Raw genomic sequence first — 57,671 nt, forward strand, 5'->3', positions numbered from 1 at the left:
TTCTGATCACCGGCTCCGGTATCGGCATGATTGGTTCGCTCGTGTTCAGTCTCGTTCAGATCGCATTTTTTTCGTCTCGCGCCGAAGGGGGCGCAGGCAATGCCGCGGTTTTCGGATTGTTCACGGTATTGTTCGGCAGCATCTCACTCCTCAATGCACACTCGCCCAGCAGAGCCGAGCGTGCTCTCGCAATTGTCGGTTTCGCCTGCGGAATGGTATGCGCCTTGCTGTCCGGGACGCGCTCGGCCTGGCTGGTCATGCCATTCCATTTTGTCATCCTCTATTGGTATCTGCGTGGACAATCGCTGCCGACAATCACCAATGTAGCGAAAGTTGTCGGCACCGTCCTCATTGTTGGCGTCGTTGCAATAGGGGCGATGAAGGTAACTGAACGCTATAACGCCCTGGAGACCGATCTAGTTCATCTGGACGAGCAACCGGAGAACATAAGTTCGTTAAAGGCGCGGCTTCTGCTCTGGACCGGGGCGAGACTGGCCTTCCTGGAATCGCCCATGATCGGTTACGGACCTCAGAACCGCATGTCCATTGTCAACCAGACATTGGACCGGCCGGCAGAAAAGCAACTGGCGTTCTCACACGTCCACAACGGATTCTTGAATGCTGCCGTCGACGGCGGCATTCTTGGCATTCTCGGCGTATTGGCGCTTTTGGCAGCGCCCATTATCGCCGCGCGGATGAAGGTGCCGGGTCCTGGTCGCGATTTCGCCACGGCCATCGCCCTGTTACTCGTCAGCGGATATGTGATTACGGGCATGTTTGGGATCATGTTCGGACATGATGCGACGGATGCAGTCTTTGTTTATCTCACTATCGTAATTTGCTGGATTGACGGAAAGTCAGCATATGTGTCGATAGCGGACGTCGCCGGGCATGCTCGAACCGACGCGATTGCCTTGCACGCCTAGAAAGAGAACACTGAGGATCACAATCAGCATGAGATCAGGAATTTTATGAAGTCCATTGTCACAGGAGCAGCAGGCTTCATCGGTTTTCACGTCGCCAAGCGTCTTGCTGACGAAGGCTTTGACGTGATCGCGATCGATAATCTGAACGCTTACTATCCCGTGGCATTGAAGGAGACCCGCCTGTCTGCGCTGGATGGTCGCTCCAATATTCGCTTTGTCCGCGCCGATATTACCGATCCCGCAGAGCTTGCCTCAGCGATTGCAGCGGATGCAGATGCCGATATCATTGTCCATCTCGCGGCTCAAGCTGGCGTGCGATACTCGGTCGAAAATCCTGCAGCCTATGTGGATGCCAATGTCCATGGCCAGGTAACAGTATTCGAGCAGGCCCGCAAAATGCCGAAGCGCCCGCCTGTGGTGTATGCCAGCTCTTCATCGGTCTACGGTGCAAATACGAAAGTACCGTTTTCGGAAAGCGATCCGGTCGATCATCCGGTGTCTGTCTACGCTGCAACAAAGCGTTCGGCTGAACTCCTCGCGCACTCCTATCGGCATGTTCATAATCTTGCATCCACCGGATTGCGCTTCTTTACCGTTTACGGCCCTTACGGACGGCCGGATATGGCGCCCTGGCTTTTCACCGATGCCATTCTGAAGGGCGAGCCCATCAAGGTTTATAATCACGGACGGATGGAACGGGATTTCACGTTCATCAATGATATCGTCGACGGAGTGTTCGGCGCAGTGAGCCGGATTTTGGCACGGCCGCAAGACACGGCGCCAGTCTACAATCTTGGCAACAACAAGCCCGTTACGCTGATGCGTTTCATCGAAATCATCGAGCAGGCGTGCGGCCGCGAAGCGATCAAACAGCTCGCCCCAATGCCGCCTGCCGATGTAGAACGTACCTATGCAGATATTGACCTTGCGTCCCGGGACCTTGGGTTTTCGCCGGCTACCTCGCTTGAGGATGGGCTACCTTTGTTCGTTGAATGGTTTCGCGGTTATAATGGCCGCTGAAATTGATTTGGAGCAGGATTGACGCATGGCGGAGGACCGCAGCAGGATCGGTTTTCGGCCACTCGCCGATCCCGCGGCAGGGATCCTAGATCCTGTGCTGCGCAAACGGGCCGGGATTACCATCGAGCTCGTTCAGGCCTGGGAAGAGGTGGTCGGTCCGGCACTGGGCGAGCAATCTCGTCCACTCAAGCTGTTATGGCCACGACGTGCCCATGAAGACGATCCATTTCAACCGGCGACGCTGGTGATCGCCTGCCAAGGGTTTACGGCAATGCGTGTACAACACGAAACTGGAGAAATCATCAGTCGCGTCAACGCGTTTCTTGGCTTTGCCGCGGTTGGACGCATCAAGATCGAGCAGAAACCGGTATCGCAACCCTTGCCGAAGCGACGATCCTTGCCAAAGGTGGACGCCGCCACCGCTGACAAGATCAGCCGTACGGTTGAGCCTATCGAGGACGAGAGCCTGCGTGAGGCCCTTCACCGTCTCGGCCAGAGCATCCATGCCGAAAAGGTCAAACGGTGATTAAAACCTTGACGAACTTGGCGGGCCCGGATCACGAAAAATTCAAAGACAGAATGGATGGTCTGCCTTAAAGAGACTGGCATCAGGCTTTAACGAGTCACTGAAAGCATAATCAACACCACCGGAGACAGGTGACCTTATGAACGAATTGCTGACCCGCAGGAAAATGCTGACACTTGCCGCCGTTTCGACGGCCGCCATCGCCATGGCTGCGGGCGATCAGGCCTGGTCGCAGGAAGCTGCGAAGCCGGCGGCACCTCAACCGGCCGGCAAAGTCGATGAGGCAAAATTGATGGCCGCGGGCTCGCTGAAGGACATGGTCCTGGGCAAACCCGAAGCGCCTGTGACAATCGTCGAATATGCGTCCATGACATGTCCGCATTGCGCGCACTTTGCGACGACGACGCTGCCAGCAATCAAGGAAAAGTACATCGATACGGGCAAGGCGAAGTTGATCCTGCGCGAATTCCCCTTCGACCCGCGTGCCGCCGCAGCCTTCATGCTGGCTCGTTGCGCCCCGGAAGAACGCTATTACCCCTTGGTTGAAGTCCTGTTCAAACAACAGGAACAGTGGGCTGGCGCGGCAAATGCCGAGGAACCATTGCTTCAAATCTCCAAATTGGCAGGTTTTACACAGGAGTCCTTCAAGGCTTGCTTGACGAACCAAAAACTTCTGGATGATGTGAATGCAGTACGTGAGCGCGGTGCCAGCGAATTCGGAGTAAATGCAACTCCGACATTCTTCATCAACGGTACCAAATACTCGGGAGCCTTATCGGTTGACGAAATGTCAGCAGTTATCGACGGTCTGCTCTAGTAACTGCCACTCAAATTTCGGCGGGCGCTCAACCGCGTCCGCTTCCCGACCTTTCGAATGTGCGGTGTTTGGCGAGAAGGGCATCTGATGCGCTTTACCAAACTCCGCCTTCTCGGCTTCAAATCCTTCGTAGAGCCTGCGGAATTCGTTATCGAGAGCGGATTGACAGGCGTCGTTGGCCCCAACGGATGCGGCAAGTCCAATCTGGTCGAGGCCTTGCGTTGGGTAATGGGGGAAAACTCCTACAAGAACATGCGTGCGTCCGGAATGGACGATGTGATCTTTTCGGGATCCGGCACGCGCCCATCTCGCAACACGGCCGAGGTGACGCTGTTTCTCGACAACCAGGACCGCAGTGCCCCGTCAGCCTTCAACAATTCCGACGAGCTTCAGGTCTCCCGCCGCATAGAACGTGAAGCCGGGTCTGTCTATCGCATCAACGGCAAGGATGCCCGCGCCAAGGATGTGCAATTATTGTTTGCCGACCAGTCGACGGGAGCCCGTTCCCCCTCCATGGTGGGTCAGGGCCGCATCGGCGAACTTATTCAGGCCAAACCTCAGGCCCGCCGTGCCTTGCTGGAAGAAGCCGCGGGCATTTCCGGCCTGCACACGCGCCGCCACGAAGCCGAATTGCGGCTGCGCGCAGCGGAACAAAACCTTGAACGGCTCGAGGATGTCGTCGGCGAACTTGAAACGCAGATCGAAAGCCTGAAGCGTCAATCGCGGCAGGCCAATCGCTTCAAGAGCCTTTCCGCCGATATCCGGCGATCAGAGGCGATTTTACTGCATCTGAAATGGTCGGTTGCCAAGGCTCAGGAGGGTGATGCGCAATCGGCATTGTCCATCGCGACCTCCGGCGTGGGTGATCAGGCCCAGCGGCAGATGAATGCTGCCAAGGAACAGGCGATTGGTGCCCACAAGCTCCCTGATTTGCGGGAGGCGGAGGCCAAGGCTGCGGCTGTCCTGCAGCGCCTGACGATTGCCCGCTCGCAGCTCAATGAGGAAGGAGAACGCATTCGCGTCCGTCAGTCGGAGCTTGAAAAGCGCCTCCTGCAATTTACTGCCGATATCGCGCGTGAAGAACAGATGGTGCGTGATAATGCTGATGTTTTGGCGCGCCTTGACGCTGAAGAGCGATCGCTCAACCAAGAAACTGCCAATGCCGGCGAACGCGAACTTGAAACCCGTGCCGAGTTTGAACGTGCGGACGCCAAGCTGAAGGAAAGCGAGGCTGCGCTGACCAAGCTCACTGCGGAACGGGCAGAGGCATCCGCAGAGCGTGCCCAAATCGAGCGCAATCTGCGCGAAAGCTCTGAGCGAAGGGATCGGCTCATCCGTCAGATTAGCGACGTTGAGCGGGACCTTTCCGGTGTCGCGGCCCAGATCGCCGCGCTGGCAGATCCGCAGGAAAAGCAGAGCCTCGTAGAAGCTGCGGAAGCAGCGCTCGACGAAGCGGAAGAGTCTGCCATGGCAGCCGAAGCCACCGTAGAAACCGCCCGCCAGCGGGAGGCAGAGCGTCGGCAACCACTGCAGGATGCGCGCAGCGAATTGGGGCGGATCGAGACCGAAGCGCGTACGCTTGCCAAGATGATCAATGTCGGTGGCTCCGACCTTTTCCCTGCCATCGTTGATGCGGTCAAGGTAGACAAGGGGTTTGAAGTTGCCTTGGGTGCTGCCTTGGGTGAGGACCTCGATGCGCCAACCGACAGTAGCGCTCCGGTATTCTGGGGCGACGTCGACGATGCGGACAGCGACCCGCAATTGCCGGGCAACATACGATCTCTTGCAGAGGTGGTTCGGGCGCCACGACAACTCGCGCGCCGACTTGCTCAAATCGGGCTGGTCGATGAGGGCGAGGGCGGCGCAGGCCTGCAGGCCTCACTGAAGCCGGGCCAGCGGCTCGTCAGCCGCTCCGGCGCGTTATGGCGCTGGGACGGTTATACGGCCAGCGCCGATGCCCCGACGCCCGCTGCACAGCGCTTTGCTCAGAAGAACCGATTGGCGGAGCTTGACCTCGAAGTGATCGAGGCGACGAAACGACTGCGCGAAGCGGAAGCCGCCATTGCCGGTGCTGAAGCGGTCGTTCGACAGTCCGTAGAGACGGAACGCACGGCACGCGATCATTGGCGTGGCATGCAACGGGCTGTCAGCGATGCGCGCGAGGCATTGGCGGCAGCCGAGCGCGCCGCTGGGCAACTGTCCAGCCGGCGTGCCGCCCTGGTGGAGGGCCAGGCCAGGCTGGCCGAAACGCTCGAGGAGACCCAGGAACAGTTTGTCGATGCCCAGGCCCGGCTATCGGGCGCTGTCGACCTGCAGGAACTCCACGTCCAGCTGACAAACCTTGCCAGTGAGGTTGCGCTGGACCGCGCCACATTGGCCGAGGCGCGCGCGGCCCATGACGGCCTTCGCCGGGAAGCAGAAAACCGCATTCGTCGGTTGGAATCGATCGGCCATGAACGCAAGAGCTGGATCGATCGCGCGGATAATGCCGACCGGCAGATCAGGTCGCTTGCCGAGCGGCGGCTGGAGGCGGAGCGCGAGGCGGAAAATCTCGCCGATGCCCCTGAAGAAATTGCCGAGCGCAACCGGATGCTGCTTTCGCAGCTGTCGGAAGCGGAGGCTCTGCGCAAGGATGCGGCCGACAGGCTTGCTGTCGCTGAAGCCAAACAGCAGGAGTTGGACCGCGCCGCTACGGATGCCATTCAGTCGCTTGCGACGGCGCGCGAGGGCAGGGCTCGCGCCGAGGAACGGCTGGCCGCTGCGCAGGAACGGCGCCAGGATGCGGAAACACGTATCGCCGAAGCGTTGAACTGTGCGCCGCACGAGGCCATGAAGCTGACAGGGATTGGCCCGAACGACCCGTTGCCCGACGTCGACGCGACGGAGCGCAATCTTGAACGTCTCAAGATAGAGCGCGAGCGTCTCGGTGCGGTCAACCTGCGTGCGGAAGAAGAGCAAGAAGAGCTGTCCGGCCGGCTTGAGGCAATTGTCAGCGAGCGCGAAGATATTATCGAGGCGGTAAAGAAGCTGCGCCAGGCCATTCAGAGCCTGAACCGCGAGGGACGCGAGCGCTTGCTGGCAGCATTCGAAGTGGTCAATGTCCAGTTCCAGCGCCTGTTCACGCATCTCTTCGGCGGTGGAACAGCCGAATTGCAGCTGATTGAATCAGACGATCCTCTCGAAGCAGGTCTCGAAATTCTTGCAAGACCGCCCGGCAAGAAGCCGCAGACGATGACGCTTCTGTCGGGCGGCGAGCAGGCGCTCACGGCGATGGCGTTGATCTTCGCGGTGTTCCTGACCAATCCTGCTCCAATCTGCGTTCTCGACGAAGTGGATGCGCCGCTCGATGACCACAATGTCGAGCGCTTCTGCAATCTCATGGATGAAATGGCTGCGTCCACGGATACGCGGTTTGTCGTCATCACGCACAATCCGATCACCATGGCGCGCATGAATCGCCTCTTTGGCGTGACCATGGCTGAGCAGGGCGTCAGCCAGTTGGTTTCCGTCGATCTGCAAACGGCCGAACAATTGCGCGAGGCGAGCTAGAGCCAGACGTTCGCCGTTTGAGCAGATCCACGCTTGCTGCCACCAGATGCGCCCCTGGTCTTTCGTGATTGACGGATTGCTGGCGTTGAGCTCACCGTTGCTGCCGCAACTGATATGTCGGAGGAACTCTCGAATGCGTATACCCGTTACGCTCGCGGCGTTCATTTTCGTAACGTTGGCAACCTTGCTGGCAGGAGCAACTGGACAGAACATGCGTGAAGCACGATTGCATCAGGCCGCTGCGGAAGGCGACGTTACGACCATAAGGCAACTCCTTGCCGCCGGGGCCAAGATCAACGCCCGCGACTCGCAGGGGCGCACGGCGCTCCTCGTCGCAACGCAGGAAAACGATGTCGCCACAGCCACGGCACTGATCGACGCGGGCGCCGACGTCAATGCCAAGGACAACATCAAAGACAGCCCTTACCTCTACGCAGGTGCGCGTGGCCATCTCGAGATTCTCAAGCTTACACTCTCTCACGGCGCTGATCTGAAGAGCACGAACCGCTACGGTGGAACGGCTCTTATTCCAGCGTCCGAACGAGGTCATGTCGAAACCGTGCGCACGCTGATCAAGGCGGGCGTCGAGGTCGATCACGTTAACAATCTCGGCTGGACGGCCCTCCTCGAAGCGATCATCCTTAGCGACGGTGGAGAACGGCATCAGAAGATCGTCCAGGCTCTGGTCGATGCGAAGGCGAACGTCAATCTTGCCGATGGCGAGGGAGTTTCCCCGCTCCAGCATGCACGCAGCCGCGGGTACCAAGAGATCGAACGAATACTGGTTGCCGCCGGCGCGAGATGAGGGAGATCGGCATGGACGATACGCAACGCTACCTGTGCGAAGCCATTGAACTTGCGCATGACAACATGAAGAGGGGTGGCAGGCCATTCGGTGCGGTCATCGTCAAGAATGGTGATGTTGTCGCGACAGGGGTAAACGAGATTCTCAGCACCAACGATCCCACGGCCCATGCGGAACTGACTGCTATCCGGGCCGCAAGCCAGAAGCTGGGCTCGGCGCGGCTTGACGGATGCGCCGTTTATGCGAGCGGTCATCCCTGTCCCATGTGTATGGCCGCGATGCGTCTCGCCGGGGTCGGCGAAGTGTACTATGCCTACTCAAACGAAGAAGGTGCGCCCTATGGTCTGTCTACCGCTGAGATATACACAGACCTCGCCAGGCCCTTTGGCGAGCAGACCATGAGGATCCGCCATGTGCCGGTCCGCCTCCAATCTGGTCCCGACCTTTATGTCGAATGGAATCGACGCCAGAACTAGATGAATTTTGCAATTTGCGCGCGCCCAAAATGACGAATATTTTCAAAGCTTAATGCTGTTTTACCCTGCTAATCGATTTGAATGGTGCAATGCAGCATTTTTCGATGGTGCTTGGCCGATTGATCGCGTAGACCTCTTTTATGCTCTGGCGGCATGGGAGGCTGCAATGGTGAAATGGGTCTACACTTTCGGTGACGGCAAGGCAGAAGGATCGGCGGGCGACCGCGATCTTTTGGGAGGGAAAGGCGCCAATCTCGCCGAGATGTGCGCGCTTGGGCTCCCCGTTCCGCCCGGATTCACCATTACTGCCGAGGTCTGCAACCGGTTCTATGAAAATGACCGCCAATATCCCGAGACGCTTGAAACTGACGTAAAGCAGGCGCTCCAACATATAGCAGCCATTACCGGCCGTTCGTTCGGCAACAGGGAAAAGCCCTTGCTCGTGTCTGTCCGCTCGGGCGCACGTGCCTCCATGCCGGGCATGATGGATACCGTTCTCAATCTTGGTCTCAACGATGACACCGTCGAGGCAATTGCCCGCGAGAGCGGCGACCCAAGATTCGCCTATGACAGCTACCGCCGCTTCATTCAGATGTACTCGGATGTGGTGATGGGCCTTGATCATTCGGTGTTCGAGGAAATTCTCGAAGATACAAAGGCCGATCTCGGCCATGAGGTCGACACCGCATTGACCGCGGATGACTGGAAGCATGTCATCGCCCTCTACAAGGCGAAAATCGAGGAAGAACTCGAGGAGTCGTTTCCGCAGGATCCTGAAAAGCAGCTATGGGGGGCGATCGGCGCCGTCTTCTCAAGCTGGATGAATGCGCGCGCTATCACGTATCGCCGCCTGCACAACATTCCGGAGAGCTGGGGAACGGCCGTCAACATTCAGGCCATGGTATTCGGTAATATGGGCGACCGGTCGGCCACGGGCGTTGCCTTCACGAGAAATCCGTCAACGGGTGAAAAGAAGCTCTACGGTGAGTTTCTGGTCAACGCACAGGGCGAGGACGTGGTGGCAGGTATTCGCACGCCTCAGAACATAACCGAAGAAGCCCGCATCGCGGCCGGATCGGACAAGCCATCGCTTGAAAAAGTCATGCCGGCGGCGTTTGCCGAGTTCTGTGCCGTGTCGGAACGGCTCGAGAAACACTATGCCGATATGCAGGACCTTGAGTTCACAATCGAGAATGGCAAGCTCTGGATGTTGCAAACGCGTTCCGGCAAGCGAACTGCCAAGGCCGCATTGAAGATCGCCGTCGAGATGGCCGAGGAAGGGCTGATCACCCGCGACGAAGCAGTGTTGCGCATTGACCCGGCTTCGCTCGATCAGCTTCTTCATCCGACGATCGACCCCAATGCCAAGCGCAATGTGATCGGCAGCGGGCTTCCTGCGTCACCGGGGGCAGCCTCCGGCGAAATCGTATTCTCGTCGGAGGATGCGGAGCAGCTCAAATCAGAAGGCCGAAAAGCCATTCTTGTCCGCATAGAGACGAGCCCCGAAGACATCCACGGCATGCATGCATCAGAAGCCATTCTCACCACCCGTGGCGGCATGACCAGCCACGCAGCGGTGGTTGCCCGCGGCATGGGCAAGCCTTGCGTGTCGGGTGCCGGTTCCTTGCGCGTCGACTACCGCAACGAAACCTTGCTTGCCATGGGCGTTGTTTTGAAGAAGGGCGACATTATCACCATCGACGGCGGCACCGGGCAGGTGCTCAAGGGCACAGTGCCCATGCTGCAGCCAGAGCTGTCGGGCGATTTCGGCAAGATCATGGAATGGGCCGACGTGGCGCGACGCATGAGGGTGCGCGCCAATGCCGAAACGCCTGCCGATGCCCGCATGGCCCGCTCGTTTGGTGCTGAGGGCATCGGTCTGTGCCGCACCGAGCATATGTTCTTCGAGGGTGAGCGCATTATCGCCATGCGCGAGATGATCCTTGCGGACAATGAAAAGGGACGCCGCGCGGCACTCGACAAGCTGTTGCCGATGCAGCGCTCCGACTTTGCCGAACTGTTTGAAATCATGAACGGTCTGCCGGTCACGATTCGCCTGCTCGATCCACCTTTGCATGAGTTCCTGCCCAAGACGGAGGAGGAGATCGCAGAGGTAGCGGCAGCAATGAATGTCAGTGCCGAGAAATTGCGCGAGCGGACTGAGAGCTTGCATGAGTTCAACCCCATGCTCGGTCATCGCGGCTGCCGTCTTGCAATTTCCTATCCCGAGATCGCCGAAATGCAGGCGCGGGCAATCTTTGAAGCAGCGCTTCAGGCGGCGAAGTCAACCGGCGCGCCCGTGGAGCCGGAAATCATGGTACCGCTGGTTGGCCTGCGAGCCGAACTCGATTTCGTGAAGGCACGGATCGATGCCGTAGCTGCCGACGTTATGAAAGAAGCCGATATCAAGATCAACTACCTGGTCGGAACGATGATCGAGTTGCCGCGCGCTGCGGTGCGGGCCCATTCAATCGCAGAGGTCGCCGAGTTTTTCTCGTTTGGGACCAATGACCTGACCCAAACCACCTTTGGTATCTCGCGCGACGATGCATCTTCATTTTTGACGACCTATCAGACGAAAGGCATCATCGAGCAGGATCCCTTCGTGTCCATCGATGTGGATGGCGTCGGCGAACTGGTCAGGCTCGCCGTTGAGAAGGGCAGGGCCACCCGGCCAAACATCAAGCTCGGCATCTGCGGTGAACATGGCGGCGATCCAGCTTCCATCCATTTCTGTGAGGAAACCGGGCTCGACTATGTCTCCTGCTCGCCGTTCCGGGTGCCGATTGCCCGTTTGGCAGCCGCACAGGCATCTGCGAAATCAAAATGAATCGATAAGCGATCCTGCCACAAATCCGCTCCGATCTCCCCATCTATCTCGGGGCGGATTTTTCCCGACATGGATCGCATCGTGCACAAACTTTCCGCTATTCTGGCAATTCCCGTCCTCGTTCTATCGGCAAACATCGCATTGGCGCGCACCGATGCCCACTATGTTGAGCCGAAGCTGCATATCGCCAAGGGTGGCAAGGTTGCGCCACAGGTAGCCCTGACGCTGGATGCATGCTCTGGCCAGACAGACCTGCGGATACTGAATATGCTCGTGGAAAATCGCATTCCGGCGACCATTTTCGTCACTGGCCGATGGCTGCGGCGCAACGCCGGGTCATTGGCGCTTATGAAGGCGCATCCGGACCTTTTCGAGCTTGAGAACCACGGCCTTGACCATGTTCCGGCAATCGACAATCAGCCGACGATGTTCGGTTTGAGAACAGCCGGGTCGCTGGCTGCCGTCCGCGCGGAAATCGAAGGCGGTGAGAAGGCGATGACCACAGCGACATTGACGAAGCCAGCTTGGTATCGCGACGCAACGGCACGCTACAGCAATGATGCGATTACGCTCGCCCATCAGATGGGATATCGAGTGGCCGGTTATTCCTTGAATGCTGACGCGGGAGCGTCATTGCTGGCGGGGCAAGTGGAGAAGCGCATTGCTGCTGCCAGGGACGGCGATGTCATCATTGCCCACATCAATCAGCCGACGCGCGCGTCTGGCGAGGGGGTCGTCAAAGGCATCCTGGCCCTGAAGCAGAAGGGTTTCCGGTTCGTGCGCCTGGAAGACGTCGAGGAATTCGACAATCCGGTGCAGCCCGGCGTCTGATTTCTTCTTGACCAGCGCGGGGCATAACGAAAGGCAGCTTCCAAGCTGCCCCTTCACTTTTAACGGTCGTTACTGCGCCCGCAGCCGGTTCTTCTCCACATGCGCCTCCGTATCGGCCAATGCCAATTCGAAGCGGTTGAAGAGTTCGTTGAGTTCGTCCTCGGTAATGATCATCGGCGGACAAAAGGCGATCGTGTCGCCAAGGGCCCGAAGAACGGCACCATGTCCTTCCAGGAACTTCGAAAGAATTGTTCCAACGCCGTGGGCTGGATCGAAGGAACGTTTCGTAGCCTTGTCAGCAACCATTTCCACAGCGCCAACAAGTCCGCTCGAACGAACCTCGCCGACGAGCGGATGATCTTTGATCTTGCGCAATCGGGCCTCGAAGGTCGGTGTCAGGCCGCGAACATACTCAACAATGTTTCGGCGCTGGTAAATCTCGATGGCCTTTACGCCAAGAGCACAGCCGACAGGATGGCCACCATAGGTGAAGCCATGGCCGAATGTGCCGATCTGGGCGCTGTGGTCGACATAGGCCTGGTAAAGATCTTCCGGCACCAGAACCGCGCCGAGGGGGGCGTAGGCTGCAGTCAGCTGTTTGGCGGCAGAGATGGTTGTCGGGGTCATGCCAACAGTCTGGCTTCCCCACCAGTTGCCGGTGCGGCCAAACCCGTTGATCACCTCGTCGGCGATGATAAGAATATCATGTTCGCGCAGGATGGGTTCGATGGCTGCGAAATAACCGGAAGGCGGAACGATAACGCCGCCGGCGCCCATGACAGGCTCGGCGATGAAGGCGGCAATTGTCTCAGGTCCTTCGCGTTCGATCATATCTTTCAATGACTTGGCAAGGCGAGCCACAAACTCGCCCTCGGATTCGCCTGCCTGGCCAAAGCGGTAGAAATGCGGGCAATCCGTGTGCAGGACGCCCTCGACGGGCAGATCCCAGCCCTTGTGATTGCCGGGCAGACCGGTCAGCGATGCGGCCATCACCGTGACGCCGTGATAGGCCTTGATGCGGGAGATGATCTTCTTCTTTTTGGGCCGTCCCATTACATTGTTATAGTACCAGGCAAGCTTCACCTGCGTGTCGTTCGCCTCGGAACCGGACGAGGTATAGAACACTTTGGAAATCGGTATCGGAGCGATTTCCTTAAGCTTTTCAGCAAGTTCAGTGGCCGGCTCCATGCCTTTCCCGCCAAAGAGGTGGTAATAGGGCAATGTGCGCATCTGTTCGTTGGCGGCCTCGATCATCTCCTCATCGCCAAAGCCGAGACCGGCGCACCAGAGGCCGGACATACCCTCGATATATTCCTTGCCCTGCGTGTCGTAGAGATAGACGCCCTTGCCATGCCCCATCACCAGCGGACCGGTTTCGGCGAGCTTGTGCAAAGGGGTATAAGGATGAAGGACCGCGTTTATATCGCGCTGCTGGACATTCGTAAGGGGAAGGCTGACCGCCATGGCATGACTCCGGCTTTGAGAGGATAAGCAACCTTAACGGGACTTGCCACCGAGAGCAAAGCCCGGTTGCGAGAAATCATGCCGCAACCAGACTAATCAAATTTTCAACTCAAGGTGCAAAATTTTGGCCCGAATTCGCCGATTCTTCTGCAGGATTCGCCAAACTACATGCGATTTCTCGTCACTCACGGAGAAAACTGCGCCAATTCAGCGTGGGCGCGTCCTCAAGGGCGCTGCCCCTTCATGACGGCCGCGAAATCCTGGCCAAGCTTGCTGAGCAGCGCGTTCTCTCCCTGATCCGAACTCACGGTCAGGCTGGTCCCATCATTGCCAAGCATGACGAACACCATCTGCTCCGTTGCGCCGTCGGAGACCGAGATCGCCGCAACGCGCTGTTGGGCACTATCTTCAGGAGCCCTGATATTGAAAATCAGTTCCCCGCCTACGAGATCGGCAGCCTTGCGCAAGGCACCCTCAAATCCATCGGCAACGATGTCCTGAGCGCCAAGCGCCAGTTCAATTTCGACTACTTCAAGCGAAACCGCTTTGCCAGCGTCCGGCATCATATTCGGCCTCGTCATTCTGTTCTGCGAAGGCGGTCTGCGTTCCGCCATCTGTTTTTTCCCTTGGGTACTTACCCAAATCACCGCTGCAATGATGTCAGCAGTGTGACGCCTGATCCACTCATAAAGTGTAAACGGCGTAAATGCAGTCAGAGGTTGCCCACCTAGATCAAGGTATTAAAGGGCCGTCACGCAGATTGCATCCGGCAAGATTGGTGTTGTCGTGAGCAGCCGTTGCATGACACGGACGTCGATGCACAATTTCATTTTTAACCGACACACAATTTATATCGAGAGATATTTACTTTATTACGCTCCGGAAAAGTCAATTGAAGGCAATATTGTCGCTATTACTGCCGACGATTCTGCCTTGTGCCTGCAACGGTTCCGATTCCAATTCTATCGAAGCCACGACACTGTGGACTCCCCTGCAAATGGGTCCTCGGGTCAAGCCCGAGGATGACGAAGGGGAAGGTGTTCTACGATTGCCGGAGAAGAGGGTGCTTCATGATCGCCGGACAGGGAGCACGTAAAGTGACGCAGTGATAGCGTGGCGATGTCTGTCGCTTGCGTCGTTGCATTTATGCGATTAGCTGTTGGCACGATCAACAGCACGCCAGGATCCCATGCGACCGCATCTTCGACGCCGCCAATCGATTTCCGCAAAATGGTCGGTGCGGGTCGCCTTTCTCTCGGCGATCCTGTTTGTCCTGTCGGCGCTCGGCCATCGATTCGAGCGCATCGAGACGCCGGAGTTCCTCTGGCTGCTTGCAATCGTTGCCGGGCTCGCATTGCTGGCATTGCTGCTCAGCCTCAAGGGGTTTACCAGCATCTGGCGCCGGGGCGATCGCGGATTCCCGAGTGCATTCTGGGGCACCATCATAGCGCTCGTCGTGCTGGCCCCCTTTGTCACGACACTCTATCAGGCACTTGCACTTCCAACGATCTACGATGTTTCGACGGACCTGACCGACCCGCCGGAGCTTTTTGCCGCTGCCGGCCAGCGCACCAGCCAGATGAATCCATTGGTCAACGACGAAGACAGCCGCGGCCTCCAGTCGAGCGCGTACCCCGAAGTGACGGGACGCCGCTATGAGGGCTCTCCCGACCGGATACTGACCGCCGTCAACACCGTTATCGCCAACAATGGATGGACGATGGTCGAGCAGAAGGGCGAGCCAGGCGTGGATGAGGAAATCCTGCTTGAGGTGGTGGCACGGACCTGGCTTCTGGGTTTTACCGGCGACGTGGTCATTCGGCTGACCGATGAAGGCGAGACCACCTATGTCGATATGCGCTCGGTCTCCCGCTACGGTATCCATGACCTCGGCGAGAATGCCGATCGCATCATTACCTTCTTGGCGGCGCTCGACGCCGAAGTCCAGAGTGCCCAGCCGGAAGAGGAAACGACCCAGCCGGCGCAGTAAGGCGAACCACGCACAGCGCCATCTTACCAGTAAATACCGTCAATCGCCGGATTGCCCTCGGTCTGCACGAGACCACGCGCCACCATGTCCTCGAGGTGGGCCAACATCGACAATGCAGCCGCTCCGTGCAATCTCGGATCGGTTTCACGGTAGATCACCTTGACCATGGCGGGAATCGTCCGGTCGCCGGCCTTGACGCGCTCCAATATCGCGCGTTCGCGCATCTTCCTGTGGGCTTTCAGGCCGCGCACGAATGTCTTTGGCTTTGTAACCGGGCCGCCGTGCCCGGGGAGATAGACGCGGTCATGGCGCTCGAGCAGGCGGTCCAGCGACGCCATGTAGTCCGACATCGACCCGTCGGGGGGCGCGACGATGGATGTTGCCCAGGCCATGACATGGTCGGCGGAAAACAGGATGCCCGTTCCCTCCAGCGCAAACACGACATGATTTGCAGTGTGGCCCGGGGTGTGCACGGCGCGGATGGTCCAGCCGTCACCCTCGATGAGGCCGCCATCGGGCACCGCGATGTCCGGCGCGAAATCCGTGTCGCCGCTTGCATCCAGCAGGTTCACCTCGCCCGTATGCAGCGCACGCGCCGGGCGATGCCGCCCCTCCGCCACGACGAGCGCGCCGAGTTCGTCCTTCATCCGGGTAGCAAGCGGCGAGTGGTCCCTGTGCGTGTGGCTGACAAGGATATGGCTGACCGGCCTGCCGGCGATTGCACGGTGAAGCGCAGCCTGGTGCGCATCATCGATGGGGCCTGGATCGATCAGCGCCAGGGTGTCTTCACCAATCAGGTAGGTATTGGTGCCGTGGAATGTGAAAGGACTGGGATTGTTGACGGTGATTCGTTTGACTTTCGGCGCAATATCCACGGCTTCGCCATAGCGTGGCGCAAATTGACTGTCGAAAACGAGGGACATGAACGGATACTACCTTTGTGGGACTTTCGACGTATTGCAGTGCGGCATAAACCCCAATATACCGTTTTCATACATGGCGAAAGCGAAGGTCGTAATGACCGCCAGTTCCGGAGGATAGACAGATGATCGTTGCACAGACCCGTTCCCTCGCAGAAGAATTCCAACCGGAGGGCCAGCTCGCCAAGGCGGTCTGGTATGTCTCGCTCGCGCTCGCCGGCACCGCGCTGATGACCCTTGCGGCCAAGACCAAGGTCGACATGGTCTTCGTCAACGTGACGATGCAGACATTCGCGCTATTCGCCATTTCCGCGGCCTATGGTTCGCGTCTCGCCGTCGCCACCATGGCGCTTTACCTTCTCGAAGGTGCGCTCGGCATGCCGGTCTTCACCGGGACGCCGGAAAAAGGCATTGGCCTTGCTTACATGGTCGGACCGACGGGGGGCTATCTTCTGTCCTATCTCGCTGCAGCCTGGATTGTTGGCCGTGCCGCCGACAAGGGCTTAGCCCGCAATCCGCTCGCTCTTGGCGCGGCCATGTTTGCGGCTGAGATCGTGGTTCTCGGCATGGGCTTCCTGTGGATGGCCTATCTCTTCGGTTTCGAGAAGGCGTTCACCTTCGGTGTCGGCCCGTTCATCATCGCCGATGTGCTGAAGCTGGCGCTGGCAGCTGCCATTGTTCCGGCCGTAGGATCCCTGTTCAAGCGCCGGTAAGGTGCACACCGAAATGGCGCCGGTACGTCCGGCGCCTACTTTTATATATTGCTATTTGAGCTAATATTTTTAGATTCCATTGCTTTAGCGATACGATATTGGACATCCGTACCACTATTCGTAATGAACAAAAGAAACTGGTAGCGACATATCTGAATGGCATTGCAATTGCGCTGCTTGTAGTCGGTGGTTTCGGACCTTTGTTTTCGACTTTTTATAATGGACAAGCCGTATCCATTCTGTTGCCGGGCGGCGCATCTGTTTGCTTTGCATTCTCCCTTGCATTACATTATTGGGCAAGGCGGGTTCTGAAGGGCTTGAAATCATGACTATCGAACAGTTTCTGACGTTCCTGATTTTCCCGGTCGGTTGCATGATCGTCGGATATATAGCGATGCGTTCATCCGAGAGAGAATCCGAACGTTTTGACCGGTCCAGAAACAAGCCAAAACCCTCGAACTGATTTGCATTCCTTGCCCGACTCTCCCCGCAATCTCATTGGCTATGGCCGCAATACGCCCGACCCGCAATGGCCGGGCGGCGCGAAGATCGCCGTACAATTCGTGGTCAATTACGAGGAGGGCGGCGAAAGCTCGATCCTCGACAATGATCCGGCATCTGAAAGCCTGCTGTCGGAGATCGTTGGCGCGCAACCCTGGCCGGGCCAGCGCAATCTCAACATGGAATCGATCTACGAATATGGATCGCGTTCGGGTTTCTGGCGGCTATGGCGCATGTTCACCCGCCGCAATCTGCCCGTGACCGTCTATGGTGTGACACTGGCCATGGCGCGCAACCCTGATGCGGTGGCGGCCATGAAGGAAGCCGATTGGGAAATCGCCAGCCACGGCCTGCGCTGGCTGGAGTACAAGGATTTTCCGGAAGAACTAGAGCGCCAGCATATTCACGAGGCAGTGCGGCTGCACACGCAGATCACAGGCTCGCGGCCGCTCGGCATCTACCAGGGTAAGCCGTCGGACAACACGCTGAAAATCGTCATGGAAGAGGGCGGCTTTGTCTATTCCGCCGACAGCTATGCCGATGAACTGCCATACTGGGTTGCGGGGCCGAAAGGACCGCATCTCATCGTGCCATACACGCTTGACGCCAATGACATGCGCTTTGCCACGCCACAGGGATTCAACTCTGGCGACCAGTTCTTCACATACCTGAAGGATACGTTCGACGTGCTCTACCGCGAGGGTAAGGAAGGTGCGCCGAAGATGATGTCGATCGGGCTGCATTGCCGCCTGGTCGGGCGTCCGGGACGGGCTGCTGCGCTGGAACGGTTCCTCGATTATGTCCAGCATCACGAAGAAGCCTGGATCACCCGCCGCATCGATATTGCCAACCATTGGCACGCATTTCATCGGCCTGCCGAATGAAACCCGTTGAACTTGATGTGCGCCCGCTGACGAAGACGGCCTTCGCACCGTTCGGCGATGTCATCGAGACGGAAGGCGCAGAAATGCGCCTGATCAACAATAACACCACAGAACGATACCACGATCTTGCCAATGTCGATGTGACGGGCGACGGTGCCCGGGTGCTGATGAATATTTTCCGGGGTCGGATGTTTGTTCCGCCGATCGATATCGTGATGCTCGAACGACATCCGCTGGGCAGCCAGGCCTTTGTTCCCCTGCAGAACCGCCCATATCTGGTTGTCGTCGCGGAAGATGCGGGAGGCCGCCCGGGGTTGCCGGTCGCGTTTCTGTGCCAGGGCAATCAGGGTGTAAACTACCACCGCAACGTCTGGCACCATCCGCTGATATCGCTCAAGGACAGGTCGGACTTTCTCGTGGTGGACCGCGGCGGCGATGGCGTCAATCTGGAAGAATTTTTCTTCGAGGATTTGGCCTACAGGGTGATGCCAGCAGAGGAGCCGGCTTCCTCCTCTTGAAGATCGCATGTCCATCGTGCGTGGTTCGCCCTTCGACAAGCTCAGGATGAGGCCCACCATGAGGGATAGAGATGGGCTGGATTTGATTCCCCGGCATTGTGGATGAATCACCAGCATTGCAGAATTTAGCTCTCTCCAAAGCGTCAACATCCGTCATGGTGAGCTTGTGGAACCACGCACAATGCTGTTGCGTCCCCCCTTGACGGGTGCGCATAGCCGGTTGAAGCTGGCTACATGTCGCAATCAATTCGCTTTTTTCTCAATGGCCGGGTGCAGGACGTTTCAGTACGGCCGGACATGACAGTTCTCGACTGGCTGCGCAGCGCGCCGCGACTGACCGGCACGAAGGAAGGCTGCGCCGAAGGCGATTGCGGCGCGTGTTCGGTGCTGATCGGTGATCCCGCCCTTGGACAAGCTCAGGATGAGGGCGGAGGCGTGCACTACCACGCCGCCAACAGCTGCATTCTTGCCATGGGCCAGATCGATGGCCGCGCCCTGGTGACGGTCGAAGGGTTGAAGAGCGACGATCTGCACCCCGTGCAGCAGGCGATGGCGGAGAACGGCTCATCGCAGTGCGGCTTCTGCACGCCAGGCATCGCAATTTCCCTGGCCGGGCTGGCCGCGGTCAATGTCGACGCCAATGACGATGACATCCACGATGCCCTGGCCGGCAATCTCTGCCGCTGTACGGGCTACCGGCCGATCGTCGAGGCGGCGCGCAAGGTGATTGCCGCCGGCGGCGCGACCATCGCCGGCCCGGCCGTATCGGCCTTCGAGCGTATCGAGCCGCATGCAACGATTTCAAGCGCGGGCTCGACATTCCACCAACCGGATACGCTTAACCATCTGTTGCAACTGCGCAAGGAAAGGCCGGATGCGATCCTGCTCGGCGGCGGCACCGATTTAGGCGTTGCGCTCGCCGATTATCATTCGGACTGGAACGAGGTCATCTCGCTTGCCCATGTGCGGGAGTTGCGGGCGATCCGGGAAACGGAACACCATCTGAGTTTCGGCGCTGCAGTGACCTGGGAGGAGGTCCTTGCCCGGATCAGCGGCTTCTACCCGTCCTTTGCCACGCTGATCCGCCGGTTCGGCTCGACCCAGATCCGTTCAATGGGCACGATCGGCGGCAATATCGGGACTGCAAGCCCTATCGGCGATGGGCCGCCTGCCTTGATTGCGCTTGGCGCCGAAGTGGAACTCGCGTCGCTGGGCGGCCATCGTTTCCTGCCGCTGGAGGATTTCTTCCTCGATTACCGCAAGACCGAATTGCGCTCCGACGAGGTGATAGCGTCAGTTTCCATACCGAAGCCGAAGGCGGGGCAGGAGTTCCGCGTCTACAAGATATCAAAACGCTACGATCAGGATATTTCGACGGTCTGCGCGGCGTTTTCGATCGTCCGAGAAGACGATCAGGTGCGCAGTGCTCGCATCGCCTTTGGCGGAATGGCGGCCACGCCGCAGCGGGCAGGTCAGGCGGAGCAGGCACTCGTCGGTACAAGCTTCGACCGGAAGGCGGTCAAGGCATGCTCTGCCGCCATCGCCGCACAATTCAAACCGCTTACCGACTGGCGTGGCAGCGCCGGCTATCGGCTTGAGGTGGCCGCAAATCTGGCAGAGCGCTTCTGGCGCGATGTTGCCGGAGAGGTCGTTGAGGTCATGGCGCTATGAAGAGAAACATGAAGCTGCTGCGCAGCCTCCCTCCCCACAAGGGGGAGGGTAAGAAGCGGCACCATTCGCCTCTTCTTTTGCACCATGAATCATCAAATTTGGTGGTCCCATGAACATCGACGCCAAGATTGTCCATCGCAGTATCGTCGGCAAGGGCATTGCTCATGACTCGGCTGCTCGTCATGTCTCCGGCGAAGCGCATTATATCGATGACATGCCCGAACTGCCGGGGACGCTGCATGCGGCCTTTGTGCTTTCGCCCGTCGCCCATGGCAGGCTGAAAGGCTTCGATGCGGCGGAAGCGCTGGAGATGGACGGCGTTGCGGGTGTCTGGTCGGCCAGGGATGTGCCCGGTCACAATGAGGTCGGGCCGATCCTTGATGGTGAAACCCTGTTTGCCGAAGACATTGTCGATCATGAGGGGCGAGTTATAGCCGTTGTCGCCGCACGGGATTTCGAGACCGCCTATCGCGCCGCAAAGCGGGTGAAGGTCGACATTGAACAGCTGGATGCGGTCCTTGACGTCGAGGAAGCCCACCGGCGCAAGAGCTATGTCTTGCCACCGCAACACGTCATTGAGGGCGATGTCGATACGGCACTCGCCAGCGCGCCACATGTTTTTTCCGGTAAGCTGCACATGGGCGGACAGGATCATTTCTATCTGGAAACTCATATTGCCTACGCCATTCCCGGCGAGAATGGGGAAATGCTGGTCCATTCCTCGACCCAGCATCCGACTGAGGTCCAGCACCATGTAGCAGGCATTCTCGGCGTGCACGCCAATGCGGTCGAATGTCAGGTGCGCCGCATGGGCGGCGGGTTTGGTGGCAAGGAAAGCCAGCCGACGATCATCGCGGGCGCCGCGGCGCTGGTGGCTGCCAAGACCGGCAAGCCCTGCAAGATGCGGCTCAAGCGCCGGGATGACATGGCTGGTACCGGCAAACGTCACGATTACGTGGCCAACTGGAAGGTTGGCGTGGACAACAGCGGCCGTATATTGGGCCTTGATGTCGAATACCTGGCGCGGGCGGGCAACCTGCCGGATCTGACCGGGCCTGTGATTACCCGGACGCTGACCCACACGGACAATTCCTATTTCATTCCGCACGCGCGTTTCGTCGGTCATGCCTGCAAGACCAACACGGTCTCCAATACCGCCTTTCGCGGCTTTGGCGGACCGCAGGGCATCCTGACCATCGAATGCATCGTCGATACCATCGCCCGCAAGCTGAAGCTCGATCCCGGCAATGTGCGCGCCGTCAATTATTATGCCGACGATACCGGTGACATGACGCCCTATGGCCAAAAGGTCGAGGATAATCGTCTGGTTGAGGTAACCGAGGCGGTGATGACGTCGGCGGACTGGGAGATGCGCCGCGCCGAAATCGACGCCTACAATGCGGGCGATCCGGTGATCCGGCGCGGGCTTGCGATGATGCCGGTCAAGTTCGGCATTTCCTTCAACCTCACATCGCTCAATCAGGCCGGCGCTCTGGTTCATGTTTATCTGGACGGGTCGATCTTCCTCAACCACGGCGGCACGGAGATGGGGCAGGGCCTTTTCGTCAAGGTCGCGCAAGTCGTTGCCGAGGTGTTTCAGGTTGATCTCGACATGGTGCGCATCTCGTCGACCGCAACCGGCAAGGTACCGAATACGAGCGCGACGGCAGCCTCCACGGGTTCCGATCTCAACGGCATGGCGGCCTTCAAGGCGGCAACTGCGATCAAGGCACGCATGACGCGGGTGGCGGCGGAGCATTTCGATGTCGATGAAGATGTGATCGTCTATCGCGAAAGCCGGGTTCACGCGGGAAACGAATCGATATCGTTCGGCGAACTGGCAAAGATGGCCTGGGCCAAGCGCATCCAGCTTTCCGAAGCCGGGCACTATGCGACACCGAAAATCCATTGGGACGGCAAGACGATGAAGGGCAGGCCGTTCTTCTACTTCAGCTATGGCGCGGCGGTTGCGGAAGTTGCAGTCGATACGCTCACCGGCGAGACGCGCTGCCTGCGTGCCGACATTCTGCAGGATGTCGGATCGCCACTGAACCCTGCCATCGATCTTGGCCAGATCGAAGGCGCATTCGTGCAAGGCATGGGCTGGGTCACCTGCGAGGAACTGTGGTGGGACAAGGCAGGCCGTCTGCGGACCGTCGGCCCCTCCACCTACAAGATTCCGGGGTCACGCGACGTGCCGCCACAATTCAATGTCCGCATCCTCGACAACATGCCGAACCGCGAAGAAACCGTGTTCCGGTCAAAGGCGATTGGTGAGCCGCCGCTGATGCTGGGCATCTCGGTCTGGCTCGCCATCCGCGACGCCATCGCTTCGATCGGCGGCGGCGTGCCACAGCTGGACGCTCCTGCAACGCCGGAGGCGGTCTTGAGGGCCGTCCAAAAGTCAAAGAAACAGGCTGGCGGATGATATTGATCGCACAGCAGCATTGCGATCCAGTTGAATAGGAAATTTAATGAAGCGGATGACTCTCGATCAACTTAATTCGCTGGGTACGGATGATTTCGTCGCGGCACTCGGCGGTGTGTTCGAGCATTCGCCTTGGGTGGCTGAGGCCGTTGCCGGGACACGCCCGTTTTCGAGCGTCGGAGAACTGCACCAGGCCATGGTGGCGGCCGTGGAGAAAGCGGGGCAGGTGGCACAACTCGGGCTCATTCGTTCTCACCCCGACCTAGCTGGAAAGGCAGCGCGGCAGGGTAGCCTGACTGCAGAATCCACCAGCGAACAGAAGGGGGCTGGGCTTGATCGCCTGACTGACGAGGAGTTCGAGGAATTCCACCGCCTGAACAATGCCTATCAGAGCCGCTTCGGCTTCCCCTTCATCCTTGCTGTGCGGGGCCATGACAAGGCTTCGATCATGGCAGCGTTCCGGCGGCGCCTCAATCACAATGCGGGTGAGGAGGTGACCGAGGCGCTGCGCCAGATCGCCGAAATCGCCCGGTTTCGTCTGCATGATTTAATTTCGTGAGGGACCCCTGATGGGAAAGTTATCCACGCATGTACTTGATACCACCACCGGTAGCCCTGCCACTGGCATGGCGCTGACCCTGCACAGGATCGACAAGGATGGCCGCGAACTGATCAAGACTGTCGTCACCAACGGGGACGGGCGGACCGATCGGCCATTGCTATCGCCGGACGAAATCAAGGTGGGCCGATATCAACTGACGTTCTTCGTCGAGGAGTACTTCAAGCACAAACTGGTTGTTCAGGACTCTCCGGCCTTCCTGGACGAAATTCCGATCCGCTTTGCCATATCCGATGCCGCAGCCAACTACCATGTGCCCCTGCTGGTGACGCCCTGGTCATACTCGACCTACAGGGGGAGCTGAAAGGTCTAACCAGGGTGGGTGGCGTCGACGACGTCTACATATCGTCATTCACCCATAGATTCCAACCACGCTGAAGCTGTGCTGTTCATCCACGCTGAAATAGACGAGGTTGGAGGAAGACACTGGCGAAGGGTCGTTGCATGCCAGAGTAATGTCTCCAGCGGCTTTGACCCTGAAGAGGACGCCGTCCTGCTGGAAAGCGCTTCCGAAATTATTCTGCATCAAGGGCGAAATATCGATGGCGATGTCTCCCCTGACGGGGTCGCCAATCTGGATCGTATCGCCCGCAGACCATTGCTTGACGTGATCGGCGTTGGAGACCTGCAGTGCATTCAGCGCCGTGTCCAACTTTGCCCAGGCCGATTGTGCGGGTGATCGGGTGACATTCCACAACCGCACCATCGATAGCCCGCGCATGGCTGCGCCGAAGAACAGTGGGGCCGCATTGGTGCTGAAGGTCAGGATATCGGCGCTGACGGAGGCAAGCTTGGCGGTTGTGCCCCCGGTTCGATCCATCTGGAAAACCGACGTTTCTATGACTGCTGGCGGCAGGAATATAAGGGAAGATTGCCTCCGGCCGGTCGCGGCATTGACAATCCCGGCGGGAAAGCGGGCGACACCCGTGGCGCTGTCGGCAATCATGACATCCTGCCAATGGTCTCCATCGACGCTGGTCTTGATGCGAAAGTCGCGGCCCCACATTGTGCCCATTTCGGCGCGGCCTCGGTAATTGGACTGGAACAGCAGGGAAGCGGCCTTGCTGTCGTCGGCCTTGTTGATCTTCAATTGGTGGCTGCCATCCCGGTGGTCGAAGAGCGAGGCGGGGCTTTTCAGCGACAGGAGGTTGGTTTCGTCCGCAATCGAGTTGATGCCGACGCTGGCTACCGGATTTGTTCCGGCTTTCAGTTCGTTCCAGCCGCCTTGATCAAAAACCACGAGCTTGCGTTCTTCCATGATCCAGGCTTGCCAGCCTTCCTGCGGGACAAAGAATGCCCAGGCTCCGTCCTGAAATGCGGCCAGCAGGTTGGCCTTGCCCGACCAGGGGCCCGTTGCGGCGGAACCTACGATATAGCGGTCACCTTCCTGCGGCTCGGCAGGCGGATCGGTCTGGACCGTTCCAATAACAGAAAGCTGAACGAGCGCATCCAGCGCACGAATTGCTTCATTGTGTGTGACGTGTTTCTGCGCCTGCGAGGGCGCGATATAGGGTAGTTTAAGGTTTGGAGTCTGGTCCACGGGCCGTCCTTTCAACTTTCTGCCAAGGACAAATCTTACCGCCAGCCGGAATGTGTTGGATAAATCGCCAATCGCGGCTGAAGGATAACCGTGGAGGCGGAAGCAGCAGCACCGTGCCAGCCGGTGCGTTCGGAGAGGATGGGCCACCTCGACCGAGTCGACGGCGCCGCTGTGAACTCGGAGGTGAAGGCTATATGTGGTACATGCCACTGAGCATCACCCTTACGTTGAAAAGGACCCGGAACAGCTGGCAAGTTGTCCTCCGGGTCCAATTCATAGGCTAAGGAAAGGAGGGCGAGCGCGAGCTTCCCCTCTCTCCGATCAATAATATAAACAGTTTTCTGTTGATTTCGAAGCACGCTTCGGTTGATCGATGGACGAGCATTGCATTTACGGCGCCCTATGCTACTGATCGCCCGTTTTATGTGCCCCACGCCGAGGATCAATGAAATTGGAAAACTTTCGGCAAAGCATCTCGATGATGCCGCGTCGTTACAAGCAGATGCTCCTCGTCTTTTTCGACGTGGTGACGCTGACATTCGCGGTCTGGCTCAGCTATGTGCTGAGGTTTGGTGCATTCTTCACTCCCAACAGTGAGCAAGCGCTGCTGATGGTTTCGGCGCCATTGATCGGCCTGCCGGTATTCATTCGCTTCGGTCTCTATCGCGCCGTCATCCGGTATCTGCCGGACAGGGCGATCTGGACTATGATCCAGGCTGTAACGATTTCGGTCATTCTCTGGGTCTCACTGGCATTTCTCACGCTCATGACCGGCGCCGAAGGCGTGCCGCGCGCCATTCCGTTCCTTTACTGGGTGCTGAGCGTCGGACTGATCTGCGGCAGCAGGTTTGCCGCCAAATGGTTGCTATGGAGTCCGATCCACGAAAGCGTTCAGGGCAGGCAATGTCTCATCTATGGCGCCGGCGATGCCGGACGCCAATTGGCCAACGCCTTGCGGGCCCAGAATGAGGTCTTCGTCGCCGGTTTCATCGACGATGACAAGGGGCTGCAAGGCATGGATATCCTTGGCATCCGCGTCTATCCGCAGGCGCAGATGGAGACGCTGATCGACAATTTCGGCATCAGCGAAATGATCGTGACGACGTCTGCCTTGAGTGGAATCCAGCGCCGCAGACTGATCGGCAGGCTGAAGTCCCTCGAGGTGAAGGTGCGTATCCTGCCGTCTATTTCGGATCTGACGGCCGGCAAGTACCTTGTCAGCCAGCTGCGCGATATCGACATTGACGATCTGCTTGGGCGTTCTCCGGTGCCTGCTGATCCGATCCTGCTCGACAAGACGGTTGAAAACCGGGTCGTCCTCGTGACTGGTGCAGGCGGATCGATCGGCTCGGAGCTTTGCCGCACAATCGTAAAGCTTGCGCCTACCAAGCTTGTCATCTTCGACGTCAACGAACACAGCATCTATCAGTTGCAGCGTGAATTGCTGGCGATCAGCGATTGCCTGGTCGTTCCCGTGCTCGGCTCGATCAGCGATGCGCCGCTGATCAGGACAGTGCTTGCCGACCACAAGGTCGAGAACGTCTATCATTGTGCAGCCTACAAGCACGTTCCGCTGGTCGAGGAGAATGTGGTCGAGGGAGCACGCAACAATGTTGTCGGCACGGATGTCCTGGCGGGGCTGTCACGCGAGGCCGGGGTCAGAAATTTCGTCCTGATCTCGTCCGACAAGGCGGTACGGCCCTCGAACGTGATGGGGGCGACAAAACGCTGGGCGGAGCTCATTGTCCGCTACAACGGCAATGAAGCAGCCAAGAGCAATAGCGGCCAGACCTTTGCTTCGGTTCGCTTCGGTAACGTGATCGGCTCCAGCGGTTCGGTCGTGCCGCTGTTCCGCGAGCAGATTGCCAATGGTGGTCCATTGACCGTCACGCATGATGAGATGACACGCTACTTCATGTCGGTGCGCGAGGCGGCAGAACTGATTATCCAGGCAGGGGCACTGTCCGAAGGTGGCGACATTCTGCTGCTTGAGATGGGCGAAGCGGTACGCATCCGCGATCTCGCCGAAAACATGGTCCTGCTCGCAGGACTGTCCGTCAAGGACAGTTCCAATCCCGACGGCGATATCGAAATCATCACCGTTGGCATTCGTGATGGCGAAAAACTGCACGAGGAGCTGTTCTACGATCCGACGGGCGTTTCACCGACAAGCCACTCGAAGATTCTCAGGGCCAAGCGCAGCACGAATTCCGTGGATCATTTGCCGGATGCCATCAATGAACTGCGCCGGTTGATCGAAAGGCAGGATGTGGATGCGGTCCGCAAAATGCTGTTCGAAGGCGCCAGCGCCTGACGGCGATTTTTCGCACCATCTCATTGTCGGCAAGTTTGGTGTGCATGAGCGATGGCAGCGCATAAAAAGACAGGAATGAGCACTGTTGAAACGCACACCATCATCCGGAAGGGTTGCCGTCCTGCTGGTAACGCAAAACGGCGAGTCGCTGCTGAACGATCACCTCGCTTCGATCGCAGCACAGACCTATCCGGACATTGATCTGTGGCTTTTGGACAATGGCTCGACCGATGCGACAATCGCGATAGCCAATGACTGGGCAAGGCGCTGGAGCAAAGGGCGCGCGCGTATCCTTCAGGGACGGGGCGAGCGCACCGCGGAGAGCTTCCGCGCACTGATTCTCAACACTGGCATTGATGCAGACTATTTCGCCTTTGCCGATCCGCATGACCTGTGGGAGCCTGAGAAGGTCGCCAACGCCGTTCGCTGGATCGAGCATCACGCCTTTGCAGTTCCGTCGGTTTTCTGCTCGCAGAGCGTTGTCATCGGGCAGGATGGACGTGTGTCGGGTTCCACGCGGGCCGTTGCTCGCGAGCCGGATTTTCGCAATGCGATCGTGCAGAATATCGCTCAAGGCAACAGGGTGCTTTTCAACAGGATGGCGCGCGATCTCCTTGCCGAATCCTGCCTTCGGTCAGGGTTTTCCAATCATGGCTGGTGGCTTTACCTGATCGTTTCCGGCGCCGGGGGCGTCGTGCATGTCGATCCGCAGATACTCGCTTGTGAACGGCAATTACAGGCGGCCAACCAATGGCGCGCATTTCTTGGGCATGCCCGGCGGCTGATCGCGGGGAAGTTCGTCGAGCAGTCCGACGTCAACGTGCAAGCGCTGATTCGCAACCAGTCCTTGTTGACCGACGAGGCCCGCGCCACCTGCGATCTCTACTGGAAGGTCCGCTCCGACAACTTCATCAAGCGGCTCTACTATCTGCGTAAATCCGGTGTCTACCGGCAAACGATAGGGGAACAGGCAGGGCTTTATGTTGCCGCCCTGCTGCGCAGGCTCTAGCCCTTTCCGGTGCGGAAGCGATAGAGGACAAGCGTGACCGCAAACAGCGCAAGGAGAATGCCTGTGACGAGCGTGACCCCACTCTGGGCGGCGGCAAAGGCACACCCGCCGAGGATGATGTTGAGCAGGGCTACGGTCAAAACCACATGCCAGACAGACCATCCTGATCGCTTGGCTACCTGATAGGCGTGCTTGGAATGGGCGGCAAAGATATTTTCACCGACAGCGAGCCGCATCAGCAAAGTCGATGTTGCATCGGCTATGAAGAATAGCGGCAGGATCAGGCCGACCCAGATCGACGTGTCGCGTGCAACAAGGAAACAGGTGAGGCCGCCGATGAGGCCAAGCGGAAGGCTGCCGGAATCGCCAAGGAACACTCTTGCTTTCGGCCGGTTGAACAGGGCGAAACCGGCAAGGCCGCCTGCGATCGAAGCAGCGAGGTTGCCGGTTCCGATCGCAGCCAGGCCAAATGCCGAGAATCCGGCAAGGATCGCCAGCGGGACACCAAGCCCCGACACGACCATCAAATCGAGACCATCCATGAAGTTGGTCAGGTTGATGAAGTATACAAGTGCGACAACAAGCAGGCCGCGCTCCGCAAGAAACGGCAGTAGCTCCGGCAAAAGGCGGAAGTTCGAGCCGAGCCCATAAATGGCGATCGCCGAGGCGGCCAGCTGCGATATAAGACGAACGCTTTCAGGCAAGTGATGGCGATCATCAAGAAAGCCGATGACCCAAAGCAGAATTGAGGCGAGGCTCGCACACACCAGGAATGTCCGGTCTAACCCATTGTCCGGCCCGAAGATCCAGAGCGAGCAGAGGATGGCCGGAACGAGGGCGAGGCCGCCAAGCTGCCGGGCCGCCTGCGTATGATTGGAACGTTCGGTAACAGCTGCGGCAAGAAAACCGGCGGGCAAGACCCGCATGATGACCGCAAGCAAAATGGCGCTTGCGGAGGCGGTGACGAGGAAAGAAGAAATGATGCTAGCCAACGCGGGATCCATGCACTTGTTTCTAGGGCCTGAACCCTTGCTCAGAGATGGCACTTAGCACTGTTGGAAAAATTCTGAAAAGTGTTATTGTCGGCTTGGTCAGGAGGCAGGCCGAAGCCCGCCTCCCAAACCTAGAGTAATGAAAATGAGAACCGGATGCTCAGTTGCCAGCTGGTCCGGTTCCTTTTCACTTCTAGGGTGATGCATAGTGGCAGAAACCACATCGCTTCACTCCAAGTTTGACAGCATATTGGCCGTATGCCTCAGCCAGCCCATCCCCCTGATCGCACCGGCTGGCACGGTGCTGCTGCTTCGCCGCCAAAACTCAGTTTCAGTACCAGCCTATCGATATGGATCCCTGAATAGAATCCCGACTTAAGTCCAATGCTCTTTCCCGGCATTTGAAGTAATAATGCCGAAACAATTGTGAAGAGCGACAAACTGACGGTCATTCGTGATTGCACAAGCGGGAGCCAAAGGTTATAAGGCCGCGCTGTCACGCGGTTTGATTAAAACCACGCTGATATTTTGGGGCGTAGCCAAGTGGTAAGGCAGCGGTTTTTGGTACCGCCATTCGGAGGTTCGAACCCTCCCGCCCCAGCCATTGTCCAATAAGCGTCCGGCAGAAGTCAGTCATTCCACAATGATATGGCCCGCAGGCATTTCCTTCCCGCAAATCATTGATATAGATCATTGCCCGAGGGCAGGGCACTTCCGTTGCGTCGCTTCACCAGAGTGCTCAATCGTTCAACGTTTTGGCAGTTCCTGCGCCTCGCGCCTCTCCTGGAACTGCAAAGTGGAGGAAAACCAGCATGGCACACCGCATCGCCGTCGTCGGCAGCAACATGACCGATCTCGTCACATCGATCATCCGTATGCCGGCACCGGGCGAAACCCTGGAGGCCTCGTCGTTTTTCATGGGATTTGGCGGCAAGGGCGCCAACCAGGCCGTGGCCGCCGCGCGCCTCGGTGCGGACGTGATGATGGTCACCAAGGTTGGCGACGATGTCTTTGGCCAGAGCACGGTGAATAATCTCAAGGGCAATGGTATAGACATCACCCATGTCGGTACCGTGGCCGGTCAGTCGAGCGGCGTTGCGCCGATCTTTGTCGACGAGCATGGCGAAAACTCGATCCTCATCATCAAAGGCGCGAACAATGAGCTGAAGCCCGCCGATATCGATGCGGCGGCGGAGGATCTGAAGCGCTGCGACCTTATCCTGATGCAGCTCGAGGTCCCTCTGGAGACGGTTTACTACACGATAGCCTTTGCAGATCGCCATGGAATCGAAACGATTCTCAACCCCGCACCGGCCGCGCCGAATCTCGATGCAAAGCAGGTCACGAAGGCGACATTTCTCGTGCCCAACGAAACCGAACTCGCGCTTCTGACCGGAATGCCCACGGGCACTGACGAAGAGATCGAGGCCGCGGCCCGCTTCCTGATCGACAAGGGAATCCGCACGGTTATCGTCACCATGGGATCGCGTGGCGCGCGCCTCGTCACGGCAACCTCGTCCATTCTAATCGAGCCGCTCAAGGTCAAGCCGAAGGACACGACCGGCGCCGGTGACGCGTTTATCGGCAGCTTCGCCCGCTTCTATGTCGAGAGCGGCGAATTGGAGCCCTCGCTGAGGAAGGCGTCGCTCTACGCAGCTGATTCCATCACGCGCCAAGGCACGCAAAGTGCCTATGCGACCAGGGAGGAGTTTGAAAAGTTTATTGGCGCTCTCGGACAGGTTCCGATCAGATAGGCAACCGAATGCGTTGACAAACCGGGCGATCGTGGTAATCTCTACTGATTAAGTAGTGATAAGACGAGGATTGGTTTTTCCTCGAACTGGCCTTTACAGAAAGGCTGGCCGTCTGGTTTATGCCGGTCGGCGGAATGGCGTTCTGATATTCTGTCTTTCGCGGCAATAAATTGGCGCGGATTTCGTGCGCCCTGTGAATCCATACTTTTCCTAGTTCTAGTTGTTCCACTATGTTTGCGCCGAATGGCGGCAATGCCTATGATGCCGGCAATTCGGAACGATGTTGTTGCACGAGCATGGCTCGGGCGAGAGTGGATATTGATTTTATGACCAAGAACCTGACGCACCTCCAGCGTCTAGAAGCCGAGGCGATTCATATCTTCCGTGAAGTCGCAGCCACGTTTTCAAACCCGGTGATGCTCTATTCAATCGGCAAGGATTCTTCCGTCATGCTGCATCTGGCGATGAAGGCCTTCTATCCGGCCAAGCCGCCATTTCCGTTCCTTCACGTCGACAGCACCTTTAAATTCAAGGAGATGATTGCATTTCGTGATTCAGAAGCTGAGCGGCTTGGCTTCGGTCTTCTCGTCCACAGCAATCAGGAAGGCATCGACCAGGGCATCAACCCATTCGATCATGGTTCCAACACCCATACGCACATCATGAAGACGGTTGCTCTCCGTCAGGCCCTCGACAAATATGGCTTCGACGCAGCCTTCGGCGGCGCGCGGCGCGATGAGGAGAAGTCGCGGGCCAAGGAGCGGATCTTCTCCTTCCGCAACGCACAGCACTCCTGGGATCCAAAGAACCAGCGGCCGGAAATGTGGAAAATCTACAACACCCGCGTCGCCAAGGGCGAATCGATCCGTGTCTTTCCAATCTCCAACTGGACCGAACTCGACGTCTGGCAGTACATCATGCAGGAGGATATTCCGATCGTTCCCCTGTATTTTGCGGCAAAGCGTCCCGTGGTCGAGCGCGACGGCATGCTGGTGATGCGTGATGACGAGCGAATGAAGCTGATGCCCGGTGAGGTGCTGCAGGACAGGATGGTGCGTTTCCGCACGCTTGGCTGCTATCCGCTGACCGGCGCCGTCGAATCCGATGCGGCGACTTTGCCGGAAATCGTCAGTGAGATGCTGGTGTCGCGTACCTCCGAGCGGCAGGGGCGCATGATTGACAAGGACGAGGCAGGCTCGATGGAAAAAAAGAAGCGGGAGGGCTATTTCTGATGTCGAAAGCCCAAGCCGAGGTCAATTCAATACAAACCACCGCCGCCGAAGAGATCAGCGCCTATATGGCCGAACAGGAGAAGAAGTCGCTGTTGCGGTTTCTGACGTGCGGTTCCGTCGATGACGGCAAATCGACACTGATCGGGCGGCTGCTCTATGACACCAAGCTGATCTTCGAGGACCAGCTGGCGGCGCTCACCAACGACAGCCGCAAGCATGGTACCAATGGCGAAGACATCGATTTTGCATTGCTCGTCGATGGACTTGAGGCGGAACGCGAGCAGGGCATCACCATCGATGTTGCCTATCGGTTCTTCTCGACACCGAAGCGCAAGTTTATCGTTGCCGACACGCCCGGTCATGAACAGTATACCCGCAACATGGCGACCGGCGCGTCGACCGCCGACCTTGCGATCGTCCTTGTCGATGCGAGACAGGGTATCCTGCGCCAGACGCGGCGCCATAGTTTCATCGCCTCGCTGCTCGGTATCCGCAATATCGTGCTTGCGGTCAACAAGATCGATCTGGTCGATTACTCAAAGGAGGTCTTCGACAGGATTGTTGCAGATTATCAAGAGTTTGCGAGCAGACTTGGATTCAATACAATACAGGCGATACCGCTTTCGGCACGGTTCGGCGACAATGTCATCGGGCCATCGGCCAACCTTGCCTGGTACAAGGGGCCGGCATTGCTACAACACCTGGAAGAAGTGCCGCTGGATGGTGCCAACTCCGAGCGCCCATTCCGTTTCCCGGTCCAGTTCGTCAATCGGCCAAATCTCGATTTCCGCGGTTTCGCCGGTACCATCGCCTCGGGTACCGTGGCGCCCGGTGACGAGGTGGTGGTCGCCAAGTCCGGCAAATCCTCACGCGTCAAGCGCATCGTCGACTGGGACGGCGATCTTGAGCGTGCGGGCGAGGGGCAGGCCGTAACGATCGTTCTGGAGGACGAGGTCGAGGTCTCCCGCGGCAATATGCTGGTTTCGCCCGATGCGCGACCCGAAGTGGCGGATCAGTTTGCCGCCCATCTGGTGTGGTTCGCCGAACACGCATTGATTCCCGGCAGGTCCTATATCCTGCGCACGGAAACCGATCAGGTGACGGCAACGGTAACCGACCTCAAATATCGAATCGATATCAACAGCTTCGCTGAAGTTGCGGCCAAATCACTTGACCTGAACGAGGTCGGTGTCTGCAATATTTCAACCCAGGAACCCATCGCATTCGATTCCTACAAGTCGAATCGCTCGACGGGCTCGTTCATCCTGATCGACCGGCTGACCAACGCTACCGTCGGTGCCGGCATGATCGACTTTGCCTTGCGTCGCGCATCGAACGTGCATTGGCAGGCGCTTGACGTCGACAAGGCTTCGCGCGCAGCACAGAAGGACCAGAAGCCGGCGGTACTCTGGTTTACGGGCCTGTCCGGATCGGGCAAGTCGACAGTGGCCAATCTCGTGGAAAAGCGGCTGTCATCGATCGGCAAGCACACCTATATCCTCGATGGCGACAATGTCCGCCATGGCCTCAACCGGGATCTCGGTTTCACCGAGGAAGACCGCGTCGAAAATATCCGGCGGGTCGGCGAGGTGGCGAAGCTGATGGTTGATGCCGGCCTGATCGTGCTGGTCTCATTCATTTCGCCGTTCATAACCGAGAGGCGGATGGTGCGGGAATTGCTGGCTGATGGCGAATTCCTGGAAGTCTTTGTCGACACGCCATTCGAAGAATGCGCGCGGCGCGATCCGAAGGGGCTCTATGCCAAGGCCTTGCGTGGAGACATCAAGAATTTCACCGGCGTCGATTCGCCTTACGAGCCGCCGGAAAATCCCGAACTTCATCTGAGGACGGTTGGGCGTACCGCAGAAGAGCTTGCGTCAGAGGTCGAAAAGTTGCTCATAGAGAACGGCATCATCTTCAATTACGATCAGAGTTCGTGGTCGATCTAATCCATGCCGATATTCACGCCATGGTGGCCTGCAAACGGCGTTTTTCTGCGCTCCGGTGCTCATGGACCTCAAGTCCACTGCGCTCCGGTGCTCGAACACCACCGTTTTCGGTTCGCCATGAACGCGAATCTCAGCATGGCCTTTTCGTAGCGGCTTCAAGGAGTTGGCATGAACGTTGTGGACCACCATCCGGCTCTGCTTCAGATCTTTGAGACCACGGCGATCGCCGCCGGCAGGGAGATCCTGCGCATCTATGAGGAAGGCTGCGACGTTGCGTTGAAGGACGACAAGTCGCCGGTGACGGCAGCAGATCATGCGGCCGAAGCCATCATTGTCGACGCGCTGCGCCGGTTGACGCCGGATATTCCCATCGTCGCGGAAGAAGAGATTTCCAGCGGTCATGTGCCGGGGGATCTTGGCGATCGTTTCTATCTGGTCGATCCACTCGACGGTACGCGCGAATTCGTCAATCGCAACGGCGACTTTACGGTCAACATCGCGCTCATAGAGCATGGGGCGCCGGTGCTCGGTGTGGTTTATGCGCCCGTACGCGGCTGGCTGTTTATTGGCGGACCAGGCGGCGCGCAGGAAGTGACCGTCGAACATGATGGCACGGTTACCGCCCGCAAGGCCATTGCCTGCCGCACGACGCCCGATCAGATGGTTGCCGTGGCAAGCCGTTCGCACCGCACCCCGGAGACGGACGCCTATCTGAAGGATTATTCCATTGCAGATTGTATTTCCGTCGGCTCCTCTATCAAGTTCGGTCTGCTGGCGCGCGGTGAGGCGGATATCTATCCGCGTTTCGGTCGCACGATGGAGTGGGATACGGCCGCTGGCGATGCCGTGTTGCGGGCCGCTGGCGGGATCACACTCACGCTGGACGGCAAGGCGTTGACCTATGGGCGCCGCGATCAGGCCGATGATGTCGATTTCGCCAATCCGGATTTCGTGGCACGCGGGAAGCTGTAGCTCAATCCCATCGACGAAATCAGTACCGCCTTCGCAGCAATGTGGCCATGACGAAGAATGCGCCGACCGAACTCGTCACGATGCCGATCGGCAGTTCTTGCGGCGCCAGCAGCAGCCGGGCCGCCAGATCGCTGAGCAGGATCAGCATGGCGCCCAGCAGGGCGCAGGTAATGATCATGCCCGCGTGCAGTTGCCCGGCGAAGCGGCGCGCAATATGCGGGATCATGAGTCCGACAAAGCCGATGACGCCCGCGACCGAAACGAAGATCGCGGTTGAAAACGCACAGACGATGAAGACGATGTTGCGTGTGCGGGTAACGCGCACGCCAAGGCTTTCCGCCGTGCCTTCTCCCGCGAGAAACGCGTCGAGATTGCGGTGGTTGGCAAGGGCGTAGACGAGTATCGCAGCGAGGCCGGTAAGGGCCAGCGGCAGATTATCCCAGCGGGCAAGACCAAGGCCGCCGAGTGTCCAGAACAGCACCGAGTGAGCGGTACGCTGGTCGCCGGCGAACACCAGGTAGTTGGTGAGCGCCGCAAACAGGAATGATACGCTCAAGCCGGCAAGGATCAGCCGTTCCGGCCCCTGACCTTGAACACGGCGCACCAGAACAAGCACGCTCACGGCCGCGAGCATTCCGCCGCTGAAAGCTGCTATCGGCAAGGTCCAGATGCCGAAGCGATCGCCGAAAAGCGTGATGACCGAGACGGCACCCGCCGCAGCACCGGACGAGAGGCCGAACAGGAACGGGTCGGCGAGATCATTGCGTGTCACCGTCTGCAGCATGGCACCGACTATGCCCAGACCCGCGCCGACGCAGACGGCAAGCAGCGCACGCGGCAGACGCAGATCAACGATGATGCGCTCGACAGGAGCGCTTGTCGCCTGCTCACCAAGGCCCACCGCGTGGGCCAGCGCATTCAGGACGTCCACCAACGGGATGACGGTTGACCCATAGGCGATGGATGCGAGGGCGAGGGCCATGACAAGCACCAGCCCTACCACCAGCATCAGTCGTTGACCGGCGCTGACCTGCACTTAGAAGGCCTCCGGATGCATGGCCTTGGCGATCTTCTCGATTGCTTCGATATTGGCCGGGCCCGGCGTGATCTCCGCATAGCGAAGCGCGACGAAGCGCTCATTTTTCACGGCGTCGGTCTCCTTCATCGCCGGATGCGACTTGAGGAAATCGAGCAGTTTCTGGTAACCGGCGTCATCCTGATAGTCGAGCAGTATGAGGAATTGCGGGTTGCGTGTCGCGACGGTTTCCCATGAGGTCGTGGCCCAGCTGGTGTCCATGTCGGCCATGATGTTGATGCCGCCGGCCTCGTTGATGAGCGCTGTCGGCATGGCGAACTTGCCGGCGGTGAAAGGTTTGTCTTCGCCGGAATCGTAAAGGAAAACACGTGTTTCTCCGTTGTTGCTGATTCTTTTCCTGATGTCTGCAAGCTGGGCTTTCCAACCGGAAATCAGCTTGCCGGCCTCCGCTTCCTTGCCGAAAATCCTGCCCAGCTTTTCGATATCGCCATAAAGGAGATCCATCGAGGCGGCAGGACGGTTCTTGTCGAGATGCACGCAGCTTTCGGTCAACACCAGTGTCTTGATGCCGTAAGGTGCAAGCGTATCGGGCGTCACCTCGCCGCCGGGCTTCATGCCGTAATTCCAGCCGGCAAAAAAGAAATCGGGACTGGCTGCAACCAGGTTTTCCATGGTTGGATATTTGGGAGCAAGTTCCGGAATGGAACCCTGCTGCTGCTTGAATGCATCATCGAGCTTGTACCAGCCGGTGATGCCGGTGACACCGACCATCGAGGACTGGAGACCCAGGGCGAACGCCATTTCGCTCATGTTGATGTCCTGAATGACGGCACGCTTCGGTGCCGTGACGAAGGTGAGCGGCTTGCCGCAACTGTCGACCGTGACAGGAAAGGCCCACACGGGTGCGGACAGCAGGGAGAGGGCAAGTGCGAGGCAGGCTTTTTTCTTCATCATAGGCTCCGTGGATAGGGATGCGGGGAAGTATCGGGTGTTTCAAACACCATGAGCTCGCGTTCCTGCGATGGATGGCGCAGGCGCAACACGTCAAGTTCGAAGACGTCGCTGACGATGCGCGGTGTCAGGGTTTCATCGGGGGTGCCCATTGCCACGAGCTGCGCGCTATGCATGACCGCGACATGGGTGGCAAAAGGCGCGACTAGGGGCAGATCATGCAGGACGGCGATGGTGGTGACATCTAGGCCGGCCACCAGTGACAGCAATTCGCTGCGTGCCTTGGGATCGAGATGATTGGTGGGCTCATCGAGAAACAGCACAGCGGGTTGTTGGGTAATGGCGCGGGCCAGATGCACGCGCTGGCGCTCCCCGCCCGACAACGAACCGATGCGGCGCCCGGAACAATGCGCAATCTTAACGCGGTGCAGCGCTTGTGCGACGCTCTCGCGGTCCTGCGCCTTGGTGAAAGTACCATGGTAGGGGATTCGCCCAAGAGCAACATAATCTTCGACGATCAATTGCGGGTCGGGCGTCTCGGACTGTCCGACGAAGGCAAACTGGCGGGCGCGCTCCAGCGGGGTCAGACGGGTGATACTCTCGCCATCAAGATGAATGTCGCCGCCGGTTGGCTGGAGCAGGGCGGCCAGCATGCGCAGTAACGTCGATTTGCCTGCGCCGTTCGGGCCGATCACCGCCAGGCGGGAGCCACAAGTGACTGACAATGACACCGCATCGACAAGCGTCTTGCCGGCGGTGCGATAGCTTGCCGCATCGGCGGCGAGGACTACGTGGCTCATGAACAGGCTCTCCGGACCATCGTAGAAGGCTCAGCTGTTGTCGATGTTGAGAATTGATATAGTAATGTTATAACATATGTAAAGAATGATTGTTGGACTGCGGTCAACAGTTCGCTGCTATGGCCTGACGGGAGAGAGCGTGTTCGAATGGTCATGCCTGTCCGGTTCTGGACAGGATCAAGGGAACGCAGCAAATATCCGCCGCCTCTTCGGGGCCGCGAATGTGCGGGCCCGTTGCAGCAGCAAACGTCGCATCGCTCCCGGCACACCCCGTCCGGTTCGAATTTCAAAGTATGATGGCAGGTCTCCTGGCTCGCGGGTCCCAGCTTCGCCTTGCCTTCCCGATCTCAGATCAGTGGCATTGTCAGGCGTTGCTCACCGCTTACAGTTGCGGGGGCAGCCACGGTCTCGGTCCCTTGTGGGTACGCCTCACCGTGTTCCCTTTTCATCCCCGGCCGTGTCGTGCCGGGGAAACCATCGGCCGCGATTGTTACTGCAAAGGTCGCCCGAATGGAACAGATAGTTATTGGAAAAATGTTGGGAAATGTTATGTTCGCATCGTGGAGTGAGAGACAGGCTTTCGCCCGTCTCCCGTTTCCTGTTATTGAAAAAGACCCGGATGGTGAGTGTCCAGCTCGTCCGGGTCTTTTTCAACTCCAGGGTGATACGCAGTGGCAGAAACCACATCGCGTCACCTCCTGTCTTGCGAGCAAGGCCATTGCCCTCAGGTCGGAGAGGCCCATCTTCTCCGATGCACCGGCTGGATCGGTGCTTGCTGCTTCGCTCACAGGACCTGATGAAAATCGCCTGATCCTCCGTCTGCTGCAACGCATGCACGGTTGCATTCGCGGCCAGGCACCGCTGTCGAAGTAGTGCAAGCTCGTTTATGCGGCAGATCTGGCGGATGCTAAAATAATTGGCAACGTGTGATTTACTTCGAGATGGAGTAGGCTAGGCTCTTGTCGGGAACGCGCATTTCAGAAAAACACTTTGAGGCCACATGGCAATTCACGCTGCAGTCTACCATCTCACCCACTATAGATATGACCGCCCAATCATGCTTGGGCCGCAAATCATCAGGCTTCAGCCCGCGCCCCATTCACGCACCAAAGTCCTCAGTCATTCGCTGAAAGTCAAACCTGACAATCACTTCGTCAATCTTCAGCAGGACCCCTACGGCAACTTTCTTGCCCGTTTTGTCTTTCCCGAGCCTGTCACCGAGCTCAAGATCGAGGTCGATCTCATCGCTGACATGACGGTCTACAATCCGTTTGATTTCTTCGTCGAGCCGGTTGCCGAGAACTGGCCCTTTGCCTATCCGGAGGAGATCAGCGACGACCTCTCGATCTATCTGAAACCCGAACCCGCGGGCCCGCTGTTGCAGGGCTTCCTCGACACGATCGATCGTAGCACAACCAATACGGTCAATTTTGTCGTCGACCTCAATGCGCGCATTCAGCGGGAAGTCGGTTATGTCATCCGCATGGAAACGGGCGTCCAGGAACCGGAGACGACGCTCGGCGTTCGTACGGGTTCCTGCCGCGATTCAAGCTGGCTGCTGGTGCAGGCGCTCCGCCATCTTGGCCTCGCCGCCCGGTTTGTTTCGGGTTACCTCATCCAGCTTAAGCCCGATCTTGTTTCGTTGGACGGACCAGCCGGTACCGACAAGGATTTCACCGATCTGCATGCCTGGTGTGAGGTCTATCTTCCCGGCGCTGGCTGGATCGGTCTTGACCCCACGTCTGGCCTTCTCACCGGCGAGAGCCATGTGCCGCTTGCCGCCACCCCGCACTATCGCAATGCCGCGCCGATTTCAGGCATGGCGGAACCGGCCAATGTCGAATTCGCCTTCGACATGCATGTTACCCGTGTGTCGGAACATCCCCGCATCACCAAGCCGTTTTCCGATGAATCCTGGGCTGCGCTCGACGCGCTTGGCGAACAAGTGGATTCGATCCTGAAAGAGCGCGACGTGCGTCTCACCATGGGCGGCGAGCCGACATTCGTTTCGATCGACGACTTTGAATCCGGCGAGTGGAATACCGACGCTGTAGGTCCGACGAAGCGCGAGAAGGCGGACAAGCTAATCCGCCGTCTCCGCGACAGGTTCGCACCGGGCGGCTTCCTGCATTATGGACAAGGCAAGTGGTATCCGGGAGAAAGCCTGCCTCGCTGGACGTTCTCGCTGTATTGGCGCAAGGACGGCAAGCCGATCTGGGTCGATCCGAACCTTATCGCTCCGGAAAACAGCAAGGCGGATGTAGGGCCGGACGACGCAGGCAAGCTTCTTACCGGCATCGCCAATATGCTCGGTGTGGAAAATGACATGGTATCGCCTGCCTATGAGGACCCGGCCGAGTGGATCGTCAAGGAGGGTAATCTGCCGGCCAACGTCGATCCGTCCAATTCGAAACTGAAAGACCCGGAGGAACGCAGCCGCATTGCCCGCGTCTTCGAACGGGGCTTGACCGAACCGACCGGCTTTGTCCTGCCCGTGCAGCGGTGGAACAGCAAGGCAGCCTCGGGTCCGAGGTGGCGCAGCGAAAAGTGGACGACCCGCCGCGGCAAGCTGTTCCTGGTGCCGGGCGATTCGCCGGTCGGTTATCGCTTGCCGCTTGGCTCGTTGCCACACGTGCCGGCGTCGGAATATCCATACATCGTTCCGGTGGATCCATCCGTCGACCGCGGGTCGCTCGCGGATTCTCTCGCATCCCGGACTGAATCGCCCGCGCCAGCCCCGGCCGGCCGGGAAGCACCAGTCGCGTCCTTCACGGCGGCCGAAGGCAATCAACAGGAACGTGTCGAGCAGGAACTCGGCGAAATCGGCGGCGCCGTGCGCACCGCCATTTCCGTCGAGCCGCGTGAGGGGCGGCTCAGCGTCTTCATGCCGCCAGTCGAGGCGCTGGAGGACTATCTCGAGCTCGTCGGCGCCGCGGAAGCAGCGGCTGCGCAACTCGGTGTTCCTGTCCACATCGAAGGCTATGGTCCGCCCCAGGATCACCGCATCAATGTGATAAGGGTCGCGCCCGATCCAGGTGTGATTGAAGTCAATATCCACCCGGCTTCCAACTGGCGCGAATGTGTAGAAACCACCACGGCCATATATGAAGAAGCGCGGCAGACCCGGCTGGGTGCGGACAAGTTCATGATAGACGGCCGTCATACGGGCACGGGCGGCGGCAATCACGTGGTCGTGGGCGGCGAAACACCGAACAACAGCCCGTTCCTGCGACGCCCCGACCTTCTGAAAAGCCTTGTCTTGCACTGGCAGCGACATCCCTCGCTGTCCTATCTGTTCTCGGGCATGTTCATCGGACCGACCAGCCAGGCGCCACGCTTCGACGAGGCTCGCCACGACAGCCTGTATGAACTTGAAATTGCCATGGCGCAGGTGCCGATGCCGGGTCGCGGTACGCCGCCGCTGCCCTGGCTCGTGGACCGGCTGTTCCGCAATCTGCTGGTCGATGTGACCGGCAACACGCATCGTTCGGAAATCTGTATCGACAAGCTGTTTTCACCCGATGGGCCGACCGGCCGGTTGGGCCTTGTCGAGTTCCGGGGTTTCGAGATGCCGCCCAATGCGCGCATGAGCCTGGCGCAACAATTGCTCGTACGTGCGCTGATCGCCCGCTTCTGGAACAAGCCCATTGAGGGGAGTTTTGTCCGTTGGGGCACCTCGCTGCACGACCGTTTCATGCTGCCCGCCTTCGTCTGGCAGGATTTTCTCGATGTGCTCGCAGACTTGTCTCAAAATGGATTTGATTTGCGGCCGGAATGGTTCGAGGCGCAGTTGGAGTTCCGCTTCCCGTTTTGCGGCGAGATCGAGAATGAGGGCGTCAAGCTCGAATTGCGGCAGGCACTGGAACCATGGCATGTCATGGGCGAGCAGGGCGCCATCGGCGGTACCGTACGTTTTGTCGACAGCTCGGTGGAACGGCTTCAGGTCAAGGCAGAGGGTTTCAATCCGGCCCGTCACAGCATCGCCTGCAACGGTCGTGAAATCCCGATGAGGATGACGGCCATCGAAGGAACGGCCGTTGCCGGCGTGCGCTTCAAGGCGTGGCAGCCGAGGTCGGGTCTGCATCCGATGATCCCCGTCAATACGCCCCTTGTCTTCGACATCTACGACCAGTGGTCGGGGAGGGCCATTGGCGGCTGCGTCTATCATGTCGCACATCCCGGTGGTCGCAGCTATGATACGTTTCCCGTCAACTCAAACGAGGCCGAAGCGCGTCGCCTGGCGCGGTTCGAGCCACGCGGACATACGGCGGGGGCGTATGAGCTGAGGAAGGAACAGCCGCCAGCGGAGTTCCCGATGACCCTTGACCTGAGACGGCCGCGCCAGGGCTAGTCGCCAGTATTTATGCCGAGTATCTCACCCCTTGAGGGAGAGATAATTGTCATCGAATGTTTCGCTTACCAGTCAACGCAGATGCCAAGCAAACGAATGTCACAAGTGAACAAAGCACAATCTCTCCCGATTTCCGGCTTGCTCGCTGGCTACAGGCCTCTGCCTGGGGTTGCCGACGAAATGTTCGATCCGACCGACGCGCTTCGCCCTGGCTGGGAGACACTCCTTCAGACGCTTGATCGGATCGGTCCGGAGAAGCTGGCGACGCGTTTTGCCCGCGCGAACCAGTACCTGCACGATGCCGGTGTGTTCTACCGGGTCTATGACGAGAACGGCACCCAGGAGCGCGAATGGCCGCTCGCCCATATGCCGATCCTGATCAATGAGGAGGACTGGCGCGAGATCACCTTCGGACTGGCACAGCGCGCCGACCTTCTCGAAGATATCGTCGCCGATATCTACGGAGAGAACAGGCTCATCCGCGACGGCTTGCTGCCACCGGATCTGATTGCCTCGAATCCGGAGTTTCTGCATGCCGTCGCCGGGGTCAAACCGGCGAGCGGGCATTTCTTGCACCTGTGTGCCTTCGAACTCGGGCGCGGGCCTGACGGTCAATGGTGGGTGCTTGGCGATCGTACGCAGGCGCCATCCGGAGCGGGCTTCGCGCTCGAAAATCGCGTGGCAACGACCCGGGCCCTGTCGGATATCTCAAGCGCGATGAACGTGCATCGGCTGGCCGGTTTCTTCAGGGATTTCCGCGATTCCTTGCAGGCATTGGTCAAGAGTCCGCAGGGACGGGCCGCCATCCTGACGCCGGGGCCGAACAACGAAACCTATTTCGAACACGCCTATATTGCCCGATATCTCGGCATCATGCTTCTCGAAGGCGACGATCTGACAGTCAGCAAGGGGAGGGTAATGGTTCGGACCGTCTCCGGTCTCAAGCCGGTCGATGCCCTGTGGCGGCGCATGGATGCGGCCTATATGGACCCGCTCGAACTGAAGACGGATTCATGGATCGGCACGCCGGGCATGGTGAGCGCCCTGCGCCAACGGACCGTTTCCCTGGTCAATGCGCTTGGCTCGGGCATCCTCGAGACACGGGCGCTGCTGGCCTTCCTGCCGGCCATCTCAAATGCGCTGCACCAGCGCGACCTCGCGCTGCCCAGCATCGCCACGTGGTGGTGCGGACAGGAAAGGGAGCGAACGCATGTGGTTGACCGGCTGGACCAGATGATGGTCGGTCCGGCCATGTCAACGCGGCTTCCCTTCGAGGATGTCGGTGCGACAGTGCTTGGCTCCGCGCTCGATGCTGAAGGGCGTCAGTCCCTGCTTGCCCGGCTGCAGAAAGATGGACGCGGCCTGGTCGGGCAGGAGGCCGTCAAGCTTTCGACCACGCCGGTCTATGTAGACGGCAAGCTCGAACCGCGACCGTTCGTGCTCCGGGTCTTTGCGGCACGCCACAAGGATGGGTGGAGTTTCATGCCCGGCGGCTTTGCCCGCGTCGGCTTCACGCTCGATACCGCAGCGATCGCCATGCAAAGGGGCGGGCAGGCGGCAGACGTCTGGATCACCTCGAACGGACCGGTGCGCAACGACACGCTGCTGCCGCGCGAGGACGATGCGTTCCGGCGCAACGTGCCGGGAACGCTGCCCAGCCGTGCAGCGGAAAACCTCATGTGGATGGGGCGGTATATCGAGCGGGCGGAAGGGACGGCGCGTATATTGCGTGCGTGCCATGCCCGCTACGCCGAGGCGGCCAACATGGAACTGCCGCTGCTTTCGGAAATGCGCGATTACCTGAAACCACTCGGCATCGACCTCGATACGGCGGTGCCGAAGGGGCTGCAGCGCTCCATCGACGGCGCGATGCTGAGCGCCGGCCGCATTCGCGACCGCTTTTCGCCCGATGGCTGGCTGGCACTGCGCGACCTCTCCAAGACCGTTCACCGTTTTCAGGATGTCGTGATGGCAGGGGACGATACGACCCGCGCCATGACGATCATCCTGCGCAAGCTCGCGGGATTTTCCGGCCTCGTGCACGAGAATATGTATCGCTTCACCGGCTGGCGGTTCCTGGAAATCGGCCGAAGGCTCGAACGGGGCATTCAGATGGCGCGCGTCCTGGCGACCTTGTCGCAGGATGATGCGCCCGATGGTGCACTGGAAATGTTGCTGGAGATAGGCGACAGCGTCATGACTCACCGGCGTCAGTACAGCGTCTATTCCGGTCGGCTGAGCGTGCTTGACCTGTTGGCACTCGATCCGCTCAATCCACGCTCGATCATCTTCCAGCTGGATGCCTTGAAGACGGAATTCGGCCTGCTGCCATCGCGGGAGCAAGGTGCAACCATGCCTGCCTTTTCCAAGAATGTGCTGCGCCTGCATACGGAGATGGCGATCATGGAGGCGGTCGATCTGACTGCGGAGAAGCTCGACACTATCGCCTGCGATATCGGCACTCTGTCCGATATCATTTCCGATACCTATTTCGCCTGAAGGGGTCCCCATAAGGTCGCCATGCTCTACAACATACGCCTTCATCTTCACTATAATTACGAGCGTTCGGCCGTTGGCGGGCGCCATCATATTCGCGTCATGCCGCAAAGCATGCCGGGGGTTCAGCGTGTGATTGCCTCCAGCCTGTCCTTCGATCCGGTATCGGCGGAACGTTCGGAATTCACCGACTTCTTCTCCAATACGGTGACGTCGATCACCTACCGGAACCCGCATGAGACGCTCGATGTGACGATGACGGCCCGGGTGAATGTTACCCGGCCTTCGATGATGCTCGATGTCTCGCCCGATCTTGCAGGGCTGCAAAAGGAACTGCGGACCGTCTGGTCCATCGCACCCGATGCGCCGCACCACTTCCTGACCAGCAGTGCCTACGCCACGATAGATCCGGCAATCACGGCCTATGCCGGGCAAAGCCTCCTTCAGACGTCCACCGTGATGGAAGCGGTCAAACATCTCAATGACCGCATCCATGCCGACTTTACCTATGAGTCCGATGTGACAGACGTACGTACAACCGCGCGCCAGGCATTCGACCTCAAGGCGGGCGTGTGCCAGGACTTCAGCCATGTCATGATTGCCGGCCTGCGTGGCATCGGCATTCCGGCTGGATATGTCAGTGGCTTCCTGCGGACCATTCCGCCGCCCGGCGAGGAACGGCTGGAGGGCGCCGATGCGATGCATGCGTGGGTTCGCGTGTGGTGCGGGCGCGAGGCCGGGTGGCAGGAATTCGACCCGACCAACGCCATGGTGGCGGGCAATGATCACATCACCATTGGCTATGGCCGCGATTACGCCGATGTCTCGCCCATCGTGGGTGTGCTCAAGACCAGCGGGTCGCAGGAGGGCAAGCAGTCCGTCGATGTCATTCCGATGGAATAGGTTGATAGCCGAACCAAGCACGATAGTGCCGCACAGACCGAATTATTGGAACGGTTTTTCTTGGTTTCCGGCATCCCGGAGAATATGGTCTGCTTCCTGATCCGGGTTCCGTCAAGAATGGGATGAATTTCCGCAGTGCGATCCTTGCTTCCCATTCCGCCGCTGATGCTTACCACAGGGCCGGTTCCTGCCTATCCGGAAGTGCTGGCTGCGCTTGGCAGGCCGGTACTCTACGATTATCACCCGGCCTTCCGGGCCTATTATGCCGGCGTCGTCGAGAAACTCCGGCAAGCGCTGCAGACAGACAATGATCCCGTGATTATGCAGGGCGAGGCCATCCTTGGCATCGAGGCGGCGGCCGCGGCGCTGATCGGCAAGGGCGACGTGGTGCTCAACCTCGTCTCCGGCGTTTATGGCAAGGGCTTTGCGGTCTGGGCCGCGCGCTACGGCAAGGAAGTCGTTGAACTCGCCGTCCCCTTTGACGAAATCATTGATCCGCAAGCCGTGCGCGATGTCCTGCGCGCCCGTCCGGACATAAGTGTCGTCGCGCTGTGCCATCACGATACGCCCTCCGGCACGCTCAACCCGTTGCGCGAAATCGGAGCAATTGTCGCTGCACACGGCGCCTATCTCCTGGTCGACGCGGTGTCCTCCTTTGCGGGCATGGACGTGCATCCTTCCGATGTCGATGCCGATATCTTCATCACCTCACCATCGAAGTGCCTGGGCAGCACCCCCGGCCTCAGCCTGATTGCAGTCAGTGAGCGGGGCTGGGCGAAGGTCGAAGCCAATCCGGACGCTCCCCGCGCCTCCTTCCTCAGCCTTCTGGCCTGGAAGGGCGCATCGGAGCCGGGCATGCCGTTTCCCGTCACGCCGTCTATTGCCGAAATTTACGCTCTCGATGCGGCGCTGGACTGTTATGCAAGCGAAGGACCTGCGAATGTCTGGGCCCGCCACGCGCAAACGGCACTGATTGCGCGGAAAGGGCTGCTCGGCCTTGGCCTGTCCCTTTGGCCGAAACAGGAGGCCTGGTGTGCGCCGACGGCGACGGCTTTCAAGGTACCCGACGACCTTAGCGATGTGGCGCTGCGCGACCGGTTGCTGCTCGACCACGGCATTCTTGTTTCGCTTGGCCGGGGCGAGACGGCCGGCAAGATCCTGCGCATCGGCCACATGGGCGCTTCCGCCGAACCGGCCTTTGCCAGCACCATGATTTCCGCACTGAAAGACGTCCTGTCCAAGCCATGAACTGAACCGGAGGATTGCAACCATGTCCCGTATCCTGTTGAACCGACGCGCTTTTCTCAAAGCGACGGCCAGCGTTGGCGCTATGCTCGTCCTGCCGGATTTCGCTCTGGCACAAGCGGCACCCCCTGCCAAAGGCGGCCGGCTCGTTGTCGCCGCCGACAGCGAGCCTGCCAACCTCAATCCCGCCATTGTCGCCTCAAACGGGGTGTTCTTCGTGGCGAGCAAGGTGATCGAACCACTGGCTGAACAATCCTATGACGGCAAGGACGGGCTAAGCCCCCGGCTCGCTCTTTCCTGGGAAGGTTCGGACGATGGGCGCACCGCAACCTTCAAGCTGCGTGAAGGCGTAACCTGGCACGATGGCAAGCCATTCACTTCCGCCGACGTGGCTTTCTCTGCGCTGGAGGTATGGAAGAAGCTGCAGAATCTCGGGCGCGTGGTGTTCAAGAATCTGGAAAGTGTCGAAACGCCGGACGACCACACGGCCATCTTCAAGTTCTCGCAACCGACGCCATTCCAGCTCATTCGCAATGCGCTGCCCGTTGTGACCTCTGTCGTGCCGAAGCATATCTACGAGGGGACCGACATCGCCAAGAACCCCGCCAACCAGAAGCTTGTCGGGACCGGCCCGTTCAAGTTTGGCGAATACAAGCCGGGTGAATATTTTCTCCTGAAACGCAATGACGCCTATTGGCGACAAGGCGAGCCGTTGCTCGACGAGATCGTCTATCAGGTGCTGCCTGACCGGGCGGCGGCCGGCAATGCGCTAGAAGCCGAACAGATCCAGCTTGCGGCCTTCTCCGCCGTGCCGCTCGCCGATCTCGACCGGATTTCCAGGGTGCCGGGCCTGAAGGTCTATTCCAACGGCTATGAAGGCCTGACCTACCAGTTGATCGTCGAGATCAACCATCGCCGCAAGGAGCTTGCCGACATCAGGGTACGGCAGGCGCTTGCCCACGCGATCGACCATGACTTCGTCGTCAGGACGATTTTCCTTGGTTACGCCAAGTCGTCGACCGGGCCGGTGCCGGCCTATGACAAGACCTTCTACGAGCCGGATGTGACTAAATACGCGTTTGACCCGGCCAAGGCGGAAGCGCTTCTTGACGAAGCTGGCTACAAGCGCGGCGCAGATGGCAACCGTTTCAAACTGAAACTGCTGCCGGCGCCATTCTTCAACGAAACCAAACAGTTCGGCGATTATCTTCGCCAGGCTCTGGCCAAGGTCGGCATTGATGCGCAAGTCATCAGCAATGATACCCCGGCGCATCTGAAAGCGGTCTACACGGATCATGATTTCGACATCACCGTGGCAACGCCGGTCTACCGGTCAGATCCTGCCATCTCGACGACGATCCTTCTCGAAAGCGGCTTGCCTGCGGGCGTACCTTTCTCGAACCAGTATGGCTACGCCAATGCCGACGTCGACAGGTTAATCAAGGAGGCCGCGTCCACCGTTGATGCGGACAAGCGCGCCAGCCTCTACAAGACCTTGCAGAAGACGGTCGCCGACGACCTGCCGCTGATCAATGTCGCCGAATTCTCCTTCATCACCGTGGCACGCGACAATGTCCAGAATGTTTCCGACAACCCCCGCTGGGCGGTGTCGAGCTGGGCAAATGTCGGGCTGAAGGAGTAAGGCTGGCTACTGATCGGTGGCTGGATCGCCGATGAGCTGACGCGGGCATACGACCAATGGCTAATGGAAAGGCGAGCTAGAATATAGGAATATTTTCTTTTTAAAAGAGGGTCATCGAGATCGGAGCATCTGTGAGGAGGAATTTCGGCAGTGTCAATCGCATCCTTATCACTGCCCTCAAACCGGCGACCATGAAATGACCACCACCGGCGACGTCAAATGGGCCATGCGGCCGTTGCTTGACCGCCATGACGATCTGGTAGTCATGGGCCGGATGCTGGTCATCCTACCTGTACGCCATGTCGTGCGATTTATTTGTATCGATCGCGAGTTGGAACCGGGCGGCTTCGAGGTTCGGACCGCACTGAACCTCACATTTCTGGACCTGGGCAATGTCTGGCCGCTGAGCGGTGGTTGGCCGCTGCGTAACCCTAATAAATGCCATGGCTCAAAACAGATCCCCAATCCGTCGAGCTGTTGCGCAACATGATCGAGCATGAAGCAGTGCCGGCGCTGCGCGCCATTAAGACAATCGATGATTTCGTGACGCGGCGCTCTAATGATCCACGATCATCCGAATATTTCTTCGCCAATTCCTACCTTCAAGCCCACCTCGCCATCATCAACGGCGATCTCGAGCGCGCTATTCCGCTCATCGAGCCGCTATTGCCAAGGCAGGTGCCGGCATTTTTTCCAGCCTTGGTGGCGCGTGACCGCACAGCTCTCGCCCACTATTTTCGCGAACAGCAGCGCCGCACGATCGAGGCGATGAAATTCACCAAATATTTCGTACCCGAACCATTCCCGATGGAGCTTTAGACTTTCGCTTCAAAAATATATTTCAGTTGACAGGCACAAGCGGCAGGGAACATGAAAAGCTTTGCCCGACCGCCGGAGTCATTCTTGCCGCCTCTCGCTTCCTTTTTCCTGAGACGTCTTGCCAGCGCGCTTCCGGTTCTGGGCGTGGTGCTGATCGGAGGCTTCCTGTTGCTCGAGGCTGCGTCCGGTGATGCGGTGGACTCCTATGTGGCTCGCTCCGGCGCCCTGGACGCCGAACAGATGGCGCAGTTGCGGACGGAGTGGGGCCTCGACCAAGGGCCGCTCTATCGTTTCAAGGCCTATGCGTCGGCACTCGTCCAGGGTGACCTCGGCTGGTCCACCGCCTTTGAGCGGCCAGTCGGGACGGTCATCCTCGAGCGGCTGCCAGTCACGTTGCTGCTGATGGGTTGCGCCACGGCACTGGCTTTTTTCCTCGGCTCCCTGCTTGGCGTGATCGCCGGCGCAAGGCCCGGATCGATTGGCGACCGGGTGCTTTCCATCGGCTCGCTGGCGCTCTACGCCATACCCGGATTCTGGCTTGGCCTGGTCCTGATCGTCATCTTCGCCGTTGACCTCCGCTGGTTGCCGATCGGAGGCATCGAGACCATCGCATCCGGCAAATCAGGTCTGGCGCGGCTTGGCGATATCGCTGTGCACCTGGTGCTTCCGGTTGCCTCGCTCGCCATGGTTTATCTCGCGCTCTACCTGCGGCTCATGCGCGACCGGATGAGCGAAATCTGGCGCGATCCTTTCGTCAAGGCGCTGGAGGCGCGCGGCATCGCTCGCAGGCGCATCGTCTGGCACCATGTCGCGCGCAACGCGGTCCTGCCGGTCGTCACCATGTTGGGGCTGCAGGCCGCAGCCATGCTGGGCGGCAGTGTCGTGGTGGAAAGCGTCTTTGCCATTCCCGGCTTTGGCCGCCTGGCCGCCGAGGCGGTGGCCCGCCGCGATACGCCGCTGCTGCTGGGGGTGATCCTGTGCAGTGCCATCACCGTCATCATCGCCAACCTTCTCGTCGATCTTGCCTATGGCAAGCTCGATCCGCGCGTGAGGGCCGGCCGATGATCCTGTGGCGGCAGCTGAACCCGGAGGGACGCGCCGGCGCAGTTCTTCTCGCAACCCTTGCTCTCATGGCGCTCCTTGCGCCGTTGATCGCTCCGGGAGACCCCTTGGCCCTTGCCGGCGAACCGATGCTGCGGCCGTTTGCATCCGCATCGCATCCGCTGGGAACCGACCGGCTTGGCCGTGATGTCTTGTCCGGTTTGTTGTACGGAACACGCACGACACTGCTCGTCGCATTCTTTTCGGCCGCTGTCAGCTTAAGCGTCGGTAGCGCTGTTGGCACGCTGGCAGGCTTTCTCGGAGGAATCGCCGATACGGTTCTGATGCGGATCACCGAGGCATTCCAGACGGTACCGGGGTTTCTGCTGGCGCTCGCTGCGATCAGCGTTACGGGGCCGAGCATTCCGACAATGATATTTGCCATCAGCCTTGGCACCTGGACGCAGGCGGCACGGGTTACGCGGGCCGAAGTTCTGTCGCTGCGCGAAAGGGACTTCGTTGCAGCGGCGCGGACGCTGGGAATGCGGCCGCTGGAAATTGCGTTCCGCGAGATATTGCCCAACGCCTTCGGTCCCACGGCCTCGCTTGCCGCCATATCGGTCGCAGCGGCCATCCTGATTGAGGCGGCGCTCTCGTTTCTCGGTTTTGGAGACCCGAACCGCGTGACCTGGGGCAGCATGATCGCCGAAGGCCGCACGGTGCTGCGCGCCGCGCCTTATCTTTCGATTGTCCCCGGCCTCGCACTCGTCGTCACTGTGCTGAGTGTGCACCTGCTCGGGCGGGGCCTGTCGAAAACGGAGCGGCTGCAACCATGACCGAGCCCTCTGTCCGCATTCGCAATCTCAGCGTCGACTACGGCGACACCGTCGCGCTCAGCGACGTTTCGCTGCAGATCGCACGGGGTGGAAGGCTGGCGCTTATTGGGGAAAGCGGTTCCGGAAAATCGACGCTGGCAATGGCAATTGCAGGAATGCTGCCGCGCCAGGCCCATGTCAGCGGATCAATCGAGTTTCCTGATCTCGATCGCAATGCAACACCCGGCCGGAAGCCGAAGCTTGGCAAGGACATCGGCGTTTTGTTTCAAGATCCGGGCGGCAGTCTCGATCCGGTCATGAAGATCGGCGACCAGATCGCCGAGGTGATCATGACCCATCAGGGCATGGGGTGGATTTCCGCGCGTGTGCGGGCGGCCGAGCTCCTTGATCGCGTCCGCATTCCGAAGGCACTCTCGCGGCTGAACAACTATCCGCATGAATTCTCCGGCGGACAAAAGCAGCGCATCGCACTGGCGGCTGCACTGGCGGGCCACCCCTCGCTGCTGATTGCGGACGAGCCCACCAGCGCACTCGATACGGTGGTGCAATGGCACATCGTCAATCTGCTCGATGAGCTGGTGCGGGAGAGCGGCCTGACCTTGCTGTTCGTCACGCACGATATCGCTTTGGCGTCGGAGCGCGCCGACAAGATTGCCGTGCTCTACAGGGGCAAGCTGGTTGAAAGCGGCCCGTCCGCCCGGGTACTTGGCAAACCCGAGCATCCCTACACGAAAGCGCTGATCGGCGCGCATATTTCGCTGGAGACGCCACGTGGCAGGCGGCTTGCCGAAATCAATGGGGATGACCTGGTTTGATTGCTGCAAGTTCACCCGACATACTGAAGATAACCAACCTCTCCAAACGCTTCGGCGATCGCGGGACTGCAGGGCTGAAAGGCGTAAGCTTTTCGATCGCGGCCGGGGAAACGCTGGCAGTGGTGGGCGCGTCCGGATCGGGCAAGACGACGCTGGCGCGTCTCATCATGCGGCTTGCGGATTCCGACGAGGGCTCCATTCACCTTGATGGCCGGGATATCACCGTGCTGCACGATGAACTCCTGCGGCCGCTGCGCCGGCGCTTCCAGATGGTCTTTCAGGATCCACTGGCCGCGTTCAATCCCCGTGCCAATGTGAGGCGCATTCTCGAGGACCCGCTGCGGATCAGTGGTCTGGCGGCAAAGGCGGAATATGAGGCACTCATCGGCGCTGCGCTTGAGCGTGTCGGCCTCAGCGGCGACTTCATGGCCCGCTTTCCATTGGAATTGTCCGGGGGGCAGCGGCAGCGCGTCGCCATTGCGCGTGCGATCATGACGAAACCCGACCTGGTCGTGCTCGATGAGCCCGTATCCGCGCTGGACGTGTCCGTGCGGGCGCAAATCCTCAACCTCCTGCTTGATCTTCAGGAGGAGACCGGCACCGCCTACCTGTTCATTTCGCATGATCTCGCGGTCGTGCGCGCCTTCGCCGACCGGATGATCGTCATGGATGAGGGGCGTATCGTCGAAGCTGGAGGAACGGAGGCTGTCCTGGCGAACCCGCGCTCGCAGGCGACGCGTGTCCTGATCGATGCGGTGCCACGACTGATGTTTTGACCAGATTATCGCGCCACGACCGGCGGACCATCGAAATTGTGTCGGGCGGTGACGATCGCCGATGCGGTGGCCCACAATACAATCAGCACCGCTGCCATGATCGCGACCATGATCAGAAAATCCCGCAATTCCAAAGGCTCGATATCCCGATCTCGCATCGCGTGGCTCCAAATGTTGGCTGGCAGGCGCACCAATCTGCATCAGCAGGCGAAGCCCAGCAATAAACCGTGCGATCGTTAAAATTCATTATATGTTTTAAAGGGAGACGGCATATCCCACCAGCGCCGCCAGGACGACGCCCGCGAGGAAAACGCCAAAATACCATCCTGCACTGTCGTGTACCGCCCAAGCCTCGTCTTCATCTTCGTTGAAATCATCAGTCATGGCATACACTCCCGGACTTCTGGGATACAGCCCGAAATTCGGACCAGTCCCGTTACGGTGACCGGGGTGGGCGGTCACGGCAGTGGGGCCCAGATTGTCCACGTTTTGGTTGTGAACGGTACTGAGCCCCGTATCGGGGTGGCATTGTGGAACTCGCCCAACACGTTCCCCGACAGTTATAAAACGCGGGCCGGCGGAATAGGTTCCGGTTTTCCGGGGAATGTCTCACGGAACCTGACAATGCCGGGCGGACCGTAGGTTTGGGCGGTCGAACGGAGCTGATCGCGTGACGCCACGGGGCAAACGGGATCATATCCCGTGGGACTTATATGGTGCCATGCCTACACCACCGAATAGCCAGCTTAACCTTCAGTATAATATCCATTGTTGCGCGCCCGATATAGATTGGGCTGGTCGTGGCAAAGCCTCATCCCTCCCAGCTACGATCCCCCTGGGCCGCCCAGCCGGTTACTATTCTGGGCGGTCCTTTTTTTGGTTTGGCCTAGTTGCCGAGCAGGCAGTGCCGAACGCGTACCTTGCTGCCATTTGGATGGACAGCCGCAGGCGGCATTGCTCGATTGCATGTCCGCAATGGCGGGGAAGGGGACGCCGTTAGCGGGGCGCCCCTTCTTTGGTTAGACAGCTTCGGTCAAAGTATGAAGCGGTCAATGCTCAGTTCCGGGAAAAAAGTCTCGACTGTCAGTGTCCCCGATTGCCCCGCAATCGCGACGGAATGTGTCCATATTGCCCTTGGATTGTCCGGATCATCGGGAGGCGTTGTCGTAATCGTGATGTCATCAGCGGTGAATGCTCCATTTCCATTGCCGGTGTCACCATCAGGATCGATGGGGCTCAGGTCGATATAGTCGCGGGTGTGGTCAAATAGGCCAATCGTATCTCCAGCTATTTCATCCCCGGCCATAAAGCGAAAAGTATCGCTGTCACCGTCGAGAAGGTCCTCAGGCTGGTTTCCATACAGCGTGTCGGCACCTGTTCCTCCGATTATGAGGTCACTGCCAAGGCCTCCCAGCAACTGATCGTCGCCCACACCTCCGATAAGTGTATCATTGCCAAAGATGCCCTGAATAAAGTCATTCCCGCCAAGGCCGATGAGAACATTGGCGCTGTTATTGCCGGTGATTGAGTCGCCGGAATTCGAGCCAACGACATTCTCGAAATTGTTGGAAACGACATCGCCATTGGCATCGCCGCCGCTGACAGTAATGCCGCCGAGCGCCGTAAGCTGGCTCATATCGACATCGACGCCAGCATTGGAAAACTCATAGCTCAGCGTATCCGCGCCGGCATCGCCCGAGAGCGTATCAACGCCGGCGCCGCCGTGGATATAGTCATTGCCGTTGCCGCCATTGAGAACATTGGCCAGAGAAGCGTTGCCAAAGATCTGGTCGCTGCCATCGCCGCCATTGACGGTGGCGACAAGATTGAGCAATCCGCCATCATGCAGCGTAATACGGTCGTTGCCGAGACCGCCATTGACGATGGCCGCACCCGTCGGGGTGATATTCATGTCGTCATTGCCAGTGGTGCTGCGTGGGGATGGCGGCAGCCAACCTCCGTTGTTGACACCCAAAAGATCGAAGATGGATTGTGGAAGTGCTGAGGGCATGATCTGATCCTCCCCCTCAATACGGGCTGCACGAACCGGTATCCTCCCCAGGGCCAGCCATCCTGCAGCCAACGGTTTATCCTACGCCTCATTGCCGAGACGGGCAACAAACCGACTTAGCCCGAGATGTAATCAAATCGGGTTATGGGGTGGATCGGGAAGAACCGCTGATTGACTGGTCGGAGTGAGAGGATTCGAACCTCCGACCCCGTCGTCCCGAACGACGTGCGCTACCAGGCTGCGCTACACTCCGTGACCAGTGACGCGCGTATATAACGTCCGGTTTCGGCCGCTGCAAGTCGTTTCCTCTGCTTTTTGAATTATGACGATGGAAGCGCGCAAGCTTCAACAAACAGTTGAATGGCCCTTGTGATGAGAGCCGAAAGTCTTGTATCGAATTGTACAGAAACGCTCTGGCCGTATGCTGGCGGGGACAACAAGGCAGCATGTAATGATTTCAGACAAACAACGCATTATCAGCTTCGTCATGAGTGGTGGTGTCGGCTCGCGCCTGTGGCCTTTGTCGCGCGAGGATTTCCCCAAACAGTTCCACAATCTGTCCGGCCAGGGTTCAATGCTGCTGCGCACCATCAAGCGCATGGCCGCCAGGGAAAAAACGGGAGTTCCGGTCTATCTGCTGGCCTCCGAACGCCATGCCGACCGCATCAAGCAGGACATTGCCGGTGTGGACCTTGCCGGGGGCCGGCCGATACTCGAGCCCATGGGCCGCAACACCGCCTCTGCGGTCGTTCTGGCAACCGAAATCACCTTACGCGAACATGGCGACGAGCTTGTGCTTGTCGTCCCTTCAGATCATGAGATCACGACCGACCGCGACTTCTGGAACACGGTCGAGGCCGGTATCGAAGCGGCCAAGGCGGGCCGTATTGTCGTCTTCGGCATACAGCCGGACAGGCCCGAAACCGGCTATGGCTATATTGAAGTCGAGCCCGATGCTTCGGCTACGCGCGACGTGGTGCGTTTCGTGGAGAAGCCGAACGAACAGACAGCCAGGGAATATCTCGCATCCGGGCACTTTCTCTGGAATGCCGGCATTTTCCTTTTCCGCGCCAGCGTCATGCGCGATGCGTTCAAGGCACACGCCGCCGAGATCTGGGACAAGGCAATCATTGCCCTCGATGCGGCGGACACCAATATTTCCGGCACCTACCTGCCGCATGATCTCTACGCCGCCGTACCCTCCCTGTCGGTCGACTATGCGATCATGGAGCATGCTTCGGACATCGCGCTGGTGCCGGCGACCTTCCGCTGGAACGACCTCGGATCGTGGCAGTCCCTGCTTGAAGTCGGCTCGGTTGACGGCAATGGCAATGTGATCGTCGGCGACGTGGTCGCCATCGACTGCGAGCACAGCTATCTGCGCAGCGAGGGCCGGCTGTTGTCGGCCGTCGGCCTGCGTGACATCGCCGTGGTGGCGACCGGCGATGCCACGTTCGTGGCGCCGGTCAATGAAAGCCAGAACGTGCGCAAGATCGTCGAGCAGTTGGAACGGACGGGCCGGCTCGAGACCAAGTTCACGCCGGCCCAGGGCCGCCTGCCGCATGTCGGCGCCTACGCCAATCGCGTCCGGCACTGGTTGTTCGACGAGACATTGCCGCTGTGGTCGACAGTGGGCGTTGACGAGCAGGGCGGCGGCTTCCATGAGGCACTGTCCTTCGACGCAATTCCGATCCACAAAACCAAGCGCATGCGTACCATGGCGCGGCAGATCTATGCCTTTGCCGTAGCGCATGAAATGGGCTGGGACGGACCGGCCCACGATCTGATCGACCACGGCATCCGCTTCATCACGGCCAATGGCCGCACCGGCCATGGCGGTTGGGTTAAAACCTTCAATCCCGATGGCAGCGTTCTCGACGCGACGGAGGACGCCTATGACCAGTCATGCGTCTTGCTGGCTTTGGCCCATGCGCACAAGGCCGGGCACAAGGATGCACTGGCGCTGGGGACGGAAACCTTTGCCTTCATTGACGAGCATCTTGCGGATGCGCGGCTGACCGGTTTTCTCGAGACACCGGGCGACACGGGCTTGCGCCGTTCGAACCCGCATATGCACCTGCTCGAGGCATTCCTCGCCTGGTATGATGCAACCGGCAACCGCGACTACCTGCAAAGGGCAGCGCGCATTGTCGATCTCTTCCGCCATCACATGTTCGATGCCGAAACCTGGACGCTGGGCGAATATTTCAACAATGAATGGGGACGGGCGCCGGGCGAACAGGGCGAGTGGACCGAACCCGGCCATCACTTTGAATGGGCATCGTTGCTGTCGGATTTCGCGCGGGCATCCGGCCAGAAGGATATCGTACGTTACGGACGGAAGCTTTACGCCTCTGCCATCGCAAATGGCCTGAACCGCTCCACGGAGCTCGCATACAATGCGGTATCGCGCCATGGCTTGCCGCTCGACAGGAATTCACGCAGCTGGCCTCAGACCGAGGCTGTCAAAGCGGCCATTGCGCTCGACGGCAACGGCGGGCCGGATCTAAAGCCGGAGGTCGAGGCGCGCGTCGGGCGGCTGTTCCGCTGGCATATCGAGCCGGCGCCGAAGGGGCTGTGGATCGATCTGATCGATGAGACAGGACGGGCCAAGGCCGAAGATGTTCCGGCCTCGATCTTTTACCACCTTGTCTGCGCGCTGACCCAGTATGTGGCTTACGTGGAGAAAACTTGAATCA

At 59.1% G+C, this 57,671-nt stretch carries 48 protein-coding genes, 2 tRNA genes and 1 riboswitch (1 of these 51 cut by a window edge); of the genes, 38 read left to right on the forward strand and 12 right to left on the reverse strand.

The window, feature by feature from the left end:
• From K9U38_RS05785 to K9U38_RS05825, 9 genes are all read left to right on the forward strand, one after another.
• Positions 1 to 926: the 3' portion of an O-antigen ligase family protein gene (locus K9U38_RS05785; RefSeq protein ID WP_224493386.1), read on the forward strand. Its footprint begins 385 nt before the window's first position; only the last 926 of its 1,311 coding nucleotides appear in the window; its start codon lies off the left edge, out of view; it ends in the stop codon at positions 924 to 926.
• A gap of 45 nt (positions 927 to 971) precedes the next feature.
• Positions 972 to 1,946 (forward strand): SDR family NAD(P)-dependent oxidoreductase, encoded by a 975-nt coding sequence (locus K9U38_RS05790; RefSeq protein ID WP_224493387.1) that lies wholly within the window; start codon positions 972 to 974, stop codon positions 1,944 to 1,946.
• Between the two features lie 25 nt (positions 1,947 to 1,971).
• Positions 1,972 to 2,472, forward strand: coding sequence for a DUF721 domain-containing protein (locus tag K9U38_RS05795; RefSeq protein WP_224493388.1), 501 nt, complete (start codon positions 1,972 to 1,974; stop codon positions 2,470 to 2,472).
• A 139-nt stretch (positions 2,473 to 2,611) separates the two neighbouring features.
• A complete protein-coding gene (locus K9U38_RS05800; RefSeq protein ID WP_224493389.1) occupies positions 2,612 to 3,289 on the forward strand; it encodes a DsbA family protein in 678 nt (225 codons plus the stop codon).
• An 87-nt stretch (positions 3,290 to 3,376) separates the two neighbouring features.
• On the forward strand, positions 3,377 to 6,838 hold the full coding sequence (smc, locus tag K9U38_RS05805; protein WP_224493390.1) for a chromosome segregation protein SMC: 3,462 nt from the start codon (positions 3,377 to 3,379) through the stop codon (positions 6,836 to 6,838).
• Between the two features lie 133 nt (positions 6,839 to 6,971).
• Complete coding sequence (locus K9U38_RS05810; protein WP_370631834.1) at positions 6,972 to 7,643, forward strand: ankyrin repeat domain-containing protein; 672 nt, start codon at positions 6,972 to 6,974, stop codon at positions 7,641 to 7,643.
• Positions 7,644 to 7,654: 11 nt separating this feature from the next.
• A complete protein-coding gene (locus K9U38_RS05815; RefSeq protein WP_224493391.1) occupies positions 7,655 to 8,119 on the forward strand; it encodes a nucleoside deaminase in 465 nt (154 codons plus the stop codon).
• Positions 8,120 to 8,285: 166 nt separating this feature from the next.
• Positions 8,286 to 10,949 (forward strand): pyruvate, phosphate dikinase, encoded by a 2,664-nt coding sequence (gene ppdK / locus K9U38_RS05820; protein WP_224493392.1) that lies wholly within the window; start codon positions 8,286 to 8,288, stop codon positions 10,947 to 10,949.
• A gap of 69 nt (positions 10,950 to 11,018) precedes the next feature.
• Positions 11,019 to 11,780: a polysaccharide deacetylase family protein gene (locus K9U38_RS05825; protein ID WP_224493393.1), complete on the forward strand. Its 762-nt coding sequence runs from the start codon at positions 11,019 to 11,021 to the stop codon at positions 11,778 to 11,780.
• A 69-nt stretch (positions 11,781 to 11,849) separates the two neighbouring features.
• Here K9U38_RS05825 and K9U38_RS05830 read toward each other — a convergent pair whose 3' ends face one another.
• Positions 11,850 to 13,244: an aminotransferase gene (locus K9U38_RS05830; RefSeq protein WP_224493394.1), complete on the reverse strand. Its 1,395-nt coding sequence runs from the start codon at positions 13,242 to 13,244 to the stop codon at positions 11,850 to 11,852.
• A gap of 224 nt (positions 13,245 to 13,468) precedes the next feature.
• Entirely contained in the window at positions 13,469 to 13,858 is a 390-nt protein-coding gene (locus tag K9U38_RS05835; protein ID WP_224493395.1) for a hypothetical protein, read from the reverse strand.
• Positions 13,859 to 14,433: 575 nt separating this feature from the next.
• Here K9U38_RS05835 and K9U38_RS05840 point away from each other — a divergent pair.
• Positions 14,434 to 15,234 carry a DUF1499 domain-containing protein gene (locus K9U38_RS05840; protein WP_224493396.1) on the forward strand — a complete coding sequence of 267 codons (801 nt, stop codon included), beginning with the start codon at positions 14,434 to 14,436 and terminating at the stop codon, positions 15,232 to 15,234.
• Positions 15,235 to 15,257: 23 nt separating this feature from the next.
• On the opposite strand, the gene K9U38_RS05845 is transcribed toward K9U38_RS05840, so the two are convergent.
• Entirely contained in the window at positions 15,258 to 16,157 is a 900-nt protein-coding gene (locus K9U38_RS05845; RefSeq protein WP_224493397.1) for an MBL fold metallo-hydrolase, read from the reverse strand.
• Positions 16,158 to 16,279: 122 nt separating this feature from the next.
• Here K9U38_RS05845 and K9U38_RS05850 point away from each other — a divergent pair, with 122 nt between their 5' ends.
• The 9 genes from K9U38_RS05850 (at position 16,280) to uraH (ending at position 23,792) form a co-directional block, all read left to right on the forward strand.
• Positions 16,280 to 16,867 carry a biotin transporter BioY gene (locus tag K9U38_RS05850; protein WP_224493398.1) on the forward strand — a complete coding sequence of 196 codons (588 nt, stop codon included), beginning with the start codon at positions 16,280 to 16,282 and terminating at the stop codon, positions 16,865 to 16,867.
• A 98-nt stretch (positions 16,868 to 16,965) separates the two neighbouring features.
• Positions 16,966 to 17,196 (forward strand): amino acid transporter, encoded by a 231-nt coding sequence (locus K9U38_RS05855; protein WP_224493399.1) that lies wholly within the window; start codon positions 16,966 to 16,968, stop codon positions 17,194 to 17,196.
• The gene (locus K9U38_RS05860; protein ID WP_224493400.1) at positions 17,193 to 17,330 is read left to right on the forward strand and encodes a hypothetical protein; all 138 of its coding nucleotides are present in this window, start codon (positions 17,193 to 17,195) and stop codon (positions 17,328 to 17,330) included. Before K9U38_RS05855 ends, K9U38_RS05860 begins: the two co-directional genes overlap by 4 nt.
• Positions 17,331 to 17,340: 10 nt before the next feature.
• Positions 17,341 to 18,252 (forward strand): allantoinase PuuE, encoded by a 912-nt coding sequence (gene puuE, locus K9U38_RS05865; RefSeq protein ID WP_224493401.1) that lies wholly within the window; start codon positions 17,341 to 17,343, stop codon positions 18,250 to 18,252.
• Entirely contained in the window at positions 18,249 to 18,770 is a 522-nt protein-coding gene (locus K9U38_RS05870; protein WP_224493402.1) for an ureidoglycolate lyase, read from the forward strand. The genes puuE and K9U38_RS05870 overlap by 4 nt, the downstream gene beginning before the upstream one ends.
• 234 nt (positions 18,771 to 19,004) lie before the next feature.
• On the forward strand, positions 19,005 to 20,441 hold the full coding sequence (gene xdhA, locus K9U38_RS05875) for a xanthine dehydrogenase small subunit (RefSeq protein WP_224493403.1): 1,437 nt from the start codon (positions 19,005 to 19,007) through the stop codon (positions 20,439 to 20,441).
• A gap of 109 nt (positions 20,442 to 20,550) precedes the next feature.
• Complete coding sequence (xdhB, locus tag K9U38_RS05880) at positions 20,551 to 22,869, forward strand: xanthine dehydrogenase molybdopterin binding subunit (RefSeq protein WP_224493404.1); 2,319 nt, start codon at positions 20,551 to 20,553, stop codon at positions 22,867 to 22,869.
• 46 nt (positions 22,870 to 22,915) lie between these two features.
• The gene (gene uraD / locus K9U38_RS05885; RefSeq protein WP_224493405.1) at positions 22,916 to 23,428 is read left to right on the forward strand and encodes a 2-oxo-4-hydroxy-4-carboxy-5-ureidoimidazoline decarboxylase; all 513 of its coding nucleotides are present in this window, start codon (positions 22,916 to 22,918) and stop codon (positions 23,426 to 23,428) included.
• A gap of 10 nt (positions 23,429 to 23,438) precedes the next feature.
• Positions 23,439 to 23,792 (forward strand): hydroxyisourate hydrolase, encoded by a 354-nt coding sequence (gene uraH, locus K9U38_RS05890; RefSeq protein WP_224493406.1) that lies wholly within the window; start codon positions 23,439 to 23,441, stop codon positions 23,790 to 23,792.
• 48 nt (positions 23,793 to 23,840) lie between these two features.
• Here the strand turns inward: uraH and K9U38_RS05895 are convergent, their stop codons facing one another.
• Positions 23,841 to 25,028 (reverse strand): DUF2793 domain-containing protein, encoded by a 1,188-nt coding sequence (locus K9U38_RS05895; protein WP_224493407.1) that lies wholly within the window; start codon positions 25,026 to 25,028, stop codon positions 23,841 to 23,843.
• 445 nt (positions 25,029 to 25,473) lie between these two features.
• On the opposite strand from K9U38_RS05895, the gene K9U38_RS05900 reads away from it, so the two are divergent.
• Both K9U38_RS05900 and K9U38_RS05905 read left to right on the forward strand, forming a co-directional pair.
• Positions 25,474 to 27,342: a polysaccharide biosynthesis protein gene (locus K9U38_RS05900; RefSeq protein ID WP_224493408.1), complete on the forward strand. Its 1,869-nt coding sequence runs from the start codon at positions 25,474 to 25,476 to the stop codon at positions 27,340 to 27,342.
• Between the two features lie 85 nt (positions 27,343 to 27,427).
• Positions 27,428 to 28,351 (forward strand): glycosyltransferase, encoded by a 924-nt coding sequence (locus K9U38_RS05905; protein ID WP_224493409.1) that lies wholly within the window; start codon positions 27,428 to 27,430, stop codon positions 28,349 to 28,351.
• Here the strand turns inward: K9U38_RS05905 and K9U38_RS05910 are convergent.
• On the reverse strand, positions 28,348 to 29,343 hold the full coding sequence (locus K9U38_RS05910; protein WP_224493410.1) for an MraY family glycosyltransferase: 996 nt from the start codon (positions 29,341 to 29,343) through the stop codon (positions 28,348 to 28,350). The genes K9U38_RS05905 and K9U38_RS05910 overlap by 4 nt on opposite strands.
• Positions 29,344 to 29,872: 529 nt before the next feature.
• Here K9U38_RS05910 and K9U38_RS05915 point away from each other — a divergent pair.
• The 5 genes from K9U38_RS05915 (at position 29,873) to cysQ (ending at position 35,250) form a co-directional block, all read left to right on the forward strand.
• Positions 29,873 to 29,947 (forward strand) — tRNA-Gln (locus K9U38_RS05915).
• 208 nt (positions 29,948 to 30,155) lie between these two features.
• Positions 30,156 to 31,097, forward strand: coding sequence for a ribokinase (gene rbsK / locus K9U38_RS05920; RefSeq protein ID WP_224493411.1), 942 nt, complete (start codon positions 30,156 to 30,158; stop codon positions 31,095 to 31,097).
• Positions 31,098 to 31,423: 326 nt separating this feature from the next.
• Positions 31,424 to 32,329: a sulfate adenylyltransferase subunit CysD gene (cysD, locus tag K9U38_RS05925; RefSeq protein ID WP_224493412.1), complete on the forward strand. Its 906-nt coding sequence runs from the start codon at positions 31,424 to 31,426 to the stop codon at positions 32,327 to 32,329.
• The gene (gene cysN, locus K9U38_RS05930; protein WP_224493413.1) at positions 32,329 to 34,278 is read left to right on the forward strand and encodes a sulfate adenylyltransferase subunit CysN; all 1,950 of its coding nucleotides are present in this window, start codon (positions 32,329 to 32,331) and stop codon (positions 34,276 to 34,278) included. The genes cysD and cysN overlap by 1 nt, the downstream gene beginning before the upstream one ends.
• Positions 34,279 to 34,446: 168 nt before the next feature.
• Positions 34,447 to 35,250: a 3'(2'),5'-bisphosphate nucleotidase CysQ gene (cysQ, locus tag K9U38_RS05935; protein WP_224493414.1), complete on the forward strand. Its 804-nt coding sequence runs from the start codon at positions 34,447 to 34,449 to the stop codon at positions 35,248 to 35,250.
• Between the two features lie 19 nt (positions 35,251 to 35,269).
• Here cysQ and K9U38_RS05940 read toward each other — a convergent pair whose 3' ends face one another.
• Genes K9U38_RS05940 through K9U38_RS05950 form a run of 3 tightly spaced genes read right to left on the reverse strand, consistent with a single transcriptional unit; the run spans position 35,270 to position 38,037 of the window.
• Positions 35,270 to 36,259 (reverse strand): FecCD family ABC transporter permease, encoded by a 990-nt coding sequence (locus tag K9U38_RS05940; protein WP_224493515.1) that lies wholly within the window; start codon positions 36,257 to 36,259, stop codon positions 35,270 to 35,272.
• 27 nt (positions 36,260 to 36,286) lie between these two features.
• A complete protein-coding gene (locus tag K9U38_RS05945; RefSeq protein ID WP_224493415.1) occupies positions 36,287 to 37,237 on the reverse strand; it encodes an ABC transporter substrate-binding protein in 951 nt (316 codons plus the stop codon).
• On the reverse strand, positions 37,237 to 38,037 hold the full coding sequence (locus K9U38_RS05950) for an ABC transporter ATP-binding protein (protein ID WP_224493416.1): 801 nt from the start codon (positions 38,035 to 38,037) through the stop codon (positions 37,237 to 37,239). Before K9U38_RS05950 ends, K9U38_RS05945 begins: the two co-directional genes overlap by 1 nt.
• A gap of 281 nt (positions 38,038 to 38,318) precedes the next feature.
• A riboswitch (cobalamin riboswitch) is annotated at positions 38,319 to 38,531 on the reverse strand.
• A gap of 506 nt (positions 38,532 to 39,037) precedes the next feature.
• Here K9U38_RS05950 and K9U38_RS05955 point away from each other — a divergent pair.
• From K9U38_RS05955 to K9U38_RS06005, 11 genes are all read left to right on the forward strand, one after another.
• The gene (locus tag K9U38_RS05955) at positions 39,038 to 42,388 is read left to right on the forward strand and encodes a transglutaminase family protein (protein WP_224493417.1); all 3,351 of its coding nucleotides are present in this window, start codon (positions 39,038 to 39,040) and stop codon (positions 42,386 to 42,388) included.
• A gap of 96 nt (positions 42,389 to 42,484) precedes the next feature.
• A complete protein-coding gene (locus K9U38_RS05960; protein ID WP_224493418.1) occupies positions 42,485 to 44,887 on the forward strand; it encodes a circularly permuted type 2 ATP-grasp protein in 2,403 nt (800 codons plus the stop codon).
• A 21-nt stretch (positions 44,888 to 44,908) separates the two neighbouring features.
• The gene (locus K9U38_RS05965; RefSeq protein ID WP_224493419.1) at positions 44,909 to 45,787 is read left to right on the forward strand and encodes a transglutaminase family protein; all 879 of its coding nucleotides are present in this window, start codon (positions 44,909 to 44,911) and stop codon (positions 45,785 to 45,787) included.
• A 135-nt stretch (positions 45,788 to 45,922) separates the two neighbouring features.
• Positions 45,923 to 47,035, forward strand: a complete 1,113-nt coding sequence (gene ppaT, locus K9U38_RS05970) for a pyridoxamine--pyruvate transaminase (RefSeq protein ID WP_224493420.1) — start codon at positions 45,923 to 45,925, stop codon at positions 47,033 to 47,035.
• A 22-nt stretch (positions 47,036 to 47,057) separates the two neighbouring features.
• Positions 47,058 to 48,674: an ABC transporter substrate-binding protein gene (locus K9U38_RS05975; RefSeq protein ID WP_224493421.1), complete on the forward strand. Its 1,617-nt coding sequence runs from the start codon at positions 47,058 to 47,060 to the stop codon at positions 48,672 to 48,674.
• A 196-nt stretch (positions 48,675 to 48,870) separates the two neighbouring features.
• Complete coding sequence (locus K9U38_RS05980; protein ID WP_224493422.1) at positions 48,871 to 49,164, forward strand: hypothetical protein; 294 nt, start codon at positions 48,871 to 48,873, stop codon at positions 49,162 to 49,164.
• The gene (locus K9U38_RS05985) at positions 49,161 to 49,493 is read left to right on the forward strand and encodes a hypothetical protein (RefSeq protein WP_224493423.1); all 333 of its coding nucleotides are present in this window, start codon (positions 49,161 to 49,163) and stop codon (positions 49,491 to 49,493) included. The genes K9U38_RS05980 and K9U38_RS05985 overlap by 4 nt, the downstream gene beginning before the upstream one ends.
• A 51-nt stretch (positions 49,494 to 49,544) precedes the next feature.
• On the forward strand, positions 49,545 to 50,558 hold the full coding sequence (locus K9U38_RS05990; protein ID WP_224493424.1) for an ABC transporter permease: 1,014 nt from the start codon (positions 49,545 to 49,547) through the stop codon (positions 50,556 to 50,558).
• Positions 50,555 to 51,370, forward strand: coding sequence for an ABC transporter permease (locus K9U38_RS05995; RefSeq protein WP_224493425.1), 816 nt, complete (start codon positions 50,555 to 50,557; stop codon positions 51,368 to 51,370). The genes K9U38_RS05990 and K9U38_RS05995 overlap by 4 nt, the downstream gene beginning before the upstream one ends.
• Complete coding sequence (locus K9U38_RS06000) at positions 51,367 to 52,185, forward strand: ABC transporter ATP-binding protein (protein ID WP_224493426.1); 819 nt, start codon at positions 51,367 to 51,369, stop codon at positions 52,183 to 52,185. Before K9U38_RS05995 ends, K9U38_RS06000 begins: the two co-directional genes overlap by 4 nt.
• Positions 52,185 to 52,961 carry an ATP-binding cassette domain-containing protein gene (locus tag K9U38_RS06005; protein WP_224493516.1) on the forward strand — a complete coding sequence of 259 codons (777 nt, stop codon included), beginning with the start codon at positions 52,185 to 52,187 and terminating at the stop codon, positions 52,959 to 52,961. The genes K9U38_RS06000 and K9U38_RS06005 overlap by 1 nt, the downstream gene beginning before the upstream one ends.
• Positions 52,962 to 52,966: 5 nt before the next feature.
• Here K9U38_RS06005 and K9U38_RS06010 read toward each other — a convergent pair whose 3' ends face one another.
• The 4 genes from K9U38_RS06010 to K9U38_RS06020 form a co-directional block, all read right to left on the reverse strand.
• Positions 52,967 to 53,119 carry a hypothetical protein gene (locus tag K9U38_RS06010; protein WP_224493427.1) on the reverse strand — a complete coding sequence of 51 codons (153 nt, stop codon included), beginning with the start codon at positions 53,117 to 53,119 and terminating at the stop codon, positions 52,967 to 52,969.
• 97 nt (positions 53,120 to 53,216) lie between these two features.
• Positions 53,217 to 53,345, reverse strand: coding sequence for a hypothetical protein (locus K9U38_RS21970; RefSeq protein ID WP_255606970.1), 129 nt, complete (start codon positions 53,343 to 53,345; stop codon positions 53,217 to 53,219).
• Positions 53,346 to 53,994: 649 nt separating this feature from the next.
• Positions 53,995 to 54,972 (reverse strand): calcium-binding protein, encoded by a 978-nt coding sequence (locus tag K9U38_RS06015; RefSeq protein WP_224493428.1) that lies wholly within the window; start codon positions 54,970 to 54,972, stop codon positions 53,995 to 53,997.
• A gap of 176 nt (positions 54,973 to 55,148) precedes the next feature.
• Positions 55,149 to 55,225: transfer RNA gene (locus K9U38_RS06020), tRNA-Pro, on the reverse strand.
• Positions 55,226 to 55,423: 198 nt separating this feature from the next.
• Here K9U38_RS06020 and K9U38_RS06025 point away from each other — a divergent pair.
• Positions 55,424 to 57,667 carry an AGE family epimerase/isomerase gene (locus K9U38_RS06025; RefSeq protein WP_224493429.1) on the forward strand — a complete coding sequence of 748 codons (2,244 nt, stop codon included), beginning with the start codon at positions 55,424 to 55,426 and terminating at the stop codon, positions 57,665 to 57,667.
• Positions 57,668 to 57,671 lie beyond the last annotated feature (4 nt).

The sequence above is a fragment of the Phyllobacterium lublinensis genome, assembly GCF_020164435.1.
GTDB classification, from domain to species: Bacteria; Pseudomonadota; Alphaproteobacteria; order Rhizobiales; family Rhizobiaceae; genus Phyllobacterium; species Phyllobacterium lublinensis.

Bases quoted from the DNA above. Each gene is read 5' to 3' on its own strand.
- K9U38_RS05840 (WP_224493396.1), top strand. From the start codon at position 14,434: ATGCGACCGCATCTTCGACGCCGCCAATCGATTTCCGCAAAATGGTCG.
- K9U38_RS05790 (WP_224493387.1), top strand. From the start codon at position 972: ATGAAGTCCATTGTCACAGGAGCAGCAGGCTTCATCGGTTTTCACGTC.
- K9U38_RS06000 (WP_224493426.1), top strand. From the start codon at position 51,367: ATGACCGAGCCCTCTGTCCGCATTCGCAATCTCAGCGTCGACTACGGC.
- K9U38_RS05960 (WP_224493418.1), top strand. From the start codon at position 42,485: ATGTCACAAGTGAACAAAGCACAATCTCTCCCGATTTCCGGCTTGCTC.
- K9U38_RS05800 (WP_224493389.1), top strand. From the start codon at position 2,612: ATGAACGAATTGCTGACCCGCAGGAAAATGCTGACACTTGCCGCCGTT.
- K9U38_RS05900 (WP_224493408.1), top strand. From the start codon at position 25,474: ATGAAATTGGAAAACTTTCGGCAAAGCATCTCGATGATGCCGCGTCGT.
- cysQ (WP_224493414.1), top strand. From the start codon at position 34,447: ATGAACGTTGTGGACCACCATCCGGCTCTGCTTCAGATCTTTGAGACC.
- K9U38_RS05980 (WP_224493422.1), top strand. From the start codon at position 48,871: ATGACCACCACCGGCGACGTCAAATGGGCCATGCGGCCGTTGCTTGAC.
- xdhA (WP_224493403.1), top strand. From the start codon at position 19,005: ATGTCGCAATCAATTCGCTTTTTTCTCAATGGCCGGGTGCAGGACGTT.
- K9U38_RS05995 (WP_224493425.1), top strand. From the start codon at position 50,555: ATGATCCTGTGGCGGCAGCTGAACCCGGAGGGACGCGCCGGCGCAGTT.
- cysN (WP_224493413.1), top strand. From the start codon at position 32,329: ATGTCGAAAGCCCAAGCCGAGGTCAATTCAATACAAACCACCGCCGCC.
- K9U38_RS05860 (WP_224493400.1), top strand. From the start codon at position 17,193: ATGACTATCGAACAGTTTCTGACGTTCCTGATTTTCCCGGTCGGTTGC.
- cysD (WP_224493412.1), top strand. From the start codon at position 31,424: ATGACCAAGAACCTGACGCACCTCCAGCGTCTAGAAGCCGAGGCGATT.
- K9U38_RS05940 (WP_224493515.1), bottom strand. From the start codon at position 36,259: ATGCTGGTGGTAGGGCTGGTGCTTGTCATGGCCCTCGCCCTCGCATCC.
- rbsK (WP_224493411.1), top strand. From the start codon at position 30,156: ATGGCACACCGCATCGCCGTCGTCGGCAGCAACATGACCGATCTCGTC.
- K9U38_RS05985 (WP_224493423.1), top strand. From the start codon at position 49,161: ATGATCGAGCATGAAGCAGTGCCGGCGCTGCGCGCCATTAAGACAATC.
- K9U38_RS05795 (WP_224493388.1), top strand. From the start codon at position 1,972: ATGGCGGAGGACCGCAGCAGGATCGGTTTTCGGCCACTCGCCGATCCC.
- ppdK (WP_224493392.1), top strand. From the start codon at position 8,286: ATGGTGAAATGGGTCTACACTTTCGGTGACGGCAAGGCAGAAGGATCG.
- smc (WP_224493390.1), top strand. From the start codon at position 3,377: ATGCGCTTTACCAAACTCCGCCTTCTCGGCTTCAAATCCTTCGTAGAG.
- K9U38_RS05810 (WP_370631834.1), top strand. From the start codon at position 6,972: ATGCGTATACCCGTTACGCTCGCGGCGTTCATTTTCGTAACGTTGGCA.
- K9U38_RS05945 (WP_224493415.1), bottom strand. From the start codon at position 37,237: ATGAAGAAAAAAGCCTGCCTCGCACTTGCCCTCTCCCTGCTGTCCGCA.
- xdhB (WP_224493404.1), top strand. From the start codon at position 20,551: ATGAACATCGACGCCAAGATTGTCCATCGCAGTATCGTCGGCAAGGGC.
- K9U38_RS05990 (WP_224493424.1), top strand. From the start codon at position 49,545: ATGAAAAGCTTTGCCCGACCGCCGGAGTCATTCTTGCCGCCTCTCGCT.
- K9U38_RS05825 (WP_224493393.1), top strand. From the start codon at position 11,019: ATGGATCGCATCGTGCACAAACTTTCCGCTATTCTGGCAATTCCCGTC.
- K9U38_RS05975 (WP_224493421.1), top strand. From the start codon at position 47,058: ATGTCCCGTATCCTGTTGAACCGACGCGCTTTTCTCAAAGCGACGGCC.
- uraH (WP_224493406.1), top strand. From the start codon at position 23,439: ATGGGAAAGTTATCCACGCATGTACTTGATACCACCACCGGTAGCCCT.
- K9U38_RS06010 (WP_224493427.1), bottom strand. From the start codon at position 53,119: ATGCGAGATCGGGATATCGAGCCTTTGGAATTGCGGGATTTTCTGATC.
- K9U38_RS05845 (WP_224493397.1), bottom strand. From the start codon at position 16,157: ATGTCCCTCGTTTTCGACAGTCAATTTGCGCCACGCTATGGCGAAGCC.
- K9U38_RS21970 (WP_255606970.1), bottom strand. From the start codon at position 53,345: ATGACTGATGATTTCAACGAAGATGAAGACGAGGCTTGGGCGGTACAC.
- K9U38_RS05955 (WP_224493417.1), top strand. From the start codon at position 39,038: ATGGCAATTCACGCTGCAGTCTACCATCTCACCCACTATAGATATGAC.
- K9U38_RS05850 (WP_224493398.1), top strand. From the start codon at position 16,280: ATGATCGTTGCACAGACCCGTTCCCTCGCAGAAGAATTCCAACCGGAG.
- K9U38_RS06025 (WP_224493429.1), top strand. From the start codon at position 55,424: ATGATTTCAGACAAACAACGCATTATCAGCTTCGTCATGAGTGGTGGT.
- K9U38_RS05870 (WP_224493402.1), top strand. From the start codon at position 18,249: ATGAAACCCGTTGAACTTGATGTGCGCCCGCTGACGAAGACGGCCTTC.
- K9U38_RS05950 (WP_224493416.1), bottom strand. From the start codon at position 38,037: ATGAGCCACGTAGTCCTCGCCGCCGATGCGGCAAGCTATCGCACCGCC.
- uraD (WP_224493405.1), top strand. From the start codon at position 22,916: ATGAAGCGGATGACTCTCGATCAACTTAATTCGCTGGGTACGGATGAT.
- K9U38_RS05830 (WP_224493394.1), bottom strand. From the start codon at position 13,244: ATGGCGGTCAGCCTTCCCCTTACGAATGTCCAGCAGCGCGATATAAAC.
- K9U38_RS05815 (WP_224493391.1), top strand. From the start codon at position 7,655: ATGGACGATACGCAACGCTACCTGTGCGAAGCCATTGAACTTGCGCAT.
- K9U38_RS05835 (WP_224493395.1), bottom strand. From the start codon at position 13,858: ATGGCGGAACGCAGACCGCCTTCGCAGAACAGAATGACGAGGCCGAAT.
- K9U38_RS05965 (WP_224493419.1), top strand. From the start codon at position 44,909: ATGCTCTACAACATACGCCTTCATCTTCACTATAATTACGAGCGTTCG.
- K9U38_RS06015 (WP_224493428.1), bottom strand. From the start codon at position 54,972: ATGCCCTCAGCACTTCCACAATCCATCTTCGATCTTTTGGGTGTCAAC.